Raw genomic sequence first — 55,043 nt, 5'->3', positions numbered from 1 at the left:
GGATTGCTGACAAGAACCGATCCTCCCGAGACCTGGAAGCGCAGCTGCTCGGCCGCCTTCAACGGGTCGCCCTGCAGGCCTTCGGGACGAAAGAACAGCTTCAGGCGCGAACGCACCGCCAGCTGCATGTAGTTCTTGCCATCGGTCTCGAGCTCCGCCGGCTTCGGCGGTACTTCCAGCACGTTGAGCCAGAACAGCGATTCGCGGTCCGCAGGCAGCGGCTCGCGGGTGTAGAGGATGCGCAGGCTCTGGTCGCGCTGCGGCTCCATGCGGAACATGGGCGGCGTGACCAGGAACGGCGTATCCACCGAATCCGGGGTCGATTGCGGGTCGCCGCGATCGATCCACGCCTGCACCAGGGCCGGCGTCGTGTTGTCGTTGGTAAGGCGGACGGTGACCTCGCCCCCCTTCGCGGGAAGGATGACGCGCGTGCCGCCGATCAGCACGCTGGCGTGCAAGGCAGGTGCGAAGGCGCAGGCAGCGAGCAGCGCCGCGGCAGCGACGCGGAGGAAGATCGTCGTCATGGAGTTACCTCTGGAATCGGCCCGGGGGTGCCGAAGGCGGGCGAGGCCCGGAGGCCCCGCCCGCCGGGGGACTTACTGGTAGGTCACCGAGTAGATGACGCTCGTGCTCACCGTACCGGCAGTGGCCGGGGCGGTCGCGTAGTAGGCGGCGTAGTAGTTCAGCGAGCCGGCCGTATCGATGGTGAACTGCTTCGAGTTCTGGGCGGTCGGAGCGCCGGCCAGGTTGATGACCGAGCGGTCATCGTTGAACAGGCGGACCTGGACGTTCGTCGCGGTGCCCGCGTTGACCAGGTTGCCGTTGGCGGCGATCGTGGCACCCGGCTCGAAGTACGTGGTGACGCGGGTGTTGGTGCCGCAGCCGGTGAGGTTGATCGAGAACGGCTGGTAGCCGGCGACGGCGGCGGCCGCGCTCAGCGCGGTGGTGGCGACGGTCGGCAGCACGACAGCGACGGCGCCGTTGTTGGCGACCTTGCAGGTCGTGGTGCTGACGCTGCCGGTGACCGTGATCGTGCCGTCGGCAGCGAAGGCCGGGGCGATGGAGACCAAGCCGGCGGCAGCGGCGGCGACGAGGAGGATCTTCTTCATGAGTGCTAAGCCCTTGGAGTGAATAAGGTCCGGCGCGTGGCAGGACGCTTGCGCCGGCGAAGTGCCGGGTCAGGGCTTGGAAAGCAGAATCTGTGCCAACGGTCTCAAAACGCGTTTCGACCCGTTAGGAATGGGTGAAGCAGCTGATTCCGCCAATCCTGAACGAGATTTCGATCACATTTTCCGAAGCTGAAGACGCATTTCGACAGTTCGCGTCACTTTTTGACCCAAAGAATGTGACGCCATGCCGGTATTTCGACGCGCGCATCCACATTTCCAATCCGGGACGGCCTTGGCTTGCCGGCTTCCAGTCACGCCGCCAAGATGCCGCGAGCGACTTGGGGGAAGCCGCATCCGCATGAGACCGATAACCCGCGCCACCGCCGCGCTGACGCTGCTGGCCGCCCTCATGGCGGCCGGATGCCAGCGCGCGCCCGCGCCGGTGGTCGAGCCGACCCCGACCGAACCCACTCAGGCGGTCGAACAACTGATCCGCGACCTGCGCCGCAACGACCTGGTGAGCTACTCGCGCCACGCCGTCCCGCCGGAGCTGCACGCCCGGCTCGACACCGCCTGGAACGAAGGCCGCACGCGCTGGCCGCTGACCGACCTCCCGCTCGACGACCGCCTGCCCGCCTTCATCGACTCGCTGTCGGCTCCGGGCGCCGAGAAGCAGCTGCTGACCGTCTACCAGCGTCAATTTTCCGGCGCGAACGCCGAGCTCCGCTCCGCTGCGGCCACGCTGGGACTGTTCGCGACGCAGTATTTGCGCGCGGAAGGCGATTACAGCGACGACGAACGCGCGCACTACGTGCAACTGGTGAGCGCGATCAGCCGCTGGGCGCAGAAGGCGCCGCTGGGCGACGTGCAACTCGCGCGCCAGACGATTCCCTCGCTGGTCGCCGGCGCTCGCCAGACGGGCCTGGCCGGCGGACCGTACCGCTTCCGCCAGCTGGGCATGCGCCATAGCCTGGAGCGCATGGGCCCGTTCTTCGAACGGATGAAGCGCGTGGTGAAGGTGTACGGGCTGGATGTCGATGCCGACCTCGCCACCGCGCGCGCCAGCCTGATCGCACGCGAGGGGGAGCGCGCCCGGATCCGCCTGCAGTACACGCTGGCCGGCAAGCCGATCGAGGCCGAGCTGGCGGTCGAACGTCGCGACGGCCACTGGTACCTGACCGACGCCCTGCGCCACGCCGAGGCCGAAGCCGCGCGCTCGGCCAACGGCGCGGCCCCCAGGCCGGCGACCGATGAGAATGCGCCCGTCGCCGCCGCCGACAAGGCCACGCAAGCGGCGCCGCCGGCAGCCACGGACGCCCCGTCCGCCGCCACCGCGCCCTGAACGCGCAAGGCCGCAAGGGCATAATGCCCGCGATGCCGAACCAGACGCCCCTGCCTTTCCCGGACGCCGACAAGGACGCGACGACCGCCGCTTCGCCCGCCCGAGAGGATGCGGCGACGACTCCTTCTGTCCCGCCGCCCGACGCCGAAGCGCCCCGCGAGCCCGAAGCCGCGGAGCCGTCCACGTCCGGATCCGGCGCCGACCCGGCGCAGACCGAACTCCCCATCGACGCCGCCAGCCACGTTCGCGATGACGACCGCGGTCGTCGCCCGGGCGGCCCGCGTCGTCCGTCCGTGCGTCGCCCATGGTGGGCGAAGCTGCTCGGCCGGATCATGGCGCCGTGGGTGCAGGTCACCGTCGAACCGCGCAATCCGGCGGCCGAGATCCCCGAGGAATGGAGCGGCCGTCCGGTCTGCTACGTCCTCGAGGACTACGGCCTGTCCAACGCGCTGATCCTCGAACGCGCCTGCCGCGAGGCCGGCCTGCCCTCGCCGCTGCAGCCGCTCCCGGGCGATCCGCTCAAGCGCAAGCGCGCCTACCTCGCGCTGTCGCGCCGCAACGTCAACACGCTGACCCAGCTGCAGCAGTCGCTGGGCACCGCACCGCCGTCGCGCAAGACGCATTCGGGCTCGCTCGCGCACCTGCTCGACGCGCACCGCGCCGATCCGTCGATGGACGTGCAGCTGGTGCCGGTGTCGATCTTCGTCGGCCGCGCGCCGGACAAGAACAGCGGCTGGTTCTCGGTGCTGTTCTCGGAAAACTGGACGCTGGTCGGCCGCTTCCGCCGCTTGCTGGCGATCGCGCTCAACGGTCGCGACACGCTGGTGCGCTTCGCCCCGCCGGTGAGCCTGCGTGCGATCGTCGACGAAGGCCTGCCGCCCGAACGCACGGTGCGCAAGCTCTCGCGCGTGCTGCGCGCGCATTTCCGCCGCATCCGCGCGGCGGTGATCGGCCCCGACCTGTCCACGCGCCGCCTGCTCGTCGACCAGGTGCTGGCTTCGCCCACGGTGAAGGACGCCATCGCCGACCAGGCCGCGCGCGACAAGAGTTCGCTCGCCGACGCGTGGAAGAAGGCGCACGGCTTCGCCTACGAGATCGCGGCCGACTATTCGCATCCGGTCGTGCGTTCGGCGAGCTTCCTGCTGACGCCGGTGTGGAACCGCATCTACCGCGGCGTGCTCGTCCACCACCTGGACAAGCTGAAGGACGACGCGCCCGGTTTCGAAGTGGTCTACGTGCCCTGCCACCGCAGCCACATGGATTACCTGCTGCTGAGCTACCTGCTGTACACGCGCGGCATCGTGCCGCCGCACATCGTGGCCGGCATCAACCTCAACCTGCCGGTCGTCGGCACGCTGCTGCGCAAGGGCGGCGCGTTCTTCATCCGTCGCAGCATCCGCGGCAGCGCGCTGTATTCGGCGGTGCTGAGCGAGTACGTCGCGCAGCTGGTCGCCGGCGGCTATTCGATCGAGTACTTCGTCGAAGGCGGCCGCTCGCGCACGGGCCGCCTGCTGCCGCCGAAGGGCGGCATGGTCGCGATGACGGTGCGCGCCTTCGTGCGCCAGCCCACGCGCCCGGTGCTGTTCCAGCCGATCTACATCGGCTACGAGAAGCTGATGGAAGGCAACAGCTACCTCGACGAGCTGTCCGGCAAGCCGAAGGAAAAGGAATCCATCTGGCAGTTGCTGATGGGCATCCCGAAGGTGCTGCGCAGCAACTACGGTCAGGTGGTGGTGAACTTCGGCGAGCCGATCCGCCTGGGCGACGTGCTCGCCGAGCACGCGCCGGACTGGGACGGCGCGCCGGTCAGCGACGAGGAAAAGCCGGCGTGGCTGTCCGACACCGTGGACGCGCTCGCGCAGCGCATCCAGGTGAACGTCAACCGCGCCGCTGACGTCAATCCGATCAACCTGCTCGCACTCGCCCTGCTGTCCACGCCCAAGCACGCGATGGGCGAAGGCGACCTGCGCGCGCAGATCCAGCTGAGCAAGACGCTGCTGGCCGAGTTGCCGTACTCCGACCGCGTCACGGTGACGCCGCACCCGGTCGAGGAAATCATCGCGCACGGCGAGGAAATCAACGTCCTCACCCGCACCAAGCATCCGCTCGGCGACGTGCTGGGCGTGAGCGGCGACAACGCGGTGCTGCTGAGCTATTTCCGCAACAACGTGCTGCATCTGTTCACGGCGGCGTCATGGATCGCCTGCTGCTTCCAGAACAACCGCCGCATGAGCATCAACGGCGTGCAGCGCCTGGGCCGCAGCGTGTATCCGTTCCTGCAGGCCGAGCTGTTCCTGCCGTGGACGGAGGAGCAGTTCGCCGAGCGCCTCAACCGCACCATCGACGTCTTCATCCGCGAAGGGTTGCTGGAAAAGATCAGCGACGACGAAGGCGGCATCCTCGCGCGCAATTCCGGCCAGAGCGACGAGGTGTTCCGGCTGCGCGCGATCGGCCATTCGCTGCAGCAGGCGTTCGAGCGCTACTACATCGCCATTTCGGTGCTGGTGAAGAACGGCCCGGGCACGCTGACGGCGGCCGAACTGGAAAGCCTCTGCCAGCTCGCGGCGCAGCGCCTGTCGCTGCTCTACGCGCCGGCCGCGCCGGAGTTCTTCGACAAGACGCTGTTCCGCGGCTTCATCCAGAAGCTGCGCGAGATGCGCCTGGTGTGGCCGGACGAGAACAGCAAGCTCGCCTTCGACAGCCGCCTGGACACGTGGGCGAAGGACGCCAAGTTCATCCTCGGCCGCGAACTGCGCCACACGATCGAGAAGATCAGCCCGGAAAGTGCGAAGCCGGCGGCTGCGGTTGAGGTGGGGGGCGGGGCGGCGTAGCGGAGCCGCGGTGGCTTACGTTGCTGCTGTTGCTGTTGCCACTGCTCTTGCTGTTGCTGTTGCTGTTGCTGTTGAACAGCCTTCTACGTTGCTAGCCCCGAAGGGCGCCGCACAGGATGTGCGGCGGTGAGCGCTGAGCCATGGATGGCGAATCGCGAACGCGCCCTTTCTCGCCCCGGTCGCAGGATTGGGTTGGACTTGTACGCACTTTCTTTGGGTTACTTTTCTTTGTGCGAGCAAAGAAAAGTGACCCGAGCGCCGCAGGCGATCGGAAGCTTGGCGGGTGATTCTTCTTTGCTCTTACGCCTTGTTGGTAAAGCGTGGAAAGTCCATGGATGGTGCCGCCGTTCGGCGGCCCAGAAGCGGCACGCCTTCGCGGGAATGACGAGCAACAGCAAGAGCAAGGCCAACGGCGACGGCGACGGCGACCTCAAGATGGATTCCAGCTTTCGCTGGAATGACGATGAGGTGGGTCGCCGACACGAGAGTGCCCCGAGGTTACGGGCCTGGATCCCGGCTTCCGCCGGGATGACGGAGAGGTTGTTCACCCGCCGTGGAGTGCCCGGACGCTGCGGGCCTGCGTCCCGGGTTGCGCCGGGATGACGTTGAGACGGACTCCAGCTTTCGCTGGATGACGGTGATGTGGTTCACCGCCATCGGATTGCTAGGACGCTACGGGCCTGGCTCCCGGCCTTCGCCGGATGACGGTTGGAAGGGTTCTAACGTCAGCGGAAACGACGGTTGCGAAAGAACCACCGCCGCGCGACAAACCTCACACCAGCGCCGCGCGCCCCTCATCCGGGCAATGCACGAAATTCACCGGAATCCCGTGCGCGCCCAGCACGGCGGCGATCTGCCGCTGGCGTGCCTGGAAATGACGGTGCTGCGCTTCCAGCTTCGCGCGGCATTCGGGCGTGTCGCAGGGCGCTTCGGTGGCGTAGCGCGTCTTCCACGCGCGCGGCTCGAACATCGCGATGCGTGCCTCGCCGCTGGTGTAGTGCACCAGCGGTTCCGGCGGCGCGTCGAGCCAGTGCTCGCCTTCGGGCTGCAGCAGCGCGGTTTCCAGCAGCGGCCACAGTTCGGCCAGGCCGGCGTGGTCGTACTGCATCGCCATCATCGCGGCCAGGTCGTGCACCGTGAGGTAGCGCGCGTGTTCGACCTGCACGCCGAAGGCCTGCTGCGCCGCCAGCGCGGTCGCCGCGCCGGCCATGCCGCGCTCCAGCAGTTCGCGTTCGAAGGCCTCGCCCACGCGCGCCGCGACGGCTTCGCTGCCGCCGAGCACGAACGGAACGAGGCGGAACGGGCCGCCAAGGTGATCGGTCGACGGCGTCAATGCGCCAGGCAGGTGCGCGTCGTGCGCGCCGAACGCGATGACCCGCCCCGCATCCGGCGCGACGCCGGCGCGCGGAGCGCGGGCGGCCAGCTGGTCGAGTTCGCGATGCAGCGGCCAGCCCGGACGCAGCAGCTCGACCGGGTCGTAATGCGCACCGACGGTGATCAGGTCCAGCGACGCCGCTTCGGGCACGAAGCCGGCCAGGTCGGCCGCGATCAGTTCCGCCAGCGCGCCCACTTCGGCCTGCGCCAGCGCCTGCCGGTGGACCGGCGCATCGCCGCGCAGTTCCAGGGCGAGCGCCCCGAGCACGTGGAGGGTGGCGGGCGGCGTAGGCATGGCGATCTGCGCTGGAGTCATGGCTTCCGGTATCGAGGATACGGTGGCGTGTGGTCGCCCGCGGGAGCCGGCGGTACACTTCAGGGCCATTATGCCCGCCCGGGTGTAAAGGCCCCGGCGACTTCCCCCTTTCCGAGTTTTTCGCGAGGTGTAGCGATGCGTCCTGCCCGTCCCGTTGCCGTGCTCGGCGGCGTCCGTATCCCGTTCTGCCGCCAGAACACCGCCTATTCGGACGTCGGCAACCTCGGCATGTCCGTGCGCACGCTCGGCGCGCTGGTCGAGAAGTTCGGCCTGCACGGCCAGCAACTGGGCGAGGTCGCGATGGGTGCGGTGATCAAGCACTCGAGCGACTGGAACCTCGGCCGCGAAGCCGCGCTGTCCTCGGGCCTGTCGCCGCTGACGCCGGGCATCACCCTGCAGCGCGCGTGCGGCACCTCGCTGGATTCGATCATCACCATCGGCAACAAGATCGCCGCCGGCCAGATCGACGTGGGCGTGGGCGGCGGTTCGGACACGACGTCCGACGTGCCGATCGTCTACGGCCGCAAGCTGCGTCACCGCCTGCTGGAGGCCTCGCGCGCCAAGACGCCGCGCGACAAGCTGGCCGCGTTCAAGGGCTTCCACCTGCGCGAACTCAAGCCCGAATTCCCGGGCGTGGCCGAGCCGCGCACCGGCAAGTCGATGGGCGAGCACTGCGAGGACATGGCCAAGCAGTGGAACATCTCGCGCGATTCGCAGGACGAATGGGCGCTGTCCTCGCACCTCAAGCTTGCCGCCGCGTACGAGCGCGGCTTCTTCAACGACCTGGTCGTGAGCTTCCGCGGCGTGGCGCGCGACAACATCCTGCGCGCCGACAGCACGCTGGAGAAGCTGGCCTCGCTGAAGCCGGCCTTCGACAAGACCTCCGGCCGCGGCACGCTGACGGCGGGCAATTCGACGCCGCTGACCGACGGCGCGGCGGCGTGCCTGCTGTCCTCGGACGAATGGGCGCGTTCGCACGGCCTGGAACCGCTGTGCTACCTGCGCGACGCGCAGGTCGCGGCGGTGGATTTCGTGCACGGCGAAGGCCTGCTGATGGCGCCGACCGTCGCGGTGCCGGAGATGCTCAAGCGCAACGGCCTGACCCTGCAGGACTTCGACTTCTACGAAATCCATGAGGCCTTCGCCGCGCAGGTGCTGTGCACGCTGCGCGCGTGGGAGAGCGAGGACTACTGCAAGGCCCGCCTCGGCTTGGATGCGCCGATGGGCCGCATCGACGTGGCGAAGATCAACCCGAACGGTTCCTCGCTGGCGGCAGGTCACCCGTTCGCGGCGACCGGTGCACGCATCGTCGCCACCGCCGCGAAGGAACTGAAGCAGCGCGGCGGCGGCCGCTGCCTGGTGTCGATCTGCACTGCCGGCGGCATGGGCGTGGTCGCGATCCTGGAGCGCTGAGCGTCCTTGCTGGCCGCCCGGCCGTGTCGCGGTCCGGGTGCGCCAGTGTCATGACGTCGCGCGCCAGTCTTTCCGTCTCGCGCGCCAGTGGGCGGGACTCGCGTCCCAGTCTTTTTGCCTCGCGCGCCAGGTTCGAAGACTCGCACGCGAGTGTTTTTTTCTGGCGTGCCAGTCTTTCTGGCTGAAGCGCCAGCCGTTTTACCTCGCGCCCCACTCTTTTCGACTCGCGCGCCAGTGACTTGGCCTGATGCGCCAGTGTCTGCGACTCGTGCGCCAGTCTTTCTGGCTGGCGCGGTCGTTCCGACCCCGTCGAACTGGAACGGAGTTTGCACAATCTGTCCTTTCGGGCCTAGGATCGGTGCGCGGGCCAGGCGGTGTGGGGACACCGTCGGCGATGCGGTCCGCGAACGCTCCCAGCGGGCGTGTGCGCTGGCACTGCGGTTCGAGGGGAAATCGATGGGGACGTTGAATCCGTACCAGCCGCCTGTGTCGCGGCTGAGCGAAGCGCTGTCCGCGGAACTCGGTGGCGACTGCTGGCGCGACGGCAAGGACCTGGTCGTCCGGCCGGGCTGCACGCTGCCCGGCCGCTGCATCAAGTGCAATGAACCGGCGGAACTGCCACTCCGACATGCGCGCTTCTACTGGCATCACCCCGCGCTGTACCTGGTGGTGTTTGCCGGCCTGCTGCTTTATCTCGTCATCGCGCTGTTCGTGCGTCGCCGCACGCCGGTGACGCTGGGCCTGTGCGCGCGCCATCTGCGGCGGCGTCGCGCGAACCTCGCCGTGGCGTCGGTGGGCGCGATGCTGGGCCTGGGCGTCATCGCGATGGGCGTGCAACGCGACGTGTTGCCGGTGACCTTCGCGGGCATCGCGTTGATGCTGGCGAGCCTGATGTTCGGCATTGTCGGCTCCCGCCTGCTGGTGGTGACGCGCATCGGCGAGAACTACACACGCTTCCGCGGCGCGGGCGCGGACTTCCTGGCGACGCTGCCGGCGTTTTATCGGACGCGGTGAGGCTCCCGCCAGCCTGCCCTCACCCCAACCCCTCTCCCGCAGGCGGGAGAGGGGCTGAAGCGCACGCGTCGTCATTCCGGCGAAAGCTGGAATCCAGCTTGCTTCTATGTGCGGAGCACCGAGCAACAGCGCAGCGCTGTGCGGCAAAGGTCGTTCGCCGTTGACGCTTCGTTGCCCCTCACCCCAACCCCTCTCCCGATGGGAGAGGGGCTAAAGCGAGCGCTGTGCGGCAAAGGTCGTTTGCCGTTGACGCTTCGTTGCCCAACCCCTCTCAGCTCTGCACTCCCTTCGGTCGCCGATGGGAGAGGGGCTAAAGCGCACGCGTCGTTCCAGCGAAAGCTGGAATCCATTCGCTGTTGCTGTTGCGGTCGAACAGCCTATTCGTTGCTGGCCCCGAAGGGCGCCGCACAGGATGTGCGGCGGTGAGCGCTGAGCCATGGATGGCGAATCGCGAACGCGCCTACTCGCTTGCCGGTCGTAGGATTGATCTGGGCAAATGGAAGGCCCTTTCTTTTGGTTACTTTTCTTTGGGCAAGCAAAGAAAAGGGACCCGAGCGCCGCAGGCGATCGGAAGCTTGGCTAGTGATTCTTCTTTGCTCTTCGACGCTGCGCGTAAAGCGTGAAAAGTCCATGGATTCCCGCCTTCGCGGGAATGACGAGCAAGAGCAAGGGCGACGGCAGCGGCAGCGGCAGCGGCAAGATCAAGATGGATTCCAGCTTTTGCTGGAATGACGTTGAGGTGGGTCACCGACGCGAGAGTGCCCGCACGTTACGGGCCTGGGTCCCGACTTTCGCCGGGAGCCGCTGGGAGCGAAGCCAACCTTCGCTGAAATGACGGCAATGCGGACGCGAGCCGCACCCGCGGCGAACTACTCCACGAAACGGACACGTCGGCGTGCATCACTCCCGCAGCCGCGGCACTCCATGCGCGTCGCGCTCCTCCACGACCGCCTGGTCGAAGATCGTCTGCCGCATGTCCCGTCCCGGCAGCGGCTGCGTCGCTTCGCCGCGCGCGGCGCGCAACGCGTTGGCGTAGCAATGGCGGGCCAGCTTCTCCTCGCCAGACGCCGCGAAGCCATCGCCGAGTTCCTCCCACGCCTCGCTGTTGCCGCCCTGCGCCAGCGCGCGATGCAGATATTGCTCCGCCTGCGGCCACTGGCCCTGCGCGCGCGACAGGCGCGCCAGCGTGAGCAGCAGCGCGGGGCTCGCCGGATGCGCGGGCAACCAGCGTTCGGCCGTGGCGCGGCGTTGTTCGAATCGGTTTACCGGCAACCGTCCGTACAACGCGGCGAGCGATTCGTCCCATTGAGCGTCCAACGCCTGCTCGATGCTTTTCGACGCTGCTTCGTCCCAGCGCATCGCGGCGGCGCGCTCGGCGTAAGCGGCCACGGCAGCGGGATCGTTGCGAAGCGGCTTGGGCAAGGCTTCCCAGCGATCGGCGAGCACGTTCGCGTCGGCCGCCTCGCGCAACGACGCGGCGGCCCACTGCGCTTCCAGCGCGCCGAGGCGCTCGTTCGACAATGCCTGCTGCTGGCGAAGCGCGCCCAGCGTGCCGTAGGCCTCGCCGCTGCGGCCGAGCGATGCCAGCGCTTCGCCGCGCAGCACGAGCCCGCGCGGCGGCAACGGCGTCGCCGACGGCGCATCGAGGATCGACAGCGCCTCGCTCGCACGGCCCTGCGCCAGCGCGAATTCGGCTTCGGCAATCGCGCGCGAGGCCGGATTCGCCGTGCCGATCGCCGTCAGGTGCGCACGCGCCGCGGTTTCGTCGCCGCGCGCCATCGCCGCACGTGCCGCGCCGATGCGACCGACGGCCAATGCGTCGGGTTCCTGCGCGGCCTGCTCCAGCAGTTTTTCCGCGCGCGTCCATTCGCCGCGATGCACGGCGTCGACGCCGTCGATCAATCGCGCGCGCGACTGCTTGCGGCGATGGCGGCGCATCGCCACGAACGGCAGCGTCGCCAGTTTCCACAGCAGCCACAACACGGCGAGCGCCACGACCAGCAGCGCGATCGCCTTCGGAACATTCGTCGTGTAGTCGTTGCCGCCGTAGCGCACGAGCACGTAGCCCGGATCGAGCACCAGCAACTGCGCGACCAGCGCGCCGACCAGCGCCAGAACGATCCAGAACAGCACGTTGCGGAACAGGTTCATGGGCGGCTCCTTGTCGCGGGGTCGTCGATGTGTTCGTGCGTGCCGGGGCATCCGGCGATGCGCGCGGGGGAGGTTGCGATCAACCCGCGGCGCGCAACTGGCGCAGCTGCTGCAGTGTGCTGCCCAGCGTCGGAAGCGTGAGTGAAAGCTCACGGCCGGCGATTTCGCGCAGCTTCGCGCGCTGCTGGTCGAGCATGGGCGACGGTGGCCACAGCCGCGTCATCCAGCCTTCGGCGCGTTGCAGCGCCTTGCGGAAACCAGCGTCGTCCCGGCGTTCGGCGGCGGCGCGCGCCAGCGAGATTTCCAGCTGCAATCCCGACGCCGCGGCGATGCGATCGGGGGGCTGCACGGCGACGGTGCGATCGCTCGGCTGTACGTCGATCAGCGTCGCGAATGCACGACGCCACCACGGCGCATCGGATGGCAACGTGGACTGCGCTTCGACCGGCGCGGTGCTGATCGTCTGCGCGAACGCATCCAGTTCGGCCATCGCACGCACGCGCGGTTCGACGCCGAGGGCATCAACACCCGCGCGTTCCTGCTGCAGCGTCTGGCGCAGGCTCAGGTACGCCGGATCGTCGATGCCGTCGAGCACGTTGCCCGCAAGCACGTACGCACGGCGCGCGCCTTCCAGGTCGCCGGCGATCAGCAGGCGTTGCTGCGCCATGTTGAGCAGCAGTTCGGCTTCGTCCAGGCGCAGCGCCTGTTCGCCGTGGCGGTTGGGATCGGCGAGCTTGGACACGGTGTCCTCGATCAGCGACGAACGCTGGCCGATACCGAGCACTTCATCGCGCAGCACGCGGTTGGTCGCGTCGGCCTGCTGCAGTCGCTGCAGCTGCGAGCGCTGGTCGCGACGGATCGAATCGATGCGACCTTCCACCGCGTCCAGGCGCTGGCCGGCATCGAGCTGCTGCTCGCGGTCGCGCTCGTTGCGCGCCTGCCACTGCGTCCATCCCCATGCGCCGGCGATGACGGCGAGCACGACGACGATCAGCCACGCGATCCAGCCCCGCGAGCGGCGGGCGGGCGGCGTGGTCGGGGCGGGAGGGGACACGGTCGACACGGCTGACTCGGCAAAGCGCGGAGGGCGCCATGCTACCGGATGGCGACGCGCGTCACGCCGCGGGCGTGCCGGCCGCCGCAGCGACGAGGTCGGCCGGACGCGCGCTGCGCGCGATGACCACGTCGGTGAAGCCGTGGGTACGTGCGATGTCGGCCAGACGCTCGCTCGCGGCGACGACCTGCGCGCGGCGCAGGCGATCGAGCACTAGTTCGGGAAGCGCATCGACGACGAGCTGGAGCGCTTCGGCGCTGGAGAGCGCGAGCTTCGCCGGCGCGTCCAGTTCGGCCAGACGGGCGAGCGAGCGCGGCGAAGGCGCGACGGCGATGCGTTCGTATACATCGGCGCGGATCACGCTTGCACCACGTGCTTCGAGTGCGGGGATCAGCACGCCGCGCCCACCGGGCGCGGTGACGAAACCGACCGTTTGCCCGGTCAGTTCCGCCAGTCCGGGCAGCGACAACAGCCCTTCGCTGTCCATGCGACGCGGGGCTTCCACATCGGCGACACCCGCGCGGCGAAGCGCGATCGCCGTGCCTTCGCCGACCGCGAACCAGCGCTGTCCGGGCAGCGCGCGCAACGGTTGCAGGCGTCGCGCCGCACGCACCGCGACGGGACTGGTGACGACCACGCGCGGTGCGGCCAACGCTTCGTGCAATCGTTCTCGTGTGGTTTCGTCGTCGCGCAGATGGAGGCGCCAAGGCGAGATCGCGATCAAACCCGCACCCGCGGAAGCGGCCGCAGCGCGCATCGGCGCGTGCTCGCCGCGTGCGCGCAGCGAGATCACGTACCATCCGGGCGTCGCGGGAGCGGGCATCGCACCAGCATAGCCGTCCCGCGCGTCCCCCATTCCCGGCCCTCGCATGACTTCCGATCCACGCGCCCTGCATCCGTACGCCGACGCACTCGCCCGCCTGCATCACCACTACCAGTCGATGCCGCCGGTCGCGGCTATGGACGTGTCGGTCGCCGATTACGACGGCTATCGCCTGCGTCTGCATGCGCCTCTGGCCACGCATGTCAACGACAAGGGCTGCGCGTTCGGCGGCAGCCTGGCGTCGATGATGACGTTGGCGTCCTGGGGCCTGGTGTCGCTGCACGTCGAGGAAGCGGGGCTGGAGGCCGAGGTGTTCGTCGCCGACAGCCAGATCCGCTACCTCGCGCCGCTCTTCGCCGACCTGGACGTCGAAGCCGAACTTGCGCCGGATGCCGCATGGCCCGGCTTCATCGCCACGCTGCGCGAACGCGGCCGGGCGCGCATCGGCCTGGTCGCCCGCGCGAAGCTGCCCGACGGCGGAATCGCGACGGAGTTCACCGCCCGCTATGTCGCCATCGCCAAGCCGCGCGCGGCGGGCGCGATCAGCGGCTAGCATGGGCGCTCGAATCGAGGGGAACGCGATGCGCCTGACCAAGACCCTGCTGCTGGCCGTGCTGGCGCTGCTGCTCGTGGCCACCGCGCCCGCCTTCGCCCGCGGCAAGATGGACCAGCTGCAGGCCAACCAGTACGCATGGTCGGGCGCGATCCGCTGGGGCGACTTCGAGGGTGCGCTGAGCCTGATCGAACCGGGCTACCGCGAGGCACACCCCGTGTCGGACCTGGAGCTCAAGCGCTACGAGCAGGTCCAGATCACCGCCTATCGCGAGCGCAACAGCTCGGCCGACAAGAAGGGCGGCATCGCGCTGCGGGACATCGAGATCGGCGTGGTCAACCGCCACACGCAGGCCGAACGCACGGTCCGCTACCGCGAGGAATGGCGCTGGGACGAGGCGTCCAAGAACTGGTGGCTCGTGTCCGGCATGCCCGACCTGTGGGATGGCGAGTAACAAAACGCGCTGTTTTGCGCCGCCGCCGCCACTGGGCGACAATCCCGGCCCCGTTTCCTGCGCCGTGATGCCGTGACTTTCCAAGACCTGCTGGCCTTCGCCGAGCGCCACCTCTACCTCTCGCTCGGCCTCGTCGGCCTGACGGTGGCGATCCTCTACACCGAAGTCGCGCGCCTGTTCCGCGGCTACAAGGCGCTGCGCCCGGCCGAGCTGACGGGCCTGATGAACCGCGAGAACGCGCTGGTGGTCGACCTGTCGGCCAGCGCCGACTTCGAGAAGGGCCACATCGCCGGCAGCAAGTCGGTGCAGCCCAGCCAGTTCGATCCGGAGAGCAAGCTGCTCGCCGGCGCGAAGGAACTTCCGGTGGTGGTCGTCTGCCGCAACGGCCAGGGCTCGGCCGATGCCGCCAAGCGCCTGAAGAAGGCCGGCTTCAAGCACGTGTACTGGCTCGACGGCGGCATCGGCGCCTGGCAGGCGGCCGACCTGCCGCTGGTGAAGGGTCGCGCCTGACGCGCGATTCTTGCCGCGCTCGGCGGGGTTGATCGCCGTCGCGCACGCCCCAACACCGTCCTTGGGGACCGGCCCTGGTGGCTCGTCGGGGCGCCTTCGCCCACGCATTCTGAACAGCCGGGCACGTCGTGAACGCGTGCCATAATCGACCACTTACCGCAATTTCAACGCTTGGAGCACGAGAGATGTCCGAAGAAAACGTCAACGGCAATGCCGCGTCCGCCGAAACCAACGGCCCGGCGTTCACCGTCGAGAAGATCTACGTCAAGGACGTCTCCTTCGAGGTTCCGGGCGGTCCGGCGATCTTCAACGAGCAGGCGCAGCCGCAGCTCCAGATGAACCTCAACCAGAGCGTGCAGCGCCTCAACGACAACGCCTTCGAAGTCGTCCTGGGCATCACGCTGACCTGCTCGGCCAACGAGAAGACCCTGTACGTCGCCGAAGTGAAGCAGGCCGGCGTGTTCGGCCTGGCCGGCTTCGACGCGCAGACGCTGGACGCGATGCTCGGCACGCACTGCCCGAACGTCCTGTACCCGTACACCCGCCAGCTGATCAGCGACCTCATCCAGGCCGGCGGCTTCCCGCCGTTCTACCTGCAGCCGATCAACTTCGACGCGCTCTACGCCGAAGGCCTCCGCCAGCGCGCCGCGCAGCAGCAGTCGGGTCTGGCCGACGCCGAGACCGCCGGCAACGCCTGATCGCGCCGCGGCATGGAAGCGAACGCACTTCCTAACGTCGCGGTGCTCGGCGCGGGCTCCTGGGGCACCGCCCTGGCAGCCCTGATCGCACGGCACGGTCACCCGACCGTGCTGTGGGGTCGCGATGCCGACGGCATTGAGGCCATCGAAACCCGCCACGAGAACCCGCGCTACCTCCCCGGCATTCCGCTGCCGGCGTCGCTGCGCGCGACCACCGATCTCGAGCATTCGCTGAAGGGTGCCGACTTCGTCCTCGTCGTCGTGCCCTCGCACGCCTTCGCCGAAACCCTGCGCAAGCTCGCCCCGCATCGCCCGGCACACGCCGGCGTGGCGTGGGCGACGAAGGGGTTCGAGCCGGGCAGCGGCCGGTTCCTGCATGAAGTAGCCGAAGAGGTGCTCGGTCCCGACGTGCCGCTGGCCGTCGTGACGGGCCCGTCGTTCGCGAAGGAAGTCGCGCAGGGCCTGCCGACCGCCCTGACCGTGCACGGTAACGACGCGTCGTTCGCGCAGGCCGTCGCCGATGCTCTGCACGGTCCGGCGTTCCGCGCCTACACCGGCAACGACATGCTCGGCGCGGAACTCGGCGGCGCGATGAAGAACGTGCTCGCGGTCGCCACCGGCGTCGCCGACGGCATGCAGCTCGGCCTCAACGCGCGTGCGGGCCTGATCACCCGCGGGCTCAACGAGATGCTCCGCCTCAATCACGCCATCGGCGGCAAGGCCGAGACGCTGATGGGCCTGGCGGGCCTGGGCGACCTGGTGCTCACGTGTACGGGCGATCTTTCGCGCAACCGTCGCCTGGGCCTCGCGCTCGGCCGCGGCCAGTCGATCGAGGACGCCGTGCGCGAGATTGGACAGGTGGTCGAATCGGTGCAGACGGCCGACGAGGTCATGCGCCAGGCCGAGCGCCACGGCATCGAACTGCCGATCTCCAGCGCGGTGCAATGCGTGCTGCACGGCGACCTGACGCCGGCCGAGGGCCTCAAGCTCCTGCTCTCGCGCGAACAGAAGCCGGAATATCCGCGCAACCTGTTCGGCTGAGCGTTCCGGATGTCCGAAAAGAAAACCCGGCCGAGGCCGGGTTTTTTGTTCCGCTCGATCGCTTCGTCAGAAGTTCGCACGTACGCCCACGCCGAACATCGACGTGTCGCCACCGCCCTCGGCTTCGGCCACCAGGCCCCACGTCTGCGTGAGCTTGTACTGCACGCCGGCGCTGGCGCTGAAGGCGCCGTCGTAGAGATCGCCGTCGGTGTAGTTGCCCTTCACCCACAGCTCGACGTTGTCGGCGATGAGGTGGCGCACGCCCACGGCGATGCGGACATCGTCGCCTTCGTCCGCGCCTTCCTCATCGTCCTTGACGTCGATCTTCGTGCGAAGCCAGCTCAGTTCGGCGACCAGGTCGGTGCGATCGCGCAGGTCGTGGTGCCAGCCGGCGCCGAGCACGCCCTGCGACATGTCGATGCCGGCACTGCCGATTTCACCGCCGCCCATCGGCAGCGAGACGCTGACGTCGTCGTCGCCCTTGCGGTAGGCGCCGAACAGATGGATCGACGGCGCGATCTCCGCCGAACCGGCCACGTAGAAGCCGCCGGCCTCGATGTCGTCGATTTCGAATCCTGCGGGTGCCGGCAGTTCCTGGTTGAGTTGCGCGTACCCGGCTTCCAGGTACGTGTAGCTGTGTCCGCCGGCGAGCGCGGCGAACGGCGCGGCCGCCAGCGCGGCCGCGAGTGCAAGTTGCTTCTTCATCCGATCCCCAAAAAAAGGCGCGTGCAAACCAGGCCGCACTTTGGCACGAAAGCGCCCGCGCGGCATGAGGCGGGCATCGCAAACGAAAGACCCGGCCGGAGCCGGGTCTTTGGTGGTTGCGTTGCAGCGAGGTCAGAAGCTCGCGCGCACGCCGACCATGTAGCGGGACAGGTCGTCGAACACTTCCACTTCGCCTACCAGACCCCAGGTCTGGTTGAACTTGTACTGGCCGCCGACGCCGCCGACGAAGTTGCCGTTGAAGTCGCTCGCATCGAGGTAGCCGATCTTCGCCCAGCCTTCGACGTGCTCGTTGCCGCCACGGATGCCGACCGAGGCCCGGCCGCCGTTGACGTGCCAACGATCGGTGTAGGTGCCTTCATCGTCGTGGACCTTGAAGTCTTCTTCCATGCGGAAGTAGGCCAGCTCGCCGATGAAGTCCACGCGCTCGCCCATGGCCGAGTGGAAGCCCACGCCGAATTCGCTGATCGTCAGCTCGTCGTCGACCTTGGCTTCGTACGGATCGGGCAGGCCGATGTCGAGGCTGACGTTGTCGCTGTCTTCGCCACTGGCGTAGCTTCCGAACAGGTAAACCGACTTGCTCACGCCGAACGAACCGCGCAGATAGCCGCCGTCGGCGTCGAAGTCGCCCAGAATTTCGTCGTCGTGATCGATGCGGGCCTGGTTGTAGCCGCCTTCGATGTAGGTGTAGCTGACACCGTTGTCCGCAGCGGAGGCGACGAACGGCGCGGCCGCCAGCATGGCAGCCAGAACAAAACGCTTCTTCATGAGTCCCCTGATCCTTTTGGTATTGGTCCCTGACCGCCATTGCAGCGGCCGGCGCACCATATCGTGAAGAAATCGTTAATACAAGGGTGCCTGTGGTCACAAAAAGAAGCCCGGCGTGGGCCGGGCTTCCAATCACGACATGGGGGAGAGAGAACGCTGTCGTGGAACTCGTTGTCCGCCGATGGCGGGATCGGACGCTGCGATCAGAAGCTGATGCGCGGGCCGACGAAGTACTCGGTGTAGCCGTCGACGAACTTCACTTCGCCGTTGATGCCCCAGGTCTGGTTGAACTTCACCTGCGCACCGACGCGGCCGTAGAACTCGCCGTCGACGCCCTGGTCGTAGTCCTCGTAACCGGCCAGCGCGAAGGCTTCGATGTTCGGGGTCAGGCCCGCGCGCACGCCGGCTTCAACGCTCCAGCCGTCCAGGTCGATGGCATCGAACTCGGCCTTCTCGTACGCGACGCGGGTGAGCAGGTCGACGCTGGAGTTGATCTCGTGGTTGTAGCCCACGCCCAGGCGCCAGCGGTCCAGGTCGCCGAAGTTGTGGTCGAACTCCTGGCTGCTGTAGTTGCCGAACAGGTGGAAGTTCGGCGCGATGGCGCCGGAACCGCCGACCGACCAGCCATCCGAATCCGGCGTGTCGTTGAAGCCGCCGATGGTGTCGGTGCTGGTGCCGACGTAGCCGCCTTCGATGTAGTTGTACGAGACGTTGTCGGCAGCCGACGCGGCGAACGGCAGCGCGGCGAGCAGGGTCAGGGCAAGCAGGGAACGCTTCATAAGGTCTCAGCCTCTTTATTAGGTGTCCGACGCCTGTTTGGGGGAAACGCGAGTGGCGCCGGTGCCGTGGAGTATCCGGAGCTAACCGAAATTTAACCTGAATACTGTACTGGAAGGTGCAGGAACTTCATCGAAACGTGACGGTCCCCCGCCGCGATCGGCACATCGCAACGTCACTTCAAAGCCGCAGCTTCACGGAAGGAAGGCGGCGCAGTCGCACCTGTAAAATCGCCGCATGACCCACGATCTCCCCCTCGGTCGCCACGTCGACTATCCGCGCGAATACGACGCGAGCCTGCTGTTCCCGATCGCCCGCTCGCTCGGCCGCGACCACATCGGCATCGCATCCGGCGAACTGCCCTTCATCGGCGTGGACCGCTGGAACGCCTACGAGCTCAGCTGGCTCGACCTCCGCGGGAAGCCGCGCGTGGGCACGGCGACCATCACGGTGCCGGCGACATCGCCGAACCTGGTCGAATCCAAGTCGCTCAAGCTCTACCTGAACTCGTTCAACGCGGCGCGTTTCGACTCCGACGCCGACGTGCACGCGCGCATCGTCGAAGACCTCACGCGTGTCGCCGGCGTGCCGGTCGACGTCCGGTTCGGCCTGCCGCCGACCGACGAAGCCGCTCCCGACAACGCGGTGCTCGATTGCATCGATTCGCTCGACGTCGAGATCCACGACTACGGCCCGCCGAACGCTGACCATCTCTCCGCCGATGCGTCGCGCGTGGTCACCGAGACGCTTACCAGCTCGCTGCTCAAGTCGAACTGCCCCGTCACCGGTCAGCCCGACTGGGCGCGCATCGTGATCGATTACCACGGGCCGAAGCTCGATCGCGCGGGACTGCTGCGCTACGTCGTGTCGTTCCGCGATCACGCCGAGTTCCACGAACAATGCGTCGAACGCGTGTTCGTCGATCTCATCGCACGCACGGGCGCGCAGCGGCTGTCGGTGGAAGCGCGCTACACGCGACGTGGTGGACTGGACATCAATCCGTGGCGCGCGACGCCGGGAATCGAGCGTCCTGCACCCGGTCGCGACGAACGGCAATGAACAAGCGCAGCGCTTACCCGGTCGCCATATTTCCTTAACGGGACGCGTGCCAATGTGCCTCCGCCCTCACGACAGGAGGCTTCCAACGTGACCCAACCCGACAAGAAGGCCGATTTCTCGGACGTGCAGAGCAAGGTCGAGAGCACGGAACAGATCCGTCCCGATTTCAGCGACGTCCAGTCGTCGATCAGCTCGACGGAGCAGATCACGTCCGCCACCGCGGGCGAAGCGCAGTCCTACACCGTGCAGAAGGGCGACACGCTTTCGCACATCGCCAAGCAGTTCTACGGCAAGGCCAGCAAGTGGAACGCGATCTTCGACGCGAACCGCGACCAGCTGGACGATCCCGATCGCATCCAGCCGGGCCAGGTGCTGCGCATCCCGCCGGCGGGCGAGTGAACGACCGACAATCCAGGAGACGTCCCGATGATCCGCAACCACCTGCACACCGCCGTCGCCACCGCGCTGCTCGCGTCTGTCGCGCTGGTCGGCTGCAAGAAGAAGGAAGAACCCGTCGTCACGAGCACGCCGCCCGCGACGACTGAACCGGCCGCTCCCGCGCCGGCTCCGACGCCTGCTCCGGTCGCCACCGTCACCGTTACGACGGTCGACCTCGGCCCAACCGTCGGCGCCGACAAGAAGGTCGCTTCGCCGACCGCGACGTTTAAGCCGAGCGACACGATCAACGCGTCCGTCGGTACGACGACGTCCGATCCGGCGGCCGCGGTGCCGGCCAAGCTCGGCGCGAAGTGGACCTTCCAGGACGGCCAGACCGTCAAGGAAGACACCGCCGACGTGAACTTCGCTGGTCCCGGTCAGACCGTTTTCACCATCAGCAAGCCCGGCGGGTTCCCGACCGGCAAGTACAAGCTTGAAGTCCTCCTCGATGGCGCGGTCGTGCAGACGCGCGACTTCGAGGTGAAGTAACCGTCTCTCTCCCCCACCTCACTGGTGGGCAAGCATGGGCGCGGCTCGTTACCGCGCCCTTTTTTTATGCGCGTGTTTTATCCGCGTGTTTTTATCCGCGTGTTTTTTTGCGTAATTGCCCGGCGCGGCGTTCAACGCGGCGGCAGGAAGCCGTCCACGTAGTACCAGCGGCCGTCCTCGCGAACGAAGCGGCTGATTTCGTGCAGCCGGAACGCCGAGCCGCCGCCGACGCGGTATCGCGCGACGAACTCGACGGTCGCGTGGTCCGCATCCAGCGGCGCGTGGCGCTTCACGTCGAGACCGAGCCAGCGCGTCGATGCGGTGTCCTCGAGGTCGAGCGTCTCCGGTCGCGTATCCGGATGCCAGCTGGCCAGCACGTACGCGGCATCACCGAGCACGTAGGCGCAGTAGCGCGAGCGCATCAGCGCCTCGGCATCGGCCGCCGGCGCGCCCGCGTGGAGCGGGCCGCAGCACTGGCCGTACGGGCGGCCGCGGCCGCAGGGGCACGGGGTCGAGGGCGCCATGGGCGCGGACGGCTTCGGGTTCATGTGCGAATTCTCGGCGAGGCAACCCCACTGCGACTACCATGACGCGCCCCCGCGAAGCACGAGCCGCCATGAAAGCCGCCCCGAACTACCTCGACGACGACCAGATCGAACGCCTGGCCGAACTGCTGGAGCAGCGCGCCGTGCCGTTCAAGGGGTTCAACCTGGAGGCGCTGGACGGCTACCTCTCCGCGCTCGCGGTCGCGCCGGAAACCGTCCCGTACGAACAGTGGCACGACGCGGTGTGGGGCACGCCCCCGCGCTGGAAGGACGAGGAAGAACGCGAACAGGTCCAGGCGCTGCTGCTGGGCCACTGGAACATGGTCAACCAGCGCGTGCGCTTCGGCGAGGACGACCTGCCCGACCATCTTGCGCCGCTGCTGTGGCTGCCGGAGAACCCGGAAGAGGAACAGGACGACGAACTCGATGTCGGCCGCGACTGGGCATTCGGTTTCTTCCGCGCGGTCGAGCTGAGCGAGATCAAGTGGGACCAGTGGCTTGACGAGCACGACTGGGTCGATGAGATCTTCCTGCGCTTCGATCGCCTCGCCAGCGGCGAGATCGTCGGCGAGGATCCCGAAGCGCCCGGCGAGCCGGTCAGCTATCGCGAACGGCTGGAGATCATCGCCTCGCTGCCGGGCATGCTCGCCGACCTGCACCACCTGCGCATCGACACGCTGACGCCGCGCGAGCCCATCCGCCGCGAGGCCACGCCCGACCGCAACGCGCCCTGCCCGTGCGGCAGCGGCAAGAAGTACAAGAAGTGCTGCGGCGCAGCCTGATCGCCCGCCGCCAACGTCCGACGCCATACCCTCGCGTGCGGTAGCGCGCGCCTCACTGTTGCGCCCACGCGCTTTGCCGCGCTGCATCGAAACCGCGACAATGCCGGGGTTGCGCGCCGCCCAGGCGCGCGCGTCGAACAGGCCGCGCCGGCGCCACGCCGCGACGAGCCGCGCACCCGCCCCCGTCTTCCGCTAGCGAGTCACGCCGACATGCCCAACACGCCCAAGATCCTCTACACGCTGACGGACGAAGCGCCGTTCCTGGCCACGCAGTCGCTGCTGCCGATCATCGAGGCCTACACCGCGCCGGCGGGCATCGCAGTGGAAACGCGCGACATCTCGCTGGCCGGCCGCCTCTTGTCGCAGTTCCCCGAACTGCTGAAGCCCGACCAGAAGATCGCCGACGACCTAGCTGAACTGGGCCAGCTCGCGACCACCCCGGACGCGAACATCATCAAGCTGCCGAACATCTCGGCCTCGGTGCCGCAGCTCAAGGCCGCGATCGTCGAGCTGCAGCAGCAGGGCTACGCGCTGCCGGATTACCCGGAAGAGCCCAAGGGCGAGCAGGAAAACGACATCAAGTCGCGCTACGACCGCGTCAAGGGCAGCGCGGTGAACCCGGTGCTGCGCGAAGGCAATTCCGACCGCCGCGCGCCGCTGTCGGTGAAGAACTACGCACGCAAGCATCCGCACCGCATGGGCGCGTGGAGCGCCGATTCGGCCTCGCACGTCGCGCACATGGACGCCGGCGATTTCTACGCGAGCGAGCAGTCCAGGGTGATCGACAAGGCCGGCACGGTCTCGATCGAGCTCACCGGCAGCGACGGCCGCCGCAACATGCTCAAGACCAACATCAAGGTGCAGGCCGGCGAAGTGATCGACGCCTCGCTGATGAGCGCCAAGGCCCTGTCGGCCTTCGTCGATGCGCAGATCGACGACGCGCTCGCGCGCGGCGTGCTGTTCTCGCTGCACCTGAAGGCCACGATGATGAAGGTGTCCGATCCGATCATGTTCGGCATCGTGGTCAAGCGCTTCTATCGCGACACGCTGGCCAAGCATGCCGACGTGCTGGCCCGCGCCGGCTTCGACGCGAACAACGGCATCGGCGACCTCTACGCGCGCCTGGCGTCGCTGCCGCCGGAAACCGTCGCCGCCATCGAGGCCGACATCGCCGCCGAATACGCGCGTCGCCCGTCGCTGGCGATGGTGAATTCCGACAAGGGCATCACCAACCTGCACGTGCCCAGCGACGTCATCGTCGACGCGTCGATGCCGGCGATGATCCGCGACTCCGGCCGCATGTGGAACACCGACGGCAAGCTGCAGGACACCAAGGCGATCATTCCCGACCGCTGCTACGCCGGCATCTACCAGGCCGTGGTCGACGACTGCAAGGCGCACGGCGCGTTCGATCCGGCGACGATGGGCTCGGTGCCCAACGTCGGCCTCATGGCGCAGAAGGCCGAGGAATACGGCAGCCACGACAAGACCTTCCAGATTCCCGCCGACGGCGTGGTGCGCGTGCTCGACGACGCCGGCCACGTGCTGATGGAGCACACGGTCGAAGCCGGCGACATCTGGCGCATGTGCCAGACCAAGGACGCGCCGATCCAGGACTGGGTGAAGCTCGCGGTGAACCGCGCGCGCCTGTCGAACACGCCGGCGGTCTTCTGGCTCGATCCGCAGCGCGCGCACGACGCGAACCTGATCGCGAAGGTCGAGCGTTATCTCAAGGACCACGACACCGCGGGCCTGGACATCCGCATCCTGTCGCCGGTGGAGGCGATGAAGCTGTCGCTCTCGCGCATCCGCGACGGCAAGGACACGATCTCGGTCACCGGCAACGTGCTGCGCGACTACCTCACCGACCTGTTCCCGATCATGGAACTGGGCACCAGCGCGAAGATGCTGTCGATCGTGCCGCTCATGGCCGGCGGCGGCCTGTTCGAGACCGGCGCCGGTGGTTCGGCGCCGAAGCACGTGCAGCAGTTCGTCGAGGAGAACTACCTGCGCTGGGATTCGCTGGGCGAGTTCCTCGCACTGGCCGCTTCGCTCGAACACCTCGCCAACCACACCGGCAACGCGCGCGCCAAGGTGCTGGCCGACACGCTGGACGAGGCGAACGCGAAGTTCCTGGACAACGACAAGTCGCCCTCGCGCAAGGTCGGCGGCATCGACAACCGCGGCAGCCACTTCTACCTGGCGATGTACTGGGCACGCGCGCTGGCGAACCAGACGAACGATGCCGAACTCGCCACGCGTTTCGGCAAGCTCGCCGACGCGCTGGAAGCGAACGAGCAGAAGATCGTCGACGAGCAGATCGCCGCGCAGGGCAAACCTGTGGACATCGGCGGCTATTACCACCCGGACATGGGCAAGCTCGCCAAGGCGATGCGTCCGAGCGAAACGTTCAACGCGGCGCTCGCGGCGCTTTGATTTTCCGCTCCTCCCCTGCGAATGCAGGGGAGGTTGAGGAGGGGTGAAGTGACACGCGATGGCGTGTGGTTTGCCTGACGACTTCCTGGGTGCGCTGCGCTTACCCGGGCTACAGAGCGATCAACGCGCCGTAGGTTTCGGCACCGGGCAACCCGGTGCCGCGGCGCCATTCTCAGCGCTCACGCACAGCCGGAAATCGCGCAACCCCGCGATCTGCCGCGTATCGCCATCGGCGACGGCGAACTGCCGGATCGGCTTCGCCAGGCATCCGGCGTCCTTCTTGTTCGACGCGGAACAATCGCGCGGGAACAGCGTGTAGTAGCACTGCCCGCTCGCGCTACTCAGGCACTCGAAGCGCGCCACGCCGGCCTCCACGACCGTGCGACTGTCCAGCGACGTCGCGCCGTCATGCACGATGCGATCGACGAACGTGCTCTTGCCCACGTCGCAGCCGAACAGCGACAGCAGGAAATACAGCAATGCCTGGAACTTCATGGTGCACCTCGCAGATGAGCTGGCGATCCGTTGCCGGAAGCGTCGGTGTTACATGTGGCGGAACAGCGCCATGAACGGCGCGCTGACCGGCAGCGTTTCGGTGCGCGATTTCAGGCGCACGGTGCCGCGCCCGGTGTCGTCGCGCACGATGCCGGCGATTGCCTTCAGGTTGACGATGGTGGAGCGGTGGATCTGCCGGAACGTCGACGGATCCAGCACGCCCAGCAGTTCGCGGATCGGCGTGCGCAGCAGCGCCTCGCCTTCGGCGGTGACCACGGTGGTGTACTTGTTGTCGGCGCGGAAGTACGCCACTTCGTCGACGAGGATCAGTCGCGTCTCGCGCCCGGCGCTGGCGGTGATCCACGTCAGCGGCGGCGCTGCGGCGGCGGCCGGCCGCGCACCGAGGCGCTGCAGCAGGTCGGCGAGCACCGCCGCGTCGTTGTTGCCCGTGCGCTCCTTCAAGCGCTGCACGGTCGTCGAAAGACGCGCGGGGGAGATCGGCTTGAGCAGGTAATCGACCGCACCGCGCTCGAAGGCGTCGATCGCGTACTGGTCGTAGGCCGTGACGAAGACGACCTGCGTGCGCGGAGAGACCTGCGCGGCGGCGGCAGCGACTTCCAGACCGCTGATGCCGGGCATGCGGATGTCCAGGAAGGCGACGGTCGGCGTGTGTTCGGCCAGCGCTTCCAGCGCGCTCGCGCCGTCCTCGCACTCGGCGACGATCTGCAGTTCCGGCCACGCCTCGCGCAATTGCTTGACCAGCGACTCGCGCAGCAGCGATTCGTCTTCGGCGACGACGCAGGTGAAGGCACGCTCGGACATGGTGGAATCAGACATGGCGGCCCTCCGTCGGGATCGCGGGCGGCAAGGCGGGCGGGACGGAGATCGTCGCCGCGACGCCGCTGGGGAAATTGGCGACGACCGACAGCGCCGCGCTGGCGCCGTACAGCAGGCGCAGGCGTTCGCGCACATTCTTCAGGCCGATGCCCGTGCCGCTGTTCTTCGTGTTGAAACCTTCGCCGTCGTCGGCCACGGTCACGGCGACGACATCGTCCACGCGGCGCGCGCGTATCCACACCGTGCCGCCACCGGTGCGCGGCTCCAGCCCGTGCTTGATCGCGTTCTCCACCAGCGTCTGCAGCACCATCGGCGGCAGCGGCGTGTTGCGAAGCGATTCGGGAACGTCGACCTGCACGGCCAGGCGCGAGCCCATGCGGATCTTCAGGATTTCCAGATAGGCCAATGCGCGTTCGAGTTCCGCACTCAGCGTGGACATCTCGTTGTCGGTGCTCGGCAGCGAACGGCGCAGGTACTGGATGAGGTGGCCGAGCATCTCGTCGGCGCGCGCCGGATCGCTGCGCGTGAGCAGCTGCGCGCTGGCGAGCGTGTTGTAGAGGAAGTGCGGTTCGACCTGCGCGTGCAGCAGGTTCAGGCGCGCGACGGTGAGCTCCTTCTCCGTCGCGGTCTGCGCGGTCTCGGCCTTTTCGTCCCGGCGGCGCTGCGCGACGCGGCGGCTGATCGCCCGCGTGATCGCCTCGGCATTCTCGAAGTTCGTGCCTTCGTCGACGAGGAACCAGTCGCTCCACGCGGGGCTTTCGGGTTCGCAGATCAGCGTGACGCTGGCCGCGTCGCGACCCGGCGTGACGGTGACGAGGATGCGGTTGCGCGGCACGCCGAACCAGCGCATCGGGTTCCACTGGCCGAGCGGATGGTCGCCGTCGTTCTGCGGACGTGCCACCGTCGCGCGCAGTTGCAGGCTGTCGCGCGCGCTTTCCACCGGACCGATGCGCGGCAGCTCGCGCACCGCGGCGTCGACCAGATCGAACGCCTCGCCGGCTTCGAACGGGACTTCCACCTGCCGGCGCTGGCGGTTGTCCAGCGCTTCCTTGTCGACGCGATTGGCGATCAGGCGCACGCGGTCCACGTGCGAGGACGCGGCCACGACCACCAGCGCCATCGTCGCGATGCCGGCCATCGTGAGCACCCAGTCGAGCCGGCCGAGCACCGGCAGCTGGTTCCAGATGGCCGACACGACCAGCAACGCCATGAACCAGGCGAAGCCGATGCGGAGGACGAAGGCCAGGGTCTTGAACACGGAAGCGCCTGTCACGATGGAATGCGGCGCAGCATAGCGACCCCGGCGCCGGCCGGAAGGGCGCGCGCGACGAACGCGGGTGCGGGGCGACGAAGCGGGGACTGGGAGGAGTGAAGTGATTTCACGCCCCCTCTCCCGCTTGCGGGAGAGGGCCGGGGTGAGGGCGAATCGACGACATCCGCGCCTTGCCCTCACCCCAACCCCTCTCCCGCACGCGGGAGAGGGGCTCCATGGCGAACGATCAGCGGATATACGACGAATCCGTGTTCCGCACGCGTTCGATCTCGCGCTGCTTGAACAGGCGATTCGCCTTCTCTTCGGTCATCTCGTACTTCGGCGCCACGTACGGGAGCAGCAGGCGCAGCCACGAACTGCTGATGCGACGCGATTCCTCCGGGCAGCCCTGCGCGCGCGATTCGGGCAGGTCGCCGTCGGTCACGATGCTCAGGTAGCGCGCCGGGTCGCTGCCGTACAGCAGGCACTGCAGGTTGAAGTAGCGCTGCTCGCCCAGCGCGTGCTGGTCGGCGTAGGCGTCGAGGTTGTACTCGCCGGTGCTGCGCGCGAGGAACCAGTTTGACGCCATGCGCAGGTTTTCGGTGACGGTCGAGGTGGATTCGTTGAGCCCGGCGAAGCGCAGCATCAGCGTGGTCGCGAGCTGGTCGACGGCGTCTTCCTCCCGGCCGGTGATCGGGATTTCCAGCAGGGTGATCAGCGCGTGGCCGGTTTCGTGCAGCAGGATGAAGCGGAAGTTCGCATCCAGGTACTGCTGCGCGTAGGTGTCGGGGAGCTTGTTGTGCGCGGCGAGTTCGCGGCCGCGCTGCTCGAGCACCTTCATCGTCTCGTAGCACATCACCACTTCATTGCGTTCGGGCGAATAGAACGCGTTGACCTCGCCGCATTCGGCGGTGACATAGTTGATCGGCCGCGGCAGCATCAGCATGCCGTCGATGGCCTGCACTTCCGGGATGTGGCGCAGCATGTCGGTGTCGTGCGCGAGCTTGTAGTACGGCTCCAGCTCGGCGTTCTTCGGCTTCACGTATTCGTAGCCGAACTGCACGCCACCGGCCTTGCTCTCGGCATCGGCGGTCTTGGCGAAGCTCACCGGCTTGAGCGCGGCCATGTCGTCGGCCATCGCCTTCTCGGCAGCCTTGCGGCCTTCCTCGCGCGCGGCCGCGAGCGCGGCGGCCTGGCGCTTGCCGGCGATCAATGAATAGCCGAACGCGCCGCTCACCACGCCCAGTGCCAGCGACAGCAATACGATCAAGAGTCTCGTCGACATGCGCGTCCCCGTGCGCTTACCCAGGCGACGCGCGCTCCCGTGCGTGCGTCGTGGGCGGAATCCTAGCCGCTGCGGCGTGACGGCGGAACCGCCACGGCCTTCACACGTCGTGGAGCCGCGCTACACGCGCTTCAGGCGGCGTGGCCCTCGGCGACGCTGGCTTCGGGGCGGATGCGGACGGCCCAGAGCACGCCGGCGATCAGCAGCGCGATGCCCAGCATCGTCAGCGGTTCGGGCGCGCGGCCGCGAAGGATGAAGGCGTAAGCCAGCGCGGCGAGCGTCTCGAACACGATCAGCTGCCCCGCCAGCGCGGTCGGCAGGCGCTGGCTGGCGGCGTTCCAGCACAGCGTCCCGATCCACGAGGCGAACAGGCCGATGCACGCCATCAGGCCGACGAAGAACCACGGGCGCGGGCCCATCGGCATCGCGAAGTCGCTTCCCGCCACGGCCATGCCGCCCCACAGCAGCGTGTAGCCGGCCAGCGCGAGCGGCAGCGTCGCCACGCCCTGCGCGGTCGCCCACGTGCGCGGCCTGCGGTCCGGGTGCGCGCGCAGCCAGTCGGCGTTGCGCAGCGGATACCAGGTCCAGCACGCCACCGCCACGATCGCCAGCAGCGCGCCCTGCAGGTAGCGCGACGCGTCGGCGTCGGGCTGCGCGCGCAGGGCCTCCAGTTCGACCCGGTTTACGCAGGCGATGCCGAGCGCGATCAGCAGCAGCGATGGCGCGAGCTTCCGCCACGGCAGGCGTCCATCGCGGCGGTGGTCGCGAAGGTTCGCGCTGATGGCGATGACCACCGGCAACGTGCCGATGATCATCGTCGGCAACGGTGCCCCGGCGCGCTGGATCGCGCTGGCCAGGCACACGTAATAGAGCAGGTTGCCGATGGCCGCGAGCTTGAGCGCTTCCTTCCAGTCGGCGCGCGACAGGCGGCGCAGGTTGGCGCGGTCGATCCAGGCCAGCGGCAACGCGATGAGACCGAAGGCGAGGTACCGCCCGACCGATTGCAGCGCCGCCGGGTAGTCGGGCAGCAGCAGCGGCGCGACGAAGACCAGGCCCCAGAGCAGGCCGGCGGCGAGGGCGTAGAGGGTTCCGGTGAGCATGGGGGAAGCGTGGGCGCTTGGGCTTGCGATGTCTTGAACGAGATTGCGGTGGCATCTGACTCCCTCCCCTGCTCCGCAGGGGAGGGTTGGGGAGGGGTGAAGTCCACAGCGGGGAACGAGAACGAAGGTAGTGCGCCCACCGCTGCATCGCCCCGTCCCGCCCTCACCCCAACCCCTCTCCCGCAGGCGGGAGAGGGGCTAGGACCGAAGGGGAGAAGGAAGCATCAGCTGCGTACCTGCCGCTGGTACCGCGCCGGCGTCACGCCGTAGCGCTGCGCGAAGGCGCGCGTCAGGTGCGCCTGGTCGCTCAGGCCGACGTCGGCGGCGACCTGCGCCGGCGCGGCGCCGTCGGCGAGCCGGCGCTTGGCTTCGAACAATCGCAGCGCCATCAGCATCTGCTGCGGCGTGGCGTCGTACTGCGTGCGGAACGCGCGCAGGAAATGGAACGGGCTCAACTCCGCGACCGCGGCCAGTTCGTCCAGCGTGAGCCTCCGCGCCAGGTTGTCGCGCAGGAACTCGACGACGCGCGCGAATCGAGGCGCCGCATCTCGCGACAGCGGACGCGCGGTGCGCGCCTGGTCGGCGAACGCATCGAGCAGCTCGAACAGCAGGCCGTCGAAGGCCAACGGCTCGTCCGTCCGCCACAGCGCATCGAGCAGCACGGTCACGCGCTTCGCACGCGCCGCGTCGTGTTCGACCGCATCGCGGAACCACAGGCCGCGTTGCCCCGTGACCGTCTCGACGACGTCCGCATCGATATACGCCATGCGATAGCGCCAGCCGCCGTCGGTTTCGGCACGACCGGTGTGCAGCACATCCGGATTCATCATCACCCGCGAATCCTGCGGCGCCAGATGGTCGCTGCCGCGATAGCGGAAACGCTCCACGCCGGTTTCGATCGCGCCGAGCCCGTAGGCTTCATGCGTGTGCGGCTCGAACGTGTGCCGCACGATATGCGCGCGATACAGCTCCACGCCATCGCGATGCGCCGGGCGGCGGAACTGCGCCCGGTCCAGCGGATGATCGAAATGTTCGGGCACGCCCTGCATGCCGTCGATCATGCCACGCGAGCGTTACGCGCGGCGTTTCGCCGGCGGCAGCAGCGCGTTCGTGGCCCGGCGCAGCTTCAGCGACAGCGTGTGGAAGCCCGCGCCGGTCGGATGCATCTCGTCGAACCACGCATCGGCCTGTCGCAGCGTGCCGCGCAGGTCGACGAAGGTGAACAGGCCGGAGAACTCCGCGCGCGCGGCCAGCGGCGCGAGCACCTGGTCGTGGAAGCCGTCGATCAGCAACGCGGCGAAGCGCTTCTGCTGCGCCACCTGCGGCAGCACGTGCGCGATGTTCGGCGCGATCCACGGTCCGATGTTGTCGCGCAGCAGCGCCGCCGCGCCGAGGTTGGCCACGGTCAGGCGCGCCGGTTCGCCCATGCGCTGGGGATAGTCGTAGGTGTGCGCGAGGATCGGCGTGTTCGGTCGCGTGCGCTTGAAGGCGCGCAGGAAGCGCTGGTACGCGCCGCGCACTTCCTCGAAGCGGCGCGAACGCTCGACGCGCGCGAACGCCTGCTCCGGCGTCATCGGCGATTGGCCGGCGAACAGACCCGTGAGGAAATCGGCGACGAAATCGTTTCCGCCCGCACTGATCAACACCGCATCGAACTCGAAGCCTTCGTACCAGTCGACGAGATCGGCGATGCGGCGTTCGGAGAAGATGTCGATCGCCAGATCGCCGCTCTTCTCGGTGCGGAAGAACAAACCGCCTGCGCCGAACTGGGGAACGCCGCGCTCTTCGTCTTCGGGCGTGGGGAAGACGAGCCAGTCGAGCAGGTTCATCGCCAGCGGCGTCGAGAACCACGAATCGCCCTCGCAGAAGAACACCGGCGTGCGCGCGGCCAGTTCCGGCTTGCGCTGCAGCGCGCGGTAGATGCGGCGGAATTCGCCGCGCTGGGTGGTGATGGTGGAAGGCATCCGGGCTTTCCTGTTCGCGACGTCCTTATGGCAGAACGCCGCGAACGGCCCGTGACGGCCGCGCCTACGGTTGCGGCGCTTCCACGCGCGCGGCGACCGGCGCGGGCGCGATCGCCCACACGCTGTTCGCCTCGCCCTCGCGCATGCGGCGCGCGGTGACGCGGGCCAGCCACGCGAAGCCGACGGCCATCGCAATCGCGCCGGCATCGATCGCAAAGAGCGCCCAATGCCCGGCAGCCGCACTCGTCCACCACCATGCGCCGGTGACGATGCCGTGCGCGAACGGAATCAGCGCGGTCGTGATCGCGGCGACCCACAGCAGTTCGTGCGCGGCGCGGATCGGCGGGCGCAATGCAGCCCACAGCGCGCACAGTGCCCACGTCGCGAAGCACGCGGCATTCACGCCGGATGCAAGCCCGATGCCCGACAGCGCCGGCAGCTGCAGCAACTGCGTTGCGATGAACGCGACGGAGATCGCCACGCACACGCCGATGCATACGCCCACCGTCGCGCGCGCCATCCACAGCTGCGCGCGGCCCTGTTCGGCCTGCCGACGCTTGCGGCGTGCCTCGATCCACAACAGGTTGCCCGAGTAGAACAGGAACGCGCCGCCGAGGCCGAGCAGGAAGTACAACCACTGCACCCACGCGTTGCCGTACTCGCCGAAATGCAGCGCGTACGCGGACGACAGCGTGGCGTGGTTCGCGTCGCGCTGGCCGGGCAGCTGCGTGGCGAGCGTCGCGCCGGTGTTCGCGTTCATCGCGACCGAACCCAGCGGACCAAGCGTGCCCGACGATTCGCCGGTGACTTCCACCGTCGCGTTCGCGTCGCCGGCGTTGGCGAGCTTGAGGTAGGCGGGCTCGAACTCTTCGATGCCCTGCTCGCGCGCGATGGCGACGCTGCGCTCGTGCCACATCGCGAGCGAGCCGATCTCCTGCTCGCGACCCGCGGGCGTGACGACCGGTGCAGTGTCCATCGCCGGACCGAGCGCCGTCATCAACTGGTTGCGATAGATCAGCGGATTGAGCGCGAGCATCGCGATCATCACCAGGCACAGCATCGCGCCGGTGACGGCGAACATGATGTGCATCGGCAGACTCAGCACGCCGATGACGTTGTGCGCGTCCTGCCACATGCGCTTGAGATTGCGGCCGGGACGCAGCGCGAACAGGTCGTCGACCAGTTTCGGCAGGTGGATCACGACGCCGGAAATCAGCGCCAGCCCGTACAGCAAGCTGACGATGCCCATCAGGTAGGTGCCGGCGACGGGAATGCCGAGCGAGTAGTGCAGCGCGTTGACCAGTTCCGACAGCGCGCCGCCGGGCATCTCGTCGAGGCCTTCGGGATGTTCGGTGGTCGCGTAGCGCCACGTGCCCGACGCGTCCTGCCAGTACGTGGCGGTGATCGGATACTCCTCGCCGGGAAACACCATGCCGACGTGCTTGCGCGACTCGGGATGGCGCGCGAGCGTTTCGTCCAGCAGCTGCTGAGCTTCGGCCAATGTCTGCGACGTGGCGTGCACGCCGTGCGGCGACTGCCATGCCTGCAGGTCGTGGTGGAAGATGGTGATCGCGCCCGCATAGAACGCCACGAACAGCGCGAAGCCGGCGACGAGGCCGACCCAGGTGTGCAGCGTGGTGAACGTGCGCAGCGTGCTGGAGGAAATCTTCATCGCGTCCTCATTCGACCCAGCGCAGCCACTGCAACAACCACAGCGCGCCCAACGAAACGATGGCCAAAGCACTCAACCACGCCCACGCGCGCTTTCCGCTGGCGAACTGGAAGCTCGCGCCCATCACCGCGATCCAGACGACGAAGAACGCGATGACTCCGGCGACGATGGTGCCCTGCCACGGGCCCGGCAACGCCCACGTGAGCAGGCCGACCAGTCCCGCCGACAGCAGGAAACCTGGCACGATCCCGGCGAACGCGCGCGCCCACATCAGCGTGTCTCTCCGTTGCCGGCCGGCGCAGTGCGCCACGCGAGGTAAGGAAACACCATCAAGCCGAGCATCCACGTCCCCAGCATCGCGCACAGCCCGGCGCCGACGCCGAGCTGCGCGATGAATGCCCACAGTGACGCCACGGCCAGCAGGCCGCCGACGAGCTTTCCGCGCGCTGCATGGCGACGCCACGACGGCCAGCGGCAATGCGGGGACGCGGCATACAGCGACGCCGCCGACCCCAGCGACATCGCGATGGCCATGATTGTGGCGAGCGGATTCATCGCCTCAGGTCACCACTGGTAGCGCGCGGTCGCGGTGACCGTGCGCGGATAGCCGTAGTAGCACCAGGTCCCGCTGTTGCAGGTCGCGATGTAGTCCTTGTCGCCGACGTTCTGCGCGTTGAGCTGCAGGCGCCACGCGCCGATGTCGTAATGCACCGACGCGTCGAACAGCGTGTACGACGGCGTCTGCCATGCGTTGTACGCATCGCCGTAATGCTCGCCGGTGTAACGCACGCCGGCACCGAAGCCCAGGCCCGACAGCGCGCCGCCGATGATCGTGTAATCGGCGCCGAGCGAGGCGACGTTCTCCGGCTGCAGCGGGATCTCCTTGCCCAGCGACAGCGGGTCGGTCGACTTCGTCACTTCCGAATCGGTGTAGGTGTAGGCGCCGTACACGCTCAGGCCGTTGCCGACGTTCCAGCGGCCTTCCAGCTCGACGCCGCGCACCTTCGTCTCGCCCTGCTGGATCGAGTACAGCGTGTGGTTCGGATCCACGACCAGCGTGTTCTCCTGCACCAGCTCGTAGGCGGCGATCGTGGCGAGCACGCGATTGCTGGCCGGCTGGTATTTCAGGCCGATCTCCGTCTGCTCGCCGGTGGTCGGCACGAACGCGGTGCCGAAGAAGTCGGTGCCGACGGTGGGCTGGAACGACTGCGACCAGCCGATGTACGGCGCGAAGCCGTTGTCGAAGAGGTAGTTCACACCGACGCGGCCGGAGAACTTGTCGTCGCTCTGGTGCGACTGCGCACCGCCGATGACTTCGTGCGTGTCGGTGCCGACCCAATCCTGGCGCGCGCCGAGCGTGACCACCCAGCGATCGACCTTCATCTGGTCCTGCGCGTACAGGCCGAACTGCGACTGCGTCTGGCGCGTACGCGAGGAGAAATCAGGCTCCACGATCGGCGAACCGTACACCGGCGCGAACAGGTCCAGCGTCGGCGCGCCGAACACGAATGCCGACGCGTAATCGTTGCGCGCGCGGCGGAAGTCCAGGCCGGTGAGCAGCGTGTGCTCCACCGCGCCGGTGCTGAAGTCGAACTGCAGCTGGTTGTCGACGCCGAAGGTCTTGCTCTCTTCCTCCGTATTCCAGAGGTAGCGCACGAGCGTGCGGTAATCGACGGGCTGGAACGTCACCGGATCGGCAAGCCAGCCGAACGCGCCGACCGACGTGCTCGGATCGATCTTCGTCACGCCGTAGCGCAGGTTCTGGCGGAACGTCGCGCCGCCGCCGAAGTCATGGAAGTACTCCCACCCCAGCGACGTCATCGTCTTGTCGTAATTGTTGAAGCCCGGCTCGCCGGTGAAGCGGTTGCGCGCGATGCGGCCGTTCGGGTTCGGCAGCAGCGTGCCTTCGGCCGGCAGGAAGCCGGCGCCGGCGACGGTGTCGTTCTTCTGCCAGCGCGCGAGCAGCGTCAGCGAGTTCGCTTCGTCCGGCTTCCACGTCAGCGCCGGCGCGATGAAATAGCGGTCGTCGTGCACGAAGTCGATTTCGTCGTCGCTCTGGCGCGCCAGCGCGGTGAGGCGGTACGTCCAGACGCCGTCGTCGGTAAGCCTGCCGCCGAAGTCGCCGGCGAGCTGGAACAGGTCGTACGTGCCGACCTGCACTTCGACCTCGCGCAGCGTCGCGTCGGTCGGACGCTTGCTCACGTAATTGACCATGCCGCCGGGCGGCATCGCGCCGTAGGCAACCGACGCCGGACCCTTGAGCACTTCCACGCGCTCCAGGCCGTACGGCTCGATGCGCGTGATCGACGTACCGCTGCCTTCCGCGAGCGCGAGGCCATCGAGGTAGCGCGCCGGCGTGAAGCCGCGCAGCAGCAGCCAGTCCGAACGCGGATCGCCGCCGTAGCCGCCGCCCTGCGCGCCGGCCGTAAACCAGATCGCCTCCTCGATCCCGTGGATCGCACGGTCCTTCATCTGCTGGTCGGTGACGACCGAGATCGATTGCGGGATCTCGCGGATCGGCGTGTCGGTCTTGGTCGCGGTGCCGGCGGTGCGGGCGATCGGCGCGCGCACTTCGACCGAATCCAGGTCCGTGGCGCTGGCGCCCTGCTGGGCGAACGCGGGCATGGCGGCGCCGGCGAGCATCGCGACGGCGAGCGCGTGGCGGATCGAGACCGGCAACGACCGGACGGCGGAGCGGTGGGAGCGCATCGGGAACCTTGAAGTGGAGGCTGGCCCTGGCCGGGAGCGCACGATGCGTGTCGCGCCGGTGGCCGGCAAATAAGAATCGTTCGCGATTGTAGGGCGTCCAACCGGGCCGAACAATCGAGCCGAAGTCTTCTGGTGCGCCGGCGGCACGTTGTGGCCGCACAAAGAAAAGCGCCGCGGTGGGGGCGCGGCGCACGGGGGAAAACCTGGCGATGTGGTGGGCGCGGGCGGTCGCCTTGGGACGACGCGTGCGCGGAGGTCAGCCGCAGCCGCAGATCGCGAGTTCGTCGTCGAACGACGATTCGGACGCCGCCTGCTCGCGCTTCGCGCGGGCGTGGCCCAGCGGTGCGAAGAAGCGCGCGGACGCGATGCGGTTGCCGTAGCCGGCGAAGCGCTCGTCGAGGTCGTCGAACGGGTGCGGCTCGGCCTGGTCGGCCTGCGGAATGAAGAGATTGGTGAAGACGTTCATGGCGTGCTCCCGGTGTGCGGCGGCCTGCGTGGCGTGGACAACTTCCTTGAGTGCGTTGCAAGATACGCCCGCGCCGAAGCCCGAAAAAGCGACGGTTCTGCAAGCCAGTCTTGAATCCGGTTCAAGAGTCGCCGGGGCACGAGGAGGTCGAATGAGCCGTCCGCCGTTGCAGGCCCTGCTGGGTTTCATCGCCGCCGCGCGCGCCGGGAATCTCACCCGCGCGGCCGAGTCGATGCACCTCACCGTCAGCGCACTGAGCCACCAGATCCGCACCATCGAGGAACGCCTCGATCGCCGCCTGTTCGTGCGCGGCGCGCGGGGCGTGAAGCTCACCGAACACGGGCAGGCGCTGTACGACCGCATCGCGCCGCACCTGGAAGCGATCGAACTGGCGCTCGCGCCGCGCCGCGTGCGTCGCGACGACGCGCTCGCCGTGACGCTGATGCCCTCCTTCGCATCGAGCTGGCTCGTGCCGCGCCTGCCGCGCTTCCTCTCGGCGCATCCGCAGCTGGAAATCAGCCTCCAGTCCAACATCGATCCCGTCGACTTCTCGCGCGAAACCGCCATCGACGCCGGCATCCGCTTCGGCCCGGGCAAGTGGCCGGGCGTGGAAGCGGTGCATCTGTTCGACGACTGGATGACGCCGACCGCGAGCCCGGCGCTGATCGAGCGCCTCGGCCGGCCGACGCTGGCCACCCTCAGCCAGTTCCCGCTGCTGGGCGCGCCCGGCGGGCGCTGGAGCGAATGGTTCGCGAAGTTCGGCGGGAAGCCGCCGGAGCGTTTCGTGGCCATCTTCGACGATTCGGAAAACCTGCACCGGGCGGCGGCCGAAGGCATGGGCATCGTGCTGGGACGCGTGACGCTCGCGCGGCCGCTGGTCGAGGCCGGGCACCTGGTCGAACTGTTCGACGAACGCCTGAAGACCGAATTCGCGCACTACCTCGTCTACCCGTCGCGCTCGCGCGACCACCGCGGGCTGGCGCGCTTCCGCGACTGGCTGCTGGAGGAAGCGGCGACGTACGCGGCCAGCGACGCGATGACGCCGCGTCGCGGCGGCGCTCCGAAGAAGGCCCCCGCCAAGACGCGCAAGGCGGCGTCCGTCAAAAGGACCCGTGCCGTCCGTTGATGGTGGCCGCCACGGGGTTGGGGGTAGTCTGGCCGCCCGTTCACCGGCCCCGTCCGGAGCCGGCACCGTCATGGAGACCTGCATGAAACGCCTTCTGCTTGCCGCCCTGGTTCCCGCCCTGCTCGTCGCGCAAGGCCCCATCCTCGCGCAATCCAAGACCAAGCCCGCTCCGAAGGCGTCGTCGGTCGCAGTCGAGTCGTCGCTGCAGGCCGCAGTCGACGCGCCGACGCGCGACGCGAAGAATCGCCTGCGCGATTCGTACCGCCATCCGGCACAGACGCTCGCGTTCTTCGGCGTGAAGCCCACGCAGACGGTCGTCGAGATCACCCCCGGCGGTGGCTGGTACACCGAGATCCTCGCGCCGTACCTCAGGAACGGTGGGCAGTACGTCGCGGCGATGTACGACCCCGCGATCGCCGGCCAGCCGCAGTACCGCTACCGCCAGAGCGAGGCGATGGCCAAGCGCCTGGCCGACACCGCCGTGTACGGCAACGCGAAGGTCCAGAACTTCGATCCGAAGGCGCCGAACTTCGGCGCCGCGGGCTCGGCCGACGTCGTGCTGACCTTCCGCAACGCGCACAACTGGGTGGACGACGGCACGGCCGATGCGTACTTCAAGGCGTTCTTCGACGTGCTCAAGCCGGGCGGCACGCTCGGCGTGGTCGACCATCGCGCCAAGCCGGGCACCGACCTGGAGAAGATGAAGACCTCCGGCTACCTCACCGAGGCGCTGGTGATCGAACTGGCGCAGAAGGCCGGCTTCAAGCTGCAGGAAAAGAGCGAGATCAACGCCAATCCGAAGGACACCGCCGACCATCCGAACGGTGTGTGGACGCTGCCGCCGACCAACCAGCACGACGCGAAGGACGACGCCAAGTACAAGGCGATCGGCGAGAGCGACCGCATGACGCTGCGGTTCGTGAAGCCCTGATGTGAAGGGTGGGGTCGGAGAGTGAGAAGTGAGGCAAGCGTGCTCATTCCTCGCTTCTCCACGCTCGCTCCTGCTCCAACATGCTCATCGCCCTCAACAAACCCTACGGCGTGCTGTGCCAGTTCACCGACCGCAGCACGCCGCCGCGCCGCACGCTGGCCGAATTCGGGCTGCCGCCGGACGTGTACGCGGCCGGCCGGCTCGACCACGACAGCGAAGGCCTGCTGCTGCTCACCGACGACGGCGCGCTTGCGCACCGGCTAACCGATCCGCGCCACAAGGAGCCCAAGACGTACTGGGTGCAGGTCGAAGGCGAACCGTCGGATGCGCAGATCGGGGCGTTGCGACGCGGCGTCGTGCTCAACGACGGCCCGACGCGTCCGGCGAAAGTGCAACGCCTCGACGCGCCGGCGCTGTGGCCGCGCGATCCGCCGGTGCGCTTCCGCAAGACCGTGCCCGACGCATGGCTTGAAATCACCATCAGCGAAGGCCGCAACCGGCAGGTTCGCCGCATGACTGCTGCGATCGGGCTGCCGACGCTGCGGCTGGTGCGCGTGGCGATCGGATCGCATCGCCTCGATGGTTTGACGCCGGGGCAATGGCGCCAGCTGTAATCGCGATGCGCCGCCGTGACGGCGCGGCGTGCAGGATGCATCGGCCGGCTTGAGCGCGATCAAACAGCGCGCGCGGCGACGCGAAAGCATTGCCGCCCCCGCCACGACGGAACCGCCATGGATTTCCTCGACAACCTCCTGCTGAACACCGACAGCTACAAGGCCAGCCACTGGCTGCAGTACCCGCCGGGCACGGACGCGACGTTCTTCTACGTCGAGTCGCGCGGCGGGCTGTACGACCGCACGGTGTTCTTCGGGCTGCAGTCGATCCTCAAGCAGGCGCTCGCACGTCGCGTCACGCGCGACGACATCGACCAGGCGCGCGAGTTGTTCGCCGCGCACGGCGAGCCGTTCAACGAAGCCGGCTGGCGCGACATCGTCGACCGCCACGGCGGTCGCCTGCCACTGCGCATCCGCGCCGTGCCCGAAGGCACGGTCGTGCCGACGCAGCAGGCGCTGGTGACGATCGAATCGACCGATCCGCGCGCGTTCTGGGTGCCGTCGTACATCGAAACGCTGCTGCTGCGGCTGTGGTATCCGGTGACGGTCGCCACGGTGAGCTGGCATGCGAAGCAGACGATCCGCGGCTTCCTCGAACGTACCAGCGACGATCCGGAAGGCCAGTTGCCGTTCAAGCTGCACGACTTCGGCGCGCGCGGCGTGTCGAGTGCGGAGTCGGCGGCAATCGGCGGGCTGTCGCACCTGGTGAACTTCATGGGCACCGACACGGTGTCCGGCCTGCTCGCGGCGCGCGCGTGGTACCACGAGCCGATGGCGGCGTTCTCCATCCCCGCGGCCGAGCACAGCACGATCACCGCGTGGGGTCGCGAACGCGAAGTCGACGCCTATCGCAACATGCTCCGGCAGTTCGCCAGGCCCGGCGCGATCGTCGCGGTGGTCTCCGACAGCTACGACATCTTCCGCGCCGTGTCCGAACACTGGGGCCGCACGCTGCGCGAGGAGGTGATCGCCTCCGGCGCGACAGTGGTGATCCGGCCCGATTCGGGCGATCCGGTCGCGGTCGTCCACGAATGCCTGCGCCGGCTCGACGAGGCGTTCGGCCACGTCGTCAACGGCAAGGGATTCCGCGTGCTCAACCACGTGCGCGTGATCCAGGGCGACGGCATCAACCCCGACAGCATCCGCGCGATCCTCGAACGCGCCACCGGCGCCGGTTATTCCGCCGACAACCTCACCTTCGGCATGGGCGGCGCACTGTTGCAGCGCGTGGATCGCGATACGCAGAAGTTCGCGCTGAAGTGCTCCGCCGCGCGCGTCGACGGTCGCTGGATCGACGTCTACAAGGAACCGGTCACCGATCCCGGCAAGACCAGCAAGCGCGGCCGGATGACGCTGGCGCGGCATGTCGAATCGGGCGAATACCGCACGGTGGCGTTGCCCGATGGCGCGCTGTCGCTCGATGAGGCGAACGCGCCGGCCGGCTTCGAGGACGCGCTCGTCACCGTGTGGGAGAACGGCGAGCTGCGGCAGGACTGGACACTCGCGCAGGTGCGCGAGCGCGCCAACGCCGCGCGGCTCTAGCGCGCGGCGGTTTTCCCGGGCTCGTCTTCATCCGGCGCGTTGTGCGCCGTTTCCGCCACCGGGACCGAGTTCGCGCCCGGCCGCGTGAGCAGCAGCACGCCACCCAGCACGACGGCCGTGCCGACCAGCTGCACGGCGGTGACCGGCTCGCCCAGCAGCCACGCGCCGAGGAACACCAGCGACACCGGCCCCAGCACCGACATCTGCGCGGCGGTGCCGGCGCCCAGGCGCGCGACGGCGCCCATCGTGAAGGTCACGGGCAGGAAGGTGCAGAAGAACGCGTTGATCGCCGCCAAGCCGTAGACCGGCATCGGCAGTTCGAACAGGTGCGAGGGGTCGCGCGCGATCAGGTAATGCGTGAGCGTCGCCGCGGTCGAGATCGTCATCGCATACGCCACCAGCCGCAGCGAGCCGATGCGCTTGATCAGCTGGCCCGACATCGACAGGTACAGCGCGTAGCTCAGCGCGGCGCCCAGCACCAGCGCGCTGCCGAGCAGGATGTGTTCGCCCTGCACGCGCAGGTTCTCTACGAACACCAGCGATACGCCGGCATAGCTCACCGCCAGCGCAACCCATTCGCGACGCGCGACGCGGCGCTTGAACGCGAACACGCCGATCAGCAGCACGAAGGTCGGGTTGAGGAACAGGATCAGCCGTTCCAGCGAGACCGGCACGTACTCCAGGCCCCAGAAATCCAGCAGGCTCGAGAGGTAATAGCCGAGCACGCCGAGGATCACGATCAGGCCGAAGTCGCGTCGCGTCATCGGGGCGCGTTCGGGACGGCGCGACTCGCGGATGCCGAGCGCCACGAACAGCGGCAGCGACAGCAGCATCCGCAGCGCGAGCACGTCGAGCGAATCCACGCCGTAGCGGTACTGGAACTTCGCCAGGATCGCCTTCGCCGAGAACAGGATCGCGCCGGTGGCGGCCATCGCCAGGCCGACGCGGCGTGCGGCCTGTGGGTGCGCGGTTGCGGTGGTCGCGCTCATTCGGCGCTCGCGTCGTCGAGCTGCTTCAGCTGCGCCGCGCCCAGCGACAGGCGCGCCGCGGCGAGCAGTTCGTGGAGCTGTTCGACCGTGGTCGCGCTCGCGATCGGGGCGGCGATCGTCGGCTGCGCCATCAGCCAGGCCAGGGCGACCCGCGCCGGTGTGGCGCGCAGGTCGACGGCGACATCGTCCAGCGCCTGCACGATGCGCAGCCCGCGCGCGTTGAGGTACTTGCCGATGGCCCCGGCGCGCGCGGCGCTCTTGCCGACGTCGGCCTCGCTGCGGTACTTGCCGGTGAGGAAACCGCTGGCGAGCGCGTAGTACGGGATCACCGCGACCTCGCGTTCGCGCGCCAGCGGCTGGAGCTCGGCCTCGAAGCCGGCGCGGGCGTAGAGGTTGTACTCGGGCTGGAGCGTCTCGAAGCGCGGCACGCCGTCGCGTTCGGCGACGTCCAGCGCCTCGCGCAGGCGCGCGGCGGAGTAGTTCGAGGCGCCGATCGCCCGCACCTTGCCCTGCTCGATCAGCCGGGCGAACGCGCCCAGCGTGTCGGCCAGCGGCGTCGCCGGGTCGTCCTCATGCGCCTGGTAGAGGTCGATGACGTCGGTCTGCAGTCGGCGCAGCGAGCCTTCGACCGCGGCCTGGATCGTCGCCGGCGCGAGGCCGCGGTGGCGTTCCCACTTGCCGACCTTGGTCGCCAGGGTCACGCGCGCGCGCTTGCCGCTGCGCTGGAACCACCGGCCCAGCAGCGTTTCGGACTCGCCGCCCTCGTTGCCCGGCACCCAGTACGAGTACGAATCGGCGGTATCGACCAGGTCGAAGCCGGCGTCGACGAAGGCGTCCAGCAGGGCGAAGGTCGCGGTCTCGTCGGCGCTCCAGCCGAAGACGTTGCCGCCGAGTGCGAACGGGGCGACACGCAGGCCGGATCGGCCGAGGGGGCGAAGGGACGGCGTCATGGGGGAAACTCGGCCGAGTAGGGGGTCACATGATGCGATGCGTTCTAGGCCGCAGGGGCAATCGACCTGTAGCGCGACGTTGCGGATCCTGCCTCTTTGCCGGATCGGCTCGGCGCCCAACCGCCTTCCGGGGGACATGATGTCGGCAATCGCCCGCCTTTCTGATACCGTTTGTCCCAATGAAACCGCGGCGCGAAGGGGGTCGACGCTGCCCCGGGGACAGGGACGCAGCATGGTCGTAGCCGCTGGCAATTCGGGCCGAATCCTGGTCGTCGACGACCAGAACGTGAACCTGCGCGTGGTCGGCACCCTGCTGGCCCGCCAGGGCTACGAAGTCGTGTCCGCCAGTTCCGGCGAGGAAGCGCTCCAGCGCTATCTCGAAAGCCCGCCGGACCTGATCCTGCTCGACATGATGATGCCCGGCATGGACGGCTTCGACGTCATCGCCGCCCTGCATGAGCTCGGTCCGCTGCAGGTGCCGGTGGTCTTCGTCACCGCCGCCCACGATCGCGACCTGCTGCTGCGCGCCTTCGACGCCGGCGTCGTCGATTACGTCACCAAGCCCTTCCTGCCCGAGGAACTGCTGGCGCGCGTCAACGCGCACGTCGGCCTGAAGCTCACGCGCGACCGCCTCGAACGCGTCGCCCGCGAGCGCGAGGAACTGGTCAACCTGGTCGCGCACGACCTGAAGAACCCCCTGAGCAGCGTGGTCTTCGCCGCCGAACTGCTGCGCAGCGGCCTGTGCAAGGCCGAGCGCATTCCGCGCTACCTCGAGATGATCCACGAGAGCGCCGACGACGCGCTCGGCTACATCCACCATTACCTGGAAAGCCAGTCCGACAAGCTCGCCGACGAAGACACCGGCGGCGGTCGCGCGGACCTGGCCGAAATCCTCGGCTGGCTGCACAAGCGCTACGAAATGCAGCTGGAAGCTCGCGGCATCCGGGCCGAGTTGCGCCTGCCGGAAACGGCCGCGCAGGTGAGCATCCACCCGCGCGTGCTGCGCCAGGTGGCGGAAAACCTCGTCACCAACGCGATGAAGTACGCGCCCGATTCCGAACTGCTGCTCACCGCGCGCGCGGGTGCGCCGGGCTACTGGCAGCTGGTCGTGGCCGATCGCGGCCCGGGCATTCCGCCGGATCGCGAGAAGGAGCTGTTCAAGCCGTTCGTGCGCCTGCACGACGATCCGCGTTACGACGGCCTGTCGAGCGGACTGGGCCTGTCGCTGGCCAAGCGCATCGTCGCGCGCGCCGGCGGTCAGCTCTGGTACGAAGCACGCCGCAACGGCGGTGCGCGCTTCATCATCGAACTACCGGAAGCGCCGACGCCTGTGATGGCGTGACTCCTGCCCGTCATTCCCGCGTTCGCGGGGATGACGTCTGCCCAACATCAAACCCTCCCCGGATCGGGGAGGGTCGGGCTGTCTACAGGTTCAGTGCTCGACGCGCGACTGCTGGCGCGAGGACGCATTGCGGCGCGGCGTCGGCGCGCGACGGCCGGAGCCGCGACGCGCTTCAACGCGGCGCGAGCTGCCTTCGATCGCGTGCTCGTCCTGTTCTTCCTCGACGCGGCGGGCACGACGCTTGGCGGCGTACCAGAGCAGGCCGGCGCCGGCGACGGCAGCGGCGATCAGCACCGGGTTGCGGCGCACGAAGCCGCCCGCCACGCGCGCGCCGCCCTTCAGGGCGCCGAGCTTCGCGCCGGCGTCCAGCCACTGGCCGGCGCTGTGGGTCATCGCGGGAACCGAGTGGCGCAGGCTGTCGCCGGCGCTGCGGAGGTTGTCGCCGACCAGCGAGGCCAGGTCGAGCGCGCGTTCGGGGATCGAAGTCAGCTTCGTCATGATGTACAGCCCGTTTCGGGAACGGGGTCCAGTGTCGGCAAGCCATCGTTGAAACAGCGTGATCGGGCGCGGAAGTTGCCCGCCCCCGGCTGAATGCCGATGATGGCCGCCACCACCGTCGAGCACGCATCGCCATGATCCGCATCCTGCCCAACGTGCTCTCCGCGGCCGAATTGCAGGCGGTACGCGAGCTGCTGCCGCAGGTGCGCTTCGCCGACGGCCGGATCACCAATCCCGACTCGACCATCAAGCAGAACCTGCAGGCGCCGCAGGAAGACCCGGCGAACCAGCGCATCGCGCTGATCGCGCGCGATGCGTTGATGCGGTTCGGCGAACTGCGCGTGTTCGCGCAGCCGCGCACGATGGCGCGCACCACGGTGGTTCGCTACGAGCCCGGGATGAACTACGGCTGGCACGTGGACGAGGCGCTGTTTCCGTCGACGCCGCCGATTCGCAGCGACCTGTCGTGCACGTTGTTCCTGAACGATCCGTCCGAATACGACGGCGGCGAGCTGACCATCCAGCTCGGCGCGCAGGAGCTGGCGTACAAGCTCGAGCCGGGCAGCGCGATCCTGTATCCGTCCACCACGATCCACCGCGTCACGCCAGTGACGCGCGGCGTGCGCATCGCCGCGATCACCTGGCTGCAGAGCTGGGTCGCCGACAGCAACCAGCGCGAACTGCTGGTGCAGCTGGAGGAAGCCCGTGGCCTGGCCGCCAGCGGGGGCGATCGCCAGCGCCTGCAGGTGTTGCTGGAGTCGCTGCGGACGAATCTGTTCCGGATGTGGGCGGATACGTAAGCGCCGCATCTGGGCTTTGAGCCGTCATCGCGGCGAAAGCCGGGATCCAGGCCCATAGCGTCCGGGCACTCTCTGCACTGCGAACCACGCCGTCGTCATTCCAGCGAAAGCTGGAATCCATTTTGATTTTCGAAGCGGCGTTTAAGCCCAAGCGAAGCAACAGCGCAGCGCTGTCAGGCAATCGCCGGTCACCGCACCCGCTTCGTTGCCCCTCACCCCAACCCCTCTCCCGATGGGAGAGGGGCTAAACCCGTCATCCCGGCGAAGGCCGGGACCCAGGCCCATAACGCCCGGGCACTCCCTGCACGGCGAACCACGTCGCCGTCATTCCAGCGAAAGCTGGAACCCATCGGCCACAGGCACGCGAGACGTCGCGAGCTCACTCGCATCGGCTTCCTCGGCCAACGTGAACGCGAAATGCTCCGGCGCCAGCGCGCGGAGGAAGCCGACCGCATTGAATGCCTCACCCGCCGCCCATGCGCCCGCCCTCGCCACTTCGCCCGACAACACGCGCTCCAGCGCTTCGACGATCAGCGGCGCAGTCACTGCATAGATATCGAACCCCTTCGCGGTCGCACGACGCACGCGATCGCCGCGCTCGACCCGGAGATCGAGGAAGAACCGCTGCGACGACCGTCCGCGTTCGTCCGCCGCGACGGGCGGCGGCGTGGCGGGATCGCGCAGGTCGCGCAACGGCGCCAGGTTCATGTACGAACGCACGCGTTCGCTGCGCAGGTGGCGCGCGATGGCGACGATCTCCGACAAGGTCAGCATCACCGCTTCCTGCGTGCCGAACGGTGCCGGAAAGTCCCAGTCGCGCGTCGGCGCGGGATCGGGCAGCGGACGAAGTTCACCGCCCTCCACGATCCATCGCACGGCGCGGTTGCGCTCGCCCGTGATGCGCGTGCCGCGCGTGGGACGCCAGCCGTCCAGGCCAACGGCGATATCGATCGCGTCCGCGCCGTCCCAGTCGTCCATCGCCGCGGTCGCGAGCAGATCCGCTAACGCGCCGTAGAACGCGACCGACGGCATCGCGACGATCCCGGCCGCCTTCGCCCGCGCGTCCTGGTCGAACACGTGCACGGCGGCGCCCTGCTCGGCGCTGGTGTCGAAGTAGTGCACGCCGTTGCGAATCGCGGCGTCGAGCAGCGGGGCGGCGGTATCGAGGAACGGTCCGGCCGCGTTGATCACCGCGCTGGCGCCGCGCAACGCCGTGTCCAGCGCGGCGGCATCGTCGATGGTGGCGACGTGGCACAGCAGGCCCGGGTAAGAGCGGGCCATCTCCGCCAGCTTCACCACATCGCGGCCGCACAGCACCGGCGTGCGGCCGCGACGCAGCAGCTCGGCGACGATGAAGCGGCCCGTGTGACCCGTGGCGCCGTACACGACGACGGGCGCATTCGTACCGGAGTTGCGAAGTTCCATCGTGACGTCCTATGCCGTTGCGTTGTCGCGCGTGCGCGGCGCCGACGCGAGCGTTGCCTCGAGATGCGCGCGCAGTTCGCGGTTGAAGTCGTCCGGCCGTTCTTCCGGGAAGAAGATGCGGGCGCCCTCGAACTCCACGCGCCGCGTCGTGCCCGGGATCGCCTTCTGCAACCAGTGCGACCACTCCACCGGGAAGTAGATGTCGTCCGTACCCCACGCGATCAGCGTCGGCACCCGCAACGTGCGCAGGCCGTCCTCGATCGCCAGCGTGTGCCGGCAGTCGAACGCGTTGGCGAAGGCTTCCAGCTGCTTCAGCCGTCGCGCGTCGCTGGCGAAGGGTTGCAGGTACGTGTCGATGGTCGCGTCGGACACGTCCTGCGGGCGTTCGTACGCCGGCGCGAGCGCCGCGCGGTACACCGACTTGTCGTCGACCATCGCCTGGATCGTGCCGGGCAGTCCGCCATCGGCCACCATCGCCACGAACGGCGCGAACGCCTCCGGCGGCCAGTTGTCGTGCGCATCGCAGTTGGTCAGCGTGAGACTGCGCAGCCGCTGCGGATAGAGCGCGGCGAAGATCTGGCAGATGCCGCCACCGCTGTCGTTGCCGACCAGGTCGACGCGATCGATGCCCAGCGCGTCGAGGAACTGCGCCAGCATGTGCGCGTTGGCCGTGACCGACACGTCCTGCCCGTCGGCGGCATCGGTGTGGCCGTGCGCGAGCAGGTCCACCGCGATGCAGCGGCGCACGTCGGACAGCGCCTCCAGCTGGTGCCGCCACAGGTAGCCGTTGAGCAGCACGCCGTGTACGAACAGGGCGACCGGTCCGGTGCCGCGCTCGACATAGCCGATCGTGCCGGACGACGTGCGCACCGTCCGGCGCGCGGCGAAGAAGGTGGCGGCGTCCATCACGCGCTCCGCTCGGCTTCGCGGAGCTTCTGCGCGCATTCCTCGCAGCAGGCCTCGACGGTCCGCCCGCCGATGGTCACCTCGACGCGGTTCTCGTCCAGCGGGTAATCGCAGACGGCACAGGTGTTCTCGCTCATGACACGCTCCATTGGGAGCCCGGCAATTCCGGGCAGGGCCATTGGACGATCCGGGCGAAAGCGGCGCTGTCGGAATCTTTAGCGATCGGCTACGCGGCGGCGTGTCAGGCGCTCTTGACCTGCGCCGCGGCGCGGAACGCGGTCGGCGTGCGGCCATAGGCCTGCTTGAACGCCGCGCTGAAATGGCTGTGGCTGGAGAAGCCCAGGTCCTGCGCCAGCGCCGACATGTCCTCGGCCTGCCCCAGCCGATCGAGCGCGCGCGCCAGGCGCAGCCGCAGGTGGTAGCGGTGCAGCGGAATGCCTTCGACCTGCGCGAAGGCCTGCGTCAGGTACACCGGCGATCCGCCGATGTGTTCGGCGATCTCGGCGAGTTTCCACTGCCGGCCGAGATCGCTCGCGAGCAGCACCTTCACCCGATCGACCAGTCGCCTGCGGCCTTGCGTCGCCGTGGTTTCGTGCGTGGTGCGCGGCCCGAGGCTGCGCGAGATCAGCGTCACCGCCAGCACTTCGGCTTCCAGCGGCTCGATGCCGCCGTGACGCAGGCTGTGGCGCAGCATCGCGACCAGCGCCTGTGCACGCGGGTCGATGCGCAGCGATTGCAGGCGGTACGTGAGGTCATCGCGACGTTCGAGCAGTTCGCGCGGCGAGAGTTCGCGCAGCAGGCCCGGCGATACGGCGAGCACGAGGCTCGCATCGCCGCCGTCGACCGGATGGCTGACCTGATAGCCCTGCCCCGCGTTGAAGAACAGCACGTGGTTGGCATCGGCGACGGACTGGTCCTGCCCGACGTGGCGCGCGTAGAGCCCGCGATACGGGAACACCAGGTGCGTGTTGGCCGCGCATTCCTCCGCGCTGCGGTGCCGGCACGTGCCGGCGCAGAACACGTCGCGCACCTTGACGGTGCCGGTGTCGAGCAGCGTATGGACGGAGAACTCCGACATGGGCGGAGCTTAGCGCGAAGCGGGTCGTGGAGCCGTCAGGTGGCGGCGATCGACGCGACCCACGCTTCGGCGTCGGCGATGTCCGCGCCGAAGCTCTGCATCGACAGCGCGAGGTCGTGCGCGCGGTCCTCGCGGCCGTAGCCGTGCGATTGCGCCTTCGAGTAGCGCCCCCATGCGGGCGAGGCGACCGCTTCGTCCACACGCGCGGGATCCAGCTCGAAATGCGCGGCGACGCGGTGCAGCTCGCGCGCGGGTTCGTCGAGCAGCGATTCGAAATCGACGCGAATCACGCGCTCGCCGTGGCGGCCCTTGTCGAGCGCGTCGAAGCGCATCTGCTCGGCGAGCCAGCCGAGCGCACATTGGCGATGCACCGGAATCTGGTGCAGCGACAGATGCGTCGCGACGCCGTGCTGGTGCAGGTAACGCAGGCGTTCGCCGGCGGCGCTCGCGGCATCGAAGACAGAGTTGGGCGATTTCAGCAGGGTGGCGAGGTACGGCCGCAGCGGCATGTCGATCAGCACCGCACGCATGCGCGGCTGTTGCGACAGCAACGGCGCGATCAGGCCGTTGCAGCTGCTGGTCGCCTTCACCACGCTGCGCGCATGCGGCGGCAGCGCGCGCGACCAGCGCGCCCACAGCGCGCGCAGCGTGTTTTCCGCTTCGTCCGGCGACAGGCGGGAAATCGCCTCGTCGAGCATCGGCCACGCATCGGCGAGCGTGCGCAGCGGCAGCGGCTCGCGCAGGCCCTGCACCTCGGGCCAGGTGTCGATCAAACGGCTGAGCAGCGTCGAGCCGCAGTGGCCGATATGGAAGATCGCGTGCGCGGGTGCTGGTTCGTCGGAAACGCGCGACAGCAGCGATTCGAGCGGTGCCCAGCCGCCTTCGGCATTCGGCGGCACCGCGCGGTCGTCGAGGAACGCCGCCTCGCGCCGCTGCGCCTCGTCCAGTCGCAACCACAGCACGCGACGACCGACGAGGTCGAGCCTGAAGGGCAGGAAGTCGGGGCTGTCGATCGCGGCGGTGGTCATGGGGCGAGTTTAGCGGGGCTTTGGCCGCTCACCTGACGCGCGGCTTCGCCCGGTGCGTCGCCGTCGCGCTCCACGGATCGTCCGGCCACGGGTGCTTCGGGTAGCGCCCCTTCATTTCCTTCTTCACTTCCGGGTATGTGCGGTCCCAGAAGCCCTTCAGGTCCTGAGTGATCTGCAGCGGCTTCCCGCCGGGCGACAGCAGATGCAGCGTGAGCGGCACGCGCCCGTCGGCGATGCGCGGCGTATCGGCCAGGCCGAACAGTTCCTGCAGTTTCACCGCCAATACAGGGGCGATCGGCGCGTCGGCTTCGTCGTCGTACGCGTATTCGATTCCGCGTTCCATGCCGGAGGGCACGACGATCCGCATCGGGGCCAGCGCATCGATCTTCTGCCGCAGCGCCCACGGCGTGATGGACTTCAGCGCTTCGCCGAAGGCCTGCTCGTCGAGCGCGTCCAGCCGCGTCTTGCCCGTGAGCGCGGGTTTGAGCCACTCGTCCAGCGAGTCCAGCAGTGCGGCGTCGGAGAGATCGGGCAATCCGTCGAGCTCCGGCATCCATGCGCGCAGGCAGCGCACGCGATCGCGCCACTGGCGCTGCGAGGGCGTCCACGGCAACGCGCGCAGCCCGAGTTGGCGCACGGCGTCGACCAGCGCGTCGGCGTAGCGGGCGGGATCGGGTTTCGCGAGCGGTTTGCTTTCGATGACGATGCGGTCGAAGCGTGTTTCGCGCATGGCCGCGATTCCGCGCGTGTTCGTGTCCCACACCACGCGGTCCTCGGTGACGAAGCGCTGCGGGAAGTCCTCGCGCAGCCGCGCCTCGTCGAGCGGCGCGGCACGCAGCACGCGCGCATCGCGGGCCTCGTCGCGCAGTTCGCTCACCACGATCCAGCGCTCGCCGTAGAGCGTGGAGTCGTCGAACAGCTTCACGCTCCGGCCGTTGGCGAGTTGATAGCGGTACGCATCGGACGGATGCTGGCGCGCGATGCGGTCGGGGAAAGCGTGCAGCAGCACGTCGCCAAGCTGATGCGATGGCGCATCCGGCGGCGGCGCGGCATCGAGGCGGAGGCGACGGCGCCATTGCTTCGCCGCCTGTTCGAGCGCGGCGAGCGAGGAACGCGATGCATCGGGCGCGACACGGCCCGCACGGAAAGCGGCGAGCGCCTGCCAGCGTTCGGCGACCGAATCGCTGCGCGAGCGCAGCGGATCGCGCGCTTCGATCAGCGCGGCAAGGTCGCAGGCGAGCGCCTGTTCCCGTGCATCCTTCGGCGCGAGCAGCATCGCCGCCAGTCGCGGATGCGTGCCCAGCGCGAGCATGCGCCGACCCAGCGGCGTGATCGAACCGCCGTCGAGCGCGCCGAGCCGGTGCAGCAATTCGCGCGCCGCCGCGAGCGCGCCGGGCGGCGGTGCATCGACGAAACGCAGGTCGGCATCGCCCCACGCGGCGAGTTCGAGCGCGAGGCCGGCCAACTCGACTTGCGCCAGCTCGGGCCGACGCTGCGGTTCAAGCCGCTGCGACTCGGGCCACAGCCGATACGTCCAACCCTCGGCCACGCGCCCCGCGCGACCGGCGCGCTGGTCCGCGGACGCCTGCGCGATGTTCACCACGTCCAGCCGCGCGAAGCCGCTGTTGGGGTCATAGCGCGGTTCGCGCGCGAGCCCCGAGTCGATCACCACGCGCACGCCGGGCAGCGTGACGCTCGATTCGGCGACGTTGGTGGCGAGCACCACGCGACGCCGGCCCTCGGGATCGGGCTGCAGCACGCGCGTCTGCGCCTCGACGGGAAGCTCGCCGTGCAACGTGAGCACGTCGGCATCGGCCGATGAGGCGAGCAGCGAGTCGACACGCGCGATTTCGCGCTGCCCCGGCAGGAAGACGAGCACGTCGCCGGGATGCTGCGCCAGGGCATGTTCGACGGCGCGGCGCGTCTGGTGCTCGGGCGCTTCGTCGCGACGCGCGGCGAAGTGGGAAATCGAAACCGGATAACTGCGCCCGGCGCTGCTCAGCCGCGGCGCGTCGAGGAACACCGCCAGCCGTTCGCCATCGAGCGTCGCCGACATGACGACGATGCGCAGGTCCTCGCGCAGGCCGGCCTGCACGTCGAGCGCGAGCGCGAGGCCGAGGTCGGCCGACAGATGGCGCTCGTGGAATTCGTCGAACAGCAGCGCGCCGACGCTTTCGAGCATCGGATCGTCCTGCAGCATGCGCGTGAGGATGCCTTCGGTGACGACCTCGATGCGCGTCTGCGCGGACACGCGGTTCTCGAAACGGATGCGATAACCCACCGTGCCGCCGACGTCCTCGCCGCGCTGACGCGCCATGAAGTGCGCCGCCGCGCGCGCAGCCACGCGACGCGGCTCGAGCATCACGATCTTGCGGCCCGCGAGCCACGGCGCGTCCAGCAGCGCCGGCGGCACCTGCGTGGTCTTGCCGGCGCCGGGCGGCGCTTCGAGCACGAGGCGGGGATGGTCGGCCAGGCTGGCGCGGATCTGCGGCAGCAGGGGGTCGATGGGGAAGTCGGTGCGCGTCACGCCGACAGTCTAAACGGCACGCTCGGCTAGACTTCGCGCATGGATTTGATCGACATCGGCGCCAACCTCACCCACGACTCCTTCGACCACGACCGCGACGCCGTGCTCGCCCGCGCGCGCGAGGCCGGCGTGGTGCAAATGGTCATCACCGGCGCCAGCCGCGAGCATTCGCCGCTCGCGCTGAAACTGGCGAAGCAGCATCCGGGCGAGCTGTTCGCCACCGCGGGCGTGCATCCGCATCACGCCAGCGAATACACGGCCGAGTGCGACGCCGAGATCCGCGAGCTGCACACGCATTCCGAAGTGGTCGCCGTCGGCGAGTGCGGGCTGGATTATTTCCGCGATTTCTCGCCGCGCCCGGCGCAGCGGCGTGCGTTCGAGATGCAGCTCCAGATCGCCGCCGAGACGCACAAGCCGCTGTTCCTGCACCAGCGCGACGCGCATGCGGATTTCATGTCGATGATGCGCAACTTCGACGGGCGCCTCGGCCCGGCCGTGGTGCACTGCTTCACCGGCACGCGCGAGGAGATGTTCGATTACCTCGATCGCGACTGGCACATCGGCATCACCGGCTGGCTGTGCGACGAGCGGCGCGGCCAGCACCTGCGCGAACTGGTGCGCCACATTCCGGCCAACCGGCTGATGATCGAGACCGACGCGCCGTACCTGCTGCCGCGCACGATCAAGCCGGCGCCGTCGCACCGACGCAACGAGCCGATGTTCCTGGCGCACATCGTCGAGGAGCTGGCGCGTGATCGCGGCGAGGACGTGGCGACGACCGCGGCGCTGACCACCGCCACGGCCCGGGCGTTCTTCCGCCTGCCGGAACGCTGAAACGTCGGTCGGGCGCGGTAGGGGGCCGCGTCCGGCATCACGTCCCGTATCGGTATGGGTGACCTGACCCTTCGCACGATGACCTGCCCCGACCCGCCCCTGCTCGTCTTCGACGACATCGCCATCGACCTGAACGGGCGGCGCCTGCTTCGGGCCGGCGAGGAGCAGCCGCTGGATCCGCGGGCCTTCGCGGTGCTGTGCCTGCTGGCGCGGTCACCGGGCCAGGTGTTCTCGCCGGAGGAAATCCTCGACGAGGTGTGGGGCCATCGCCGGGTTCCGCCCGGCGCGGTGGGGCAGATCGTCGGTGTTTTGAGGGCCGCGCTCGGAGATGACGTGCACCAGCCGCGCTATCTGCACGCGGTGCGGGGTTACGGGTACCGGTTCGACCGGCCGGACGGCTAGGCGCCTTCAGCCCGCGATCCGGCCCGCCTCGTACGCCTGCAGGTGCACCCAGGCCGCCGACAACAGCGGCGCCTCCATGCCGGCCGCGCGAGCGCGCAACACCATGTCGCCGACGATCTGCATCGCCTCCACCGGCTGCCCGGCTTCCAGGTCACGCAGCATCGACGCTTTCAGCGGCGACCCGGGTGCGGTGAGCGTGGCGAGCGCGGTCTCCTGCGCCTTCGCATCAATCGGCTCGCCTTCGGCCTGCGCGACGGCAAGGCATTCGGCGTACAGACCGCGCACGAAGGCGTCGCCGCCCTGCGCGGCGACGATATGACCGATCGGCGCGCGCATCGTGCACGTCGCGGCGGCGAGCGTCGCGAGGAAGGTGAACTTGGTCCATTGCTCGCGCGCGATGCGCATCGAACGCACGTGGTCGATGTTCGCCGCCGAACACAGCGCGGCAAACGCGGCCGTGCGCTCGCTGTCGGCCGGTTCGGAGCGCTCGCCGAAGGTGATCGATGCGGGCTGGCCGAGATGGCGCACTTCGCCATCGGCGCCCTTCATCGCACTGATGAAGCACAGCCCGCCGACCACGTTGCGCGCGCCGAAGCGTTCGTCCAGCGGCGCGTAATGACGCAGGCCGTTGAGGATCGGCAGCACCCATGTGTCGCCGCCGACCGCGGGCGCGATGGCGTCCATCGAGCTGTCGAGGTCGTAGGCCTTGCAGCTGAGCAGCACCGTGTCGAAGGGTCGTGCCTGCGCGAGCGCCGGCAACGCATCGGCCGTGACGTGCGCCACCGGGAAATCCGCGTCGCCCAGCGGACTGCGAATCTGCAGCCCGTTCGCATCCAGCTGCGCCGCGCGGGCGGGCCGCACCAGGAAGGTCACGTTCGCACCGGATTGCGCGAGACGTCCGCCGAAATAACCGCCGGTGCCACCGGCGCCGAGCACGAGGATGCGCATCAGCTGCGCAGGCCCACGCCGCGCTTGAGCAGCCACAGGCCCAGGCTCGCCAGCGCGATCACGAACGCGAACATCAGCCCGTACGCAACCCACACCGGCACGTCGGACACGCCGAGCAGGCCGTAGCGGAACGCGTTGACCATGTAGAAGATCGGGTTCGCGTGCGTCATCGCCTCGGCCCACGGCGGCAGCAGCTTCACCGAATAGAACACGCCGCCCAGGTACGTCAGCGGGGTGAGGATGAAGGTCGGCACGATCGCGATGTCGTCGAACTTCTTCGCGTACACCGCGTTGACGAAGCCGGCGAGCGAGAAGATCGTCGCGCCGAGGATCACAGTGGTGAGCGTCACGAACGGATGCGGCAGGCGCACCTTGGTGAAGAACATCGCGATGACCAGCACGATCGCGCCCACCATCAGCCCGCGCAGCACGGCGCCGGCGACGTAGCCGGTGAGGATCACCCAGCTCGGCATCGGGCTGACCAGCAGTTCTTCCACGTGGCGGCCGAATTTCGCGCCGAAGAACGAGGACGAGATGTTGCCGTAGCTGTTCTGGATGACGCTCATCATCACCAGGCCCGGCACGATGAAGTCCATGTACCGGATGCCGTCCATCGTGCCCAC

General features: G+C 68.6%; 57 protein-coding genes (2 of these 57 running past the window's edge). 24 read left to right on the top strand and 33 right to left on the bottom strand.

Going from position 1 to position 55,043, the window contains the following annotated elements:
• On the bottom strand, positions 1-524 hold the 5' portion of the coding sequence (locus DX912_RS14040; RefSeq protein ID WP_115843293.1) for a fimbrial biogenesis chaperone. 208 nt of this gene lie to the left of the window's left edge; 524 of the gene's 732 nt are visible here — the first part of the coding sequence; it begins with the start codon at positions 522-524; its stop codon lies off the left edge, out of view.
• A gap of 72 nt (positions 525-596) precedes the next feature.
• On the bottom strand, positions 597-1,109 hold the full coding sequence (locus DX912_RS14035) for a fimbrial protein (protein ID WP_115843291.1): 513 nt from the start codon (positions 1,107-1,109) through the stop codon (positions 597-599).
• A gap of 134 nt (positions 1,110-1,243) precedes the next feature.
• Between DX912_RS14035 and DX912_RS18205 the strand changes: the two genes are divergently transcribed.
• From DX912_RS18205 to plsB, 3 genes are read left to right on the top strand one after another with little or no spacing between them, the layout of a single operon-like run.
• Positions 1,244-1,471, top strand: coding sequence for a hypothetical protein (locus DX912_RS18205; RefSeq protein WP_147298651.1), 228 nt, complete (start codon positions 1,244-1,246; stop codon positions 1,469-1,471).
• Positions 1,468-2,451: a hypothetical protein gene (locus DX912_RS14030; RefSeq protein ID WP_115843289.1), complete on the top strand. Its 984-nt coding sequence runs from the start codon at positions 1,468-1,470 to the stop codon at positions 2,449-2,451. The genes DX912_RS18205 and DX912_RS14030 overlap by 4 nt, the downstream gene beginning before the upstream one ends.
• Before the next feature lie 23 nt (positions 2,452-2,474).
• Positions 2,475-5,282, top strand: coding sequence for a glycerol-3-phosphate 1-O-acyltransferase PlsB (gene plsB, locus DX912_RS14025; RefSeq protein WP_115843287.1), 2,808 nt, complete (start codon positions 2,475-2,477; stop codon positions 5,280-5,282).
• A gap of 772 nt (positions 5,283-6,054) precedes the next feature.
• Here the strand turns inward: plsB and DX912_RS14020 are convergent.
• Complete coding sequence (locus DX912_RS14020) at positions 6,055-6,951, bottom strand: hypothetical protein (RefSeq protein WP_115843285.1); 897 nt, start codon at positions 6,949-6,951, stop codon at positions 6,055-6,057.
• Between the two features lie 156 nt (positions 6,952-7,107).
• On the opposite strand from DX912_RS14020, the gene DX912_RS14015 reads away from it, so the two are divergent.
• The 3 genes from DX912_RS14015 (at position 7,108) to DX912_RS18440 (ending at position 10,022) form a co-directional block, all read left to right on the top strand.
• On the top strand, positions 7,108-8,385 hold the full coding sequence (locus tag DX912_RS14015) for an acetyl-CoA C-acetyltransferase (RefSeq protein ID WP_115843283.1): 1,278 nt from the start codon (positions 7,108-7,110) through the stop codon (positions 8,383-8,385).
• 456 nt (positions 8,386-8,841) lie between these two features.
• Positions 8,842-9,399, top strand: coding sequence for a hypothetical protein (locus tag DX912_RS14010; protein ID WP_115843281.1), 558 nt, complete (start codon positions 8,842-8,844; stop codon positions 9,397-9,399).
• A 440-nt stretch (positions 9,400-9,839) separates the two neighbouring features.
• The gene (locus DX912_RS18440) at positions 9,840-10,022 is read left to right on the top strand and encodes a hypothetical protein (RefSeq protein ID WP_181902839.1); all 183 of its coding nucleotides are present in this window, start codon (positions 9,840-9,842) and stop codon (positions 10,020-10,022) included.
• 277 nt (positions 10,023-10,299) lie between these two features.
• On the opposite strand, the gene DX912_RS14005 is transcribed toward DX912_RS18440, so the two are convergent.
• The 3 genes from DX912_RS14005 to DX912_RS13995 form a co-directional block, all read right to left on the bottom strand.
• Positions 10,300-11,550 carry a heme biosynthesis protein HemY gene (locus DX912_RS14005; protein WP_115843279.1) on the bottom strand — a complete coding sequence of 417 codons (1,251 nt, stop codon included), beginning with the start codon at positions 11,548-11,550 and terminating at the stop codon, positions 10,300-10,302.
• 79 nt (positions 11,551-11,629) lie between these two features.
• Positions 11,630-12,604 carry a uroporphyrinogen-III C-methyltransferase gene (locus tag DX912_RS14000; RefSeq protein ID WP_115843354.1) on the bottom strand — a complete coding sequence of 325 codons (975 nt, stop codon included), beginning with the start codon at positions 12,602-12,604 and terminating at the stop codon, positions 11,630-11,632.
• Between the two features lie 61 nt (positions 12,605-12,665).
• A complete protein-coding gene (locus tag DX912_RS13995; protein WP_115843352.1) occupies positions 12,666-13,427 on the bottom strand; it encodes a uroporphyrinogen-III synthase in 762 nt (253 codons plus the stop codon).
• A gap of 46 nt (positions 13,428-13,473) precedes the next feature.
• Here DX912_RS13995 and DX912_RS13990 point away from each other — a divergent pair, with 46 nt between their 5' ends.
• From DX912_RS13990 to DX912_RS13970, 5 genes are all read left to right on the top strand, one after another.
• On the top strand, positions 13,474-13,980 hold the full coding sequence (locus DX912_RS13990; protein ID WP_233433596.1) for a YiiD C-terminal domain-containing protein: 507 nt from the start codon (positions 13,474-13,476) through the stop codon (positions 13,978-13,980).
• Positions 13,981-14,008: 28 nt separating this feature from the next.
• Entirely contained in the window at positions 14,009-14,434 is a 426-nt protein-coding gene (locus DX912_RS13985) for a hypothetical protein (RefSeq protein WP_115843277.1), read from the top strand.
• 72 nt (positions 14,435-14,506) lie between these two features.
• The gene (locus tag DX912_RS13980) at positions 14,507-14,944 is read left to right on the top strand and encodes a rhodanese-like domain-containing protein (RefSeq protein WP_115843274.1); all 438 of its coding nucleotides are present in this window, start codon (positions 14,507-14,509) and stop codon (positions 14,942-14,944) included.
• 185 nt (positions 14,945-15,129) lie between these two features.
• Positions 15,130-15,642: a protein-export chaperone SecB gene (gene secB, locus DX912_RS13975; protein ID WP_115843272.1), complete on the top strand. Its 513-nt coding sequence runs from the start codon at positions 15,130-15,132 to the stop codon at positions 15,640-15,642.
• A gap of 12 nt (positions 15,643-15,654) precedes the next feature.
• Positions 15,655-16,683 (top strand): NAD(P)H-dependent glycerol-3-phosphate dehydrogenase, encoded by a 1,029-nt coding sequence (locus DX912_RS13970; RefSeq protein ID WP_115843270.1) that lies wholly within the window; start codon positions 15,655-15,657, stop codon positions 16,681-16,683.
• 66 nt (positions 16,684-16,749) lie between these two features.
• On the opposite strand, the gene DX912_RS13965 is transcribed toward DX912_RS13970, so the two are convergent.
• The 3 genes from DX912_RS13965 to DX912_RS13955 all read right to left on the bottom strand — a co-directional run bounded on the left by DX912_RS13965 (position 16,750) and on the right by DX912_RS13955 (position 18,953).
• Positions 16,750-17,388, bottom strand: coding sequence for an outer membrane beta-barrel protein (locus tag DX912_RS13965; protein ID WP_115843268.1), 639 nt, complete (start codon positions 17,386-17,388; stop codon positions 16,750-16,752).
• Between the two features lie 132 nt (positions 17,389-17,520).
• Positions 17,521-18,174 (bottom strand): hypothetical protein, encoded by a 654-nt coding sequence (locus DX912_RS13960; RefSeq protein ID WP_115843265.1) that lies wholly within the window; start codon positions 18,172-18,174, stop codon positions 17,521-17,523.
• Positions 18,175-18,377: 203 nt separating this feature from the next.
• Positions 18,378-18,953, bottom strand: coding sequence for an outer membrane beta-barrel protein (locus tag DX912_RS13955; RefSeq protein WP_115843263.1), 576 nt, complete (start codon positions 18,951-18,953; stop codon positions 18,378-18,380).
• Between the two features lie 235 nt (positions 18,954-19,188).
• Here DX912_RS13955 and queF point away from each other — a divergent pair, with 235 nt between their 5' ends.
• The 3 genes from queF (at position 19,189) to DX912_RS13940 (ending at position 20,937) form a co-directional block, all read left to right on the top strand.
• The gene (queF, locus tag DX912_RS13950; protein WP_115843261.1) at positions 19,189-20,010 is read left to right on the top strand and encodes an NADPH-dependent 7-cyano-7-deazaguanine reductase QueF; all 822 of its coding nucleotides are present in this window, start codon (positions 19,189-19,191) and stop codon (positions 20,008-20,010) included.
• An 87-nt stretch (positions 20,011-20,097) separates the two neighbouring features.
• The gene (locus DX912_RS13945; protein ID WP_115843259.1) at positions 20,098-20,409 is read left to right on the top strand and encodes a LysM peptidoglycan-binding domain-containing protein; all 312 of its coding nucleotides are present in this window, start codon (positions 20,098-20,100) and stop codon (positions 20,407-20,409) included.
• Positions 20,410-20,436: 27 nt separating this feature from the next.
• Complete coding sequence (locus DX912_RS13940; RefSeq protein WP_115843257.1) at positions 20,437-20,937, top strand: hypothetical protein; 501 nt, start codon at positions 20,437-20,439, stop codon at positions 20,935-20,937.
• 131 nt (positions 20,938-21,068) lie between these two features.
• On the opposite strand, the gene DX912_RS13935 is transcribed toward DX912_RS13940, so the two are convergent.
• Positions 21,069-21,485: a YchJ family protein gene (locus DX912_RS13935; protein ID WP_233433595.1), complete on the bottom strand. Its 417-nt coding sequence runs from the start codon at positions 21,483-21,485 to the stop codon at positions 21,069-21,071.
• Positions 21,486-21,553: 68 nt separating this feature from the next.
• Between DX912_RS13935 and DX912_RS13930 the strand changes: the two genes are divergently transcribed.
• Entirely contained in the window at positions 21,554-22,264 is a 711-nt protein-coding gene (locus tag DX912_RS13930; RefSeq protein ID WP_115843255.1) for a UPF0149 family protein, read from the top strand.
• 210 nt (positions 22,265-22,474) lie between these two features.
• Positions 22,475-24,700, top strand: coding sequence for an NADP-dependent isocitrate dehydrogenase (locus DX912_RS13925; RefSeq protein ID WP_115843253.1), 2,226 nt, complete (start codon positions 22,475-22,477; stop codon positions 24,698-24,700).
• Positions 24,701-24,820: 120 nt separating this feature from the next.
• Here DX912_RS13925 and DX912_RS13920 read toward each other — a convergent pair whose 3' ends face one another.
• From DX912_RS13920 to DX912_RS13865, 12 genes are all read right to left on the bottom strand, one after another.
• Positions 24,821-25,195, bottom strand: a complete 375-nt coding sequence (locus DX912_RS13920) for a hypothetical protein (RefSeq protein ID WP_115843251.1) — start codon at positions 25,193-25,195, stop codon at positions 24,821-24,823.
• 48 nt (positions 25,196-25,243) lie between these two features.
• Positions 25,244-26,032 (bottom strand): LytR/AlgR family response regulator transcription factor, encoded by a 789-nt coding sequence (locus tag DX912_RS13915; protein WP_233433594.1) that lies wholly within the window; start codon positions 26,030-26,032, stop codon positions 25,244-25,246.
• Positions 26,025-27,290, bottom strand: a complete 1,266-nt coding sequence (locus DX912_RS13910) for a sensor histidine kinase (protein WP_233433593.1) — start codon at positions 27,288-27,290, stop codon at positions 26,025-26,027. The genes DX912_RS13915 and DX912_RS13910 overlap by 8 nt, the downstream gene beginning before the upstream one ends.
• A gap of 241 nt (positions 27,291-27,531) precedes the next feature.
• Positions 27,532-28,569, bottom strand: coding sequence for a DUF4344 domain-containing metallopeptidase (locus tag DX912_RS13905; RefSeq protein WP_115843247.1), 1,038 nt, complete (start codon positions 28,567-28,569; stop codon positions 27,532-27,534).
• Positions 28,570-28,700: 131 nt separating this feature from the next.
• Positions 28,701-29,669, bottom strand: a complete 969-nt coding sequence (locus DX912_RS13900; protein WP_115843245.1) for a DMT family transporter — start codon at positions 29,667-29,669, stop codon at positions 28,701-28,703.
• Positions 29,670-29,893: 224 nt separating this feature from the next.
• A complete protein-coding gene (locus DX912_RS13895; protein WP_233433592.1) occupies positions 29,894-30,730 on the bottom strand; it encodes an AraC family transcriptional regulator in 837 nt (278 codons plus the stop codon).
• 12 nt (positions 30,731-30,742) lie between these two features.
• A complete protein-coding gene (locus DX912_RS13890; protein WP_115843243.1) occupies positions 30,743-31,633 on the bottom strand; it encodes an SGNH/GDSL hydrolase family protein in 891 nt (296 codons plus the stop codon).
• Between the two features lie 64 nt (positions 31,634-31,697).
• Positions 31,698-33,305, bottom strand: coding sequence for a PepSY-associated TM helix domain-containing protein (locus DX912_RS13885; protein WP_115843241.1), 1,608 nt, complete (start codon positions 33,303-33,305; stop codon positions 31,698-31,700).
• A gap of 7 nt (positions 33,306-33,312) precedes the next feature.
• Positions 33,313-33,576: a hypothetical protein gene (locus DX912_RS13880; RefSeq protein WP_115843239.1), complete on the bottom strand. Its 264-nt coding sequence runs from the start codon at positions 33,574-33,576 to the stop codon at positions 33,313-33,315.
• Positions 33,576-33,860, bottom strand: coding sequence for a hypothetical protein (locus DX912_RS13875; protein ID WP_115843237.1), 285 nt, complete (start codon positions 33,858-33,860; stop codon positions 33,576-33,578). The genes DX912_RS13880 and DX912_RS13875 overlap by 1 nt, the downstream gene beginning before the upstream one ends.
• 9 nt (positions 33,861-33,869) lie before the next feature.
• Positions 33,870-36,014, bottom strand: a complete 2,145-nt coding sequence (locus tag DX912_RS13870) for a TonB-dependent siderophore receptor (protein WP_115843235.1) — start codon at positions 36,012-36,014, stop codon at positions 33,870-33,872.
• 256 nt (positions 36,015-36,270) lie between these two features.
• A complete protein-coding gene (locus tag DX912_RS13865; protein WP_115843233.1) occupies positions 36,271-36,480 on the bottom strand; it encodes a hypothetical protein in 210 nt (69 codons plus the stop codon).
• Positions 36,481-36,631: 151 nt separating this feature from the next.
• Here DX912_RS13865 and DX912_RS13860 point away from each other — a divergent pair, with 151 nt between their 5' ends.
• The 4 genes from DX912_RS13860 to DX912_RS13845 all read left to right on the top strand — a co-directional run bounded on the left by DX912_RS13860 (position 36,632) and on the right by DX912_RS13845 (position 40,693).
• The gene (locus tag DX912_RS13860; RefSeq protein ID WP_115843231.1) at positions 36,632-37,606 is read left to right on the top strand and encodes a LysR substrate-binding domain-containing protein; all 975 of its coding nucleotides are present in this window, start codon (positions 36,632-36,634) and stop codon (positions 37,604-37,606) included.
• An 82-nt stretch (positions 37,607-37,688) separates the two neighbouring features.
• A complete protein-coding gene (locus tag DX912_RS13855) occupies positions 37,689-38,537 on the top strand; it encodes a class I SAM-dependent methyltransferase (RefSeq protein ID WP_115843342.1) in 849 nt (282 codons plus the stop codon).
• Positions 38,538-38,617: 80 nt separating this feature from the next.
• Positions 38,618-39,151, top strand: coding sequence for a pseudouridine synthase (locus tag DX912_RS13850; RefSeq protein WP_115843229.1), 534 nt, complete (start codon positions 38,618-38,620; stop codon positions 39,149-39,151).
• A gap of 117 nt (positions 39,152-39,268) precedes the next feature.
• Positions 39,269-40,693 carry a nicotinate phosphoribosyltransferase gene (locus DX912_RS13845; RefSeq protein WP_115843227.1) on the top strand — a complete coding sequence of 475 codons (1,425 nt, stop codon included), beginning with the start codon at positions 39,269-39,271 and terminating at the stop codon, positions 40,691-40,693.
• Here DX912_RS13845 and DX912_RS13840 read toward each other — a convergent pair.
• Positions 40,690-41,682, bottom strand: a complete 993-nt coding sequence (locus DX912_RS13840; protein WP_115843225.1) for a DMT family transporter — start codon at positions 41,680-41,682, stop codon at positions 40,690-40,692. The genes DX912_RS13845 and DX912_RS13840 overlap by 4 nt on opposite strands.
• Complete coding sequence (locus DX912_RS13835; protein WP_115843223.1) at positions 41,679-42,632, bottom strand: aldo/keto reductase; 954 nt, start codon at positions 42,630-42,632, stop codon at positions 41,679-41,681. Before DX912_RS13835 ends, DX912_RS13840 begins: the two co-directional genes overlap by 4 nt.
• A gap of 232 nt (positions 42,633-42,864) precedes the next feature.
• Between DX912_RS13835 and DX912_RS13830 the strand changes: the two genes are divergently transcribed.
• Positions 42,865-43,974 carry a hybrid sensor histidine kinase/response regulator gene (locus DX912_RS13830; RefSeq protein ID WP_181902838.1) on the top strand — a complete coding sequence of 370 codons (1,110 nt, stop codon included), beginning with the start codon at positions 42,865-42,867 and terminating at the stop codon, positions 43,972-43,974.
• 90 nt (positions 43,975-44,064) lie between these two features.
• Here DX912_RS13830 and DX912_RS13825 read toward each other — a convergent pair whose 3' ends face one another.
• Positions 44,065-44,472 (bottom strand): hypothetical protein, encoded by a 408-nt coding sequence (locus DX912_RS13825; RefSeq protein WP_115843219.1) that lies wholly within the window; start codon positions 44,470-44,472, stop codon positions 44,065-44,067.
• 134 nt (positions 44,473-44,606) lie between these two features.
• On the opposite strand from DX912_RS13825, the gene DX912_RS13820 reads away from it, so the two are divergent.
• Complete coding sequence (locus DX912_RS13820; RefSeq protein ID WP_115843217.1) at positions 44,607-45,272, top strand: Fe2+-dependent dioxygenase; 666 nt, start codon at positions 44,607-44,609, stop codon at positions 45,270-45,272.
• Between the two features lie 324 nt (positions 45,273-45,596).
• On the opposite strand, the gene DX912_RS13815 is transcribed toward DX912_RS13820, so the two are convergent.
• From DX912_RS13815 to hrpB, 6 genes are all read right to left on the bottom strand, one after another.
• The gene (locus DX912_RS13815; RefSeq protein WP_115843215.1) at positions 45,597-46,697 is read right to left on the bottom strand and encodes a saccharopine dehydrogenase family protein; all 1,101 of its coding nucleotides are present in this window, start codon (positions 46,695-46,697) and stop codon (positions 45,597-45,599) included.
• A gap of 9 nt (positions 46,698-46,706) precedes the next feature.
• Positions 46,707-47,603 carry an alpha/beta fold hydrolase gene (locus DX912_RS13810; protein WP_115843213.1) on the bottom strand — a complete coding sequence of 299 codons (897 nt, stop codon included), beginning with the start codon at positions 47,601-47,603 and terminating at the stop codon, positions 46,707-46,709.
• Positions 47,603-47,740 carry a hypothetical protein gene (locus DX912_RS18435; protein ID WP_181902837.1) on the bottom strand — a complete coding sequence of 46 codons (138 nt, stop codon included), beginning with the start codon at positions 47,738-47,740 and terminating at the stop codon, positions 47,603-47,605. Before DX912_RS18435 ends, DX912_RS13810 begins: the two co-directional genes overlap by 1 nt.
• 104 nt (positions 47,741-47,844) lie before the next feature.
• Positions 47,845-48,681 carry a helix-turn-helix transcriptional regulator gene (locus tag DX912_RS13800; protein ID WP_115843209.1) on the bottom strand — a complete coding sequence of 279 codons (837 nt, stop codon included), beginning with the start codon at positions 48,679-48,681 and terminating at the stop codon, positions 47,845-47,847.
• A gap of 35 nt (positions 48,682-48,716) precedes the next feature.
• Positions 48,717-49,709: a hypothetical protein gene (locus tag DX912_RS13795; RefSeq protein WP_115843207.1), complete on the bottom strand. Its 993-nt coding sequence runs from the start codon at positions 49,707-49,709 to the stop codon at positions 48,717-48,719.
• A gap of 28 nt (positions 49,710-49,737) precedes the next feature.
• Complete coding sequence (gene hrpB / locus DX912_RS13790; protein WP_115843205.1) at positions 49,738-52,236, bottom strand: ATP-dependent helicase HrpB; 2,499 nt, start codon at positions 52,234-52,236, stop codon at positions 49,738-49,740.
• 39 nt (positions 52,237-52,275) lie between these two features.
• Here hrpB and DX912_RS13785 point away from each other — a divergent pair, with 39 nt between their 5' ends.
• Both DX912_RS13785 and DX912_RS13780 read left to right on the top strand, forming a co-directional pair.
• Positions 52,276-53,070, top strand: a complete 795-nt coding sequence (locus DX912_RS13785) for a TatD family hydrolase (protein WP_115843203.1) — start codon at positions 52,276-52,278, stop codon at positions 53,068-53,070.
• A gap of 54 nt (positions 53,071-53,124) precedes the next feature.
• Positions 53,125-53,472, top strand: a complete 348-nt coding sequence (locus DX912_RS13780; RefSeq protein ID WP_115843201.1) for a winged helix-turn-helix domain-containing protein — start codon at positions 53,125-53,127, stop codon at positions 53,470-53,472.
• A gap of 6 nt (positions 53,473-53,478) precedes the next feature.
• Here the strand turns inward: DX912_RS13780 and panE are convergent, their stop codons facing one another.
• Positions 53,479-54,420, bottom strand: coding sequence for a 2-dehydropantoate 2-reductase (panE, locus tag DX912_RS13775; RefSeq protein ID WP_115843199.1), 942 nt, complete (start codon positions 54,418-54,420; stop codon positions 53,479-53,481).
• Positions 54,420-55,043, bottom strand: the 3' portion of a protein-coding gene (locus DX912_RS13770) for an ABC transporter permease (protein WP_115843340.1). 153 nt of this gene lie beyond the right edge of the window; 624 of the gene's 777 nt are visible here — the last part of the coding sequence; the start codon falls outside the window, past its right edge; it ends in the stop codon at positions 54,420-54,422. The genes panE and DX912_RS13770 overlap by 1 nt, the downstream gene beginning before the upstream one ends.

It is taken from the genome of Lysobacter soli (assembly GCF_003382285.1).
GTDB classification, from domain to species: domain Bacteria; phylum Pseudomonadota; class Gammaproteobacteria; order Xanthomonadales; family Xanthomonadaceae; genus Lysobacter_J; species Lysobacter_J soli.
This window is presented reverse-complemented; position numbering and strand designations above follow the sequence as displayed.

Excerpts from the sequence above, each read along its gene's own strand:
- DX912_RS14035 (WP_115843291.1), bottom strand. The coding sequence starts at position 1,109 with ATGAAGAAGATCCTCCTCGTCGCCGCCGCTGCCGCCGGCTTGGTCTCC.
- DX912_RS14030 (WP_115843289.1), top strand. The coding sequence starts at position 1,468 with ATGAGACCGATAACCCGCGCCACCGCCGCGCTGACGCTGCTGGCCGCC.
- plsB (WP_115843287.1), top strand. The coding sequence starts at position 2,475 with ATGCCCGCGATGCCGAACCAGACGCCCCTGCCTTTCCCGGACGCCGAC.
- DX912_RS14020 (WP_115843285.1), bottom strand. The coding sequence starts at position 6,951 with ATGCCTACGCCGCCCGCCACCCTCCACGTGCTCGGGGCGCTCGCCCTG.
- DX912_RS14015 (WP_115843283.1), top strand. The coding sequence starts at position 7,108 with ATGCGTCCTGCCCGTCCCGTTGCCGTGCTCGGCGGCGTCCGTATCCCG.
- DX912_RS14010 (WP_115843281.1), top strand. The coding sequence starts at position 8,842 with ATGGGGACGTTGAATCCGTACCAGCCGCCTGTGTCGCGGCTGAGCGAA.
- DX912_RS18440 (WP_181902839.1), top strand. The coding sequence starts at position 9,840 with ATGGCGAATCGCGAACGCGCCTACTCGCTTGCCGGTCGTAGGATTGAT.
- DX912_RS14005 (WP_115843279.1), bottom strand. The coding sequence starts at position 11,550 with ATGAACCTGTTCCGCAACGTGCTGTTCTGGATCGTTCTGGCGCTGGTC.
- DX912_RS13995 (WP_115843352.1), bottom strand. The coding sequence starts at position 13,427 with ATGCCCGCTCCCGCGACGCCCGGATGGTACGTGATCTCGCTGCGCGCA.
- DX912_RS13990 (WP_233433596.1), top strand. The coding sequence starts at position 13,474 with ATGACTTCCGATCCACGCGCCCTGCATCCGTACGCCGACGCACTCGCC.
- DX912_RS13985 (WP_115843277.1), top strand. The coding sequence starts at position 14,009 with ATGCGCCTGACCAAGACCCTGCTGCTGGCCGTGCTGGCGCTGCTGCTC.
- secB (WP_115843272.1), top strand. The coding sequence starts at position 15,130 with ATGTCCGAAGAAAACGTCAACGGCAATGCCGCGTCCGCCGAAACCAAC.
- DX912_RS13970 (WP_115843270.1), top strand. The coding sequence starts at position 15,655 with ATGGAAGCGAACGCACTTCCTAACGTCGCGGTGCTCGGCGCGGGCTCC.
- DX912_RS13965 (WP_115843268.1), bottom strand. The coding sequence starts at position 17,388 with ATGAAGAAGCAACTTGCACTCGCGGCCGCGCTGGCGGCCGCGCCGTTC.
- DX912_RS13960 (WP_115843265.1), bottom strand. The coding sequence starts at position 18,174 with ATGAAGAAGCGTTTTGTTCTGGCTGCCATGCTGGCGGCCGCGCCGTTC.
- DX912_RS13955 (WP_115843263.1), bottom strand. The coding sequence starts at position 18,953 with ATGAAGCGTTCCCTGCTTGCCCTGACCCTGCTCGCCGCGCTGCCGTTC.
- queF (WP_115843261.1), top strand. The coding sequence starts at position 19,189 with ATGACCCACGATCTCCCCCTCGGTCGCCACGTCGACTATCCGCGCGAA.
- DX912_RS13940 (WP_115843257.1), top strand. The coding sequence starts at position 20,437 with ATGATCCGCAACCACCTGCACACCGCCGTCGCCACCGCGCTGCTCGCG.
- DX912_RS13935 (WP_233433595.1), bottom strand. The coding sequence starts at position 21,485 with ATGAACCCGAAGCCGTCCGCGCCCATGGCGCCCTCGACCCCGTGCCCC.
- DX912_RS13930 (WP_115843255.1), top strand. The coding sequence starts at position 21,554 with ATGAAAGCCGCCCCGAACTACCTCGACGACGACCAGATCGAACGCCTG.
- DX912_RS13925 (WP_115843253.1), top strand. The coding sequence starts at position 22,475 with ATGCCCAACACGCCCAAGATCCTCTACACGCTGACGGACGAAGCGCCG.
- DX912_RS13920 (WP_115843251.1), bottom strand. The coding sequence starts at position 25,195 with ATGAAGTTCCAGGCATTGCTGTATTTCCTGCTGTCGCTGTTCGGCTGC.
- DX912_RS13915 (WP_233433594.1), bottom strand. The coding sequence starts at position 26,032 with ATGTCTGATTCCACCATGTCCGAGCGTGCCTTCACCTGCGTCGTCGCC.
- DX912_RS13905 (WP_115843247.1), bottom strand. The coding sequence starts at position 28,569 with ATGTCGACGAGACTCTTGATCGTATTGCTGTCGCTGGCACTGGGCGTG.
- DX912_RS13900 (WP_115843245.1), bottom strand. The coding sequence starts at position 29,669 with ATGCTCACCGGAACCCTCTACGCCCTCGCCGCCGGCCTGCTCTGGGGC.
- DX912_RS13895 (WP_233433592.1), bottom strand. The coding sequence starts at position 30,730 with ATGATCGACGGCATGCAGGGCGTGCCCGAACATTTCGATCATCCGCTG.
- DX912_RS13890 (WP_115843243.1), bottom strand. The coding sequence starts at position 31,633 with ATGCCTTCCACCATCACCACCCAGCGCGGCGAATTCCGCCGCATCTAC.
- DX912_RS13885 (WP_115843241.1), bottom strand. The coding sequence starts at position 33,305 with ATGAAGATTTCCTCCAGCACGCTGCGCACGTTCACCACGCTGCACACC.
- DX912_RS13880 (WP_115843239.1), bottom strand. The coding sequence starts at position 33,576 with ATGTGGGCGCGCGCGTTCGCCGGGATCGTGCCAGGTTTCCTGCTGTCG.
- DX912_RS13875 (WP_115843237.1), bottom strand. The coding sequence starts at position 33,860 with ATGAATCCGCTCGCCACAATCATGGCCATCGCGATGTCGCTGGGGTCG.
- DX912_RS13870 (WP_115843235.1), bottom strand. The coding sequence starts at position 36,014 with ATGCGCTCCCACCGCTCCGCCGTCCGGTCGTTGCCGGTCTCGATCCGC.
- DX912_RS13865 (WP_115843233.1), bottom strand. The coding sequence starts at position 36,480 with ATGAACGTCTTCACCAATCTCTTCATTCCGCAGGCCGACCAGGCCGAG.
- DX912_RS13860 (WP_115843231.1), top strand. The coding sequence starts at position 36,632 with ATGAGCCGTCCGCCGTTGCAGGCCCTGCTGGGTTTCATCGCCGCCGCG.
- DX912_RS13855 (WP_115843342.1), top strand. The coding sequence starts at position 37,689 with ATGAAACGCCTTCTGCTTGCCGCCCTGGTTCCCGCCCTGCTCGTCGCG.
- DX912_RS13850 (WP_115843229.1), top strand. The coding sequence starts at position 38,618 with ATGCTCATCGCCCTCAACAAACCCTACGGCGTGCTGTGCCAGTTCACC.
- DX912_RS13845 (WP_115843227.1), top strand. The coding sequence starts at position 39,269 with ATGGATTTCCTCGACAACCTCCTGCTGAACACCGACAGCTACAAGGCC.
- DX912_RS13840 (WP_115843225.1), bottom strand. The coding sequence starts at position 41,682 with ATGAGCGCGACCACCGCAACCGCGCACCCACAGGCCGCACGCCGCGTC.
- DX912_RS13835 (WP_115843223.1), bottom strand. The coding sequence starts at position 42,632 with ATGACGCCGTCCCTTCGCCCCCTCGGCCGATCCGGCCTGCGTGTCGCC.
- DX912_RS13830 (WP_181902838.1), top strand. The coding sequence starts at position 42,865 with ATGGTCGTAGCCGCTGGCAATTCGGGCCGAATCCTGGTCGTCGACGAC.
- DX912_RS13825 (WP_115843219.1), bottom strand. The coding sequence starts at position 44,472 with ATGACGAAGCTGACTTCGATCCCCGAACGCGCGCTCGACCTGGCCTCG.
- DX912_RS13820 (WP_115843217.1), top strand. The coding sequence starts at position 44,607 with ATGATCCGCATCCTGCCCAACGTGCTCTCCGCGGCCGAATTGCAGGCG.
- DX912_RS13815 (WP_115843215.1), bottom strand. The coding sequence starts at position 46,697 with ATGGAACTTCGCAACTCCGGTACGAATGCGCCCGTCGTCGTGTACGGC.
- DX912_RS13810 (WP_115843213.1), bottom strand. The coding sequence starts at position 47,603 with ATGGACGCCGCCACCTTCTTCGCCGCGCGCCGGACGGTGCGCACGTCG.
- DX912_RS18435 (WP_181902837.1), bottom strand. The coding sequence starts at position 47,740 with ATGAGCGAGAACACCTGTGCCGTCTGCGATTACCCGCTGGACGAGAAC.
- DX912_RS13800 (WP_115843209.1), bottom strand. The coding sequence starts at position 48,681 with ATGTCGGAGTTCTCCGTCCATACGCTGCTCGACACCGGCACCGTCAAG.
- DX912_RS13795 (WP_115843207.1), bottom strand. The coding sequence starts at position 49,709 with ATGACCACCGCCGCGATCGACAGCCCCGACTTCCTGCCCTTCAGGCTC.
- DX912_RS13785 (WP_115843203.1), top strand. The coding sequence starts at position 52,276 with ATGGATTTGATCGACATCGGCGCCAACCTCACCCACGACTCCTTCGAC.
- DX912_RS13780 (WP_115843201.1), top strand. The coding sequence starts at position 53,125 with ATGGGTGACCTGACCCTTCGCACGATGACCTGCCCCGACCCGCCCCTG.
- panE (WP_115843199.1), bottom strand. The coding sequence starts at position 54,420 with ATGCGCATCCTCGTGCTCGGCGCCGGTGGCACCGGCGGTTATTTCGGC.